At 74.3% G+C, this 49,804-nt stretch carries 41 protein-coding genes; 22 read left to right on the top strand and 19 right to left on the bottom strand.

Annotated features, from left to right (window positions below; genetic code table 11):
• Positions 1-17 precede the first annotated feature (17 nt).
• Positions 18-1,208: a hypothetical protein gene (locus EAD96_RS28830; RefSeq protein WP_120573903.1), complete on the bottom strand. Its 1,191-nt coding sequence runs from the start codon at positions 1,206-1,208 to the stop codon at positions 18-20.
• A gap of 156 nt (positions 1,209-1,364) precedes the next feature.
• Here EAD96_RS28830 and EAD96_RS28825 point away from each other — a divergent pair, with 156 nt between their 5' ends.
• The gene (locus EAD96_RS28825) at positions 1,365-3,296 is read left to right on the top strand and encodes a hypothetical protein (protein WP_121686456.1); all 1,932 of its coding nucleotides are present in this window, start codon (positions 1,365-1,367) and stop codon (positions 3,294-3,296) included.
• Entirely contained in the window at positions 3,254-5,038 is a 1,785-nt protein-coding gene (locus EAD96_RS28820) for a hypothetical protein (protein ID WP_121686455.1), read from the top strand. Before EAD96_RS28825 ends, EAD96_RS28820 begins: the two co-directional genes overlap by 43 nt.
• Positions 5,039-5,047: 9 nt before the next feature.
• Here EAD96_RS28820 and EAD96_RS28815 read toward each other — a convergent pair whose 3' ends face one another.
• Positions 5,048-6,904 carry a hypothetical protein gene (locus EAD96_RS28815; RefSeq protein WP_233586212.1) on the bottom strand — a complete coding sequence of 619 codons (1,857 nt, stop codon included), beginning with the start codon at positions 6,902-6,904 and terminating at the stop codon, positions 5,048-5,050.
• A 105-nt stretch (positions 6,905-7,009) separates the two neighbouring features.
• On the opposite strand from EAD96_RS28815, the gene EAD96_RS28810 reads away from it, so the two are divergent.
• Together EAD96_RS28810 and EAD96_RS28805 are read left to right on the top strand one after the other, a co-directional pair.
• A complete protein-coding gene (locus EAD96_RS28810; RefSeq protein WP_121686459.1) occupies positions 7,010-8,266 on the top strand; it encodes a PQQ-binding-like beta-propeller repeat protein in 1,257 nt (418 codons plus the stop codon).
• Positions 8,263-9,555, top strand: a complete 1,293-nt coding sequence (locus EAD96_RS28805) for a PQQ-binding-like beta-propeller repeat protein (protein ID WP_121686453.1) — start codon at positions 8,263-8,265, stop codon at positions 9,553-9,555. The genes EAD96_RS28810 and EAD96_RS28805 overlap by 4 nt, the downstream gene beginning before the upstream one ends.
• On the opposite strand, the gene EAD96_RS28800 is transcribed toward EAD96_RS28805, so the two are convergent.
• Entirely contained in the window at positions 9,556-10,929 is a 1,374-nt protein-coding gene (locus tag EAD96_RS28800) for a peptidase C39 family protein (protein ID WP_233586210.1), read from the bottom strand.
• Between the two features lie 470 nt (positions 10,930-11,399).
• On the opposite strand from EAD96_RS28800, the gene EAD96_RS28795 reads away from it, so the two are divergent.
• The 4 genes from EAD96_RS28795 to EAD96_RS28780 all read left to right on the top strand — a co-directional run bounded on the left by EAD96_RS28795 (position 11,400) and on the right by EAD96_RS28780 (position 16,577).
• Positions 11,400-12,068: a response regulator transcription factor gene (locus tag EAD96_RS28795; protein WP_120571010.1), complete on the top strand. Its 669-nt coding sequence runs from the start codon at positions 11,400-11,402 to the stop codon at positions 12,066-12,068.
• Between the two features lie 20 nt (positions 12,069-12,088).
• On the top strand, positions 12,089-13,231 hold the full coding sequence (locus EAD96_RS28790; protein ID WP_120573901.1) for a cell wall metabolism sensor histidine kinase WalK: 1,143 nt from the start codon (positions 12,089-12,091) through the stop codon (positions 13,229-13,231).
• Between the two features lie 205 nt (positions 13,232-13,436).
• A complete protein-coding gene (locus EAD96_RS28785; RefSeq protein WP_121686451.1) occupies positions 13,437-15,986 on the top strand; it encodes a malectin domain-containing carbohydrate-binding protein in 2,550 nt (849 codons plus the stop codon).
• Positions 15,987-16,190: 204 nt separating this feature from the next.
• Positions 16,191-16,577, top strand: a complete 387-nt coding sequence (locus EAD96_RS28780) for a VOC family protein (protein ID WP_121686450.1) — start codon at positions 16,191-16,193, stop codon at positions 16,575-16,577.
• 57 nt (positions 16,578-16,634) lie between these two features.
• Here EAD96_RS28780 and EAD96_RS28775 read toward each other — a convergent pair whose 3' ends face one another.
• From EAD96_RS28775 to EAD96_RS28760, 4 genes are all read right to left on the bottom strand, one after another.
• Positions 16,635-17,381, bottom strand: a complete 747-nt coding sequence (locus EAD96_RS28775; protein ID WP_121686449.1) for a hypothetical protein — start codon at positions 17,379-17,381, stop codon at positions 16,635-16,637.
• A 188-nt stretch (positions 17,382-17,569) separates the two neighbouring features.
• Positions 17,570-19,633, bottom strand: a complete 2,064-nt coding sequence (locus EAD96_RS28770) for a 3-hydroxyacyl-CoA dehydrogenase NAD-binding domain-containing protein (protein ID WP_120571006.1) — start codon at positions 19,631-19,633, stop codon at positions 17,570-17,572.
• On the bottom strand, positions 19,630-20,826 hold the full coding sequence (locus EAD96_RS28765; RefSeq protein ID WP_091420004.1) for a thiolase family protein: 1,197 nt from the start codon (positions 20,824-20,826) through the stop codon (positions 19,630-19,632). The genes EAD96_RS28770 and EAD96_RS28765 overlap by 4 nt, the downstream gene beginning before the upstream one ends.
• A gap of 101 nt (positions 20,827-20,927) precedes the next feature.
• On the bottom strand, positions 20,928-22,250 hold the full coding sequence (locus EAD96_RS28760; protein WP_121686448.1) for a ribonuclease D: 1,323 nt from the start codon (positions 22,248-22,250) through the stop codon (positions 20,928-20,930).
• A 235-nt stretch (positions 22,251-22,485) separates the two neighbouring features.
• Between EAD96_RS28760 and EAD96_RS28755 the strand changes: the two genes are divergently transcribed.
• Together EAD96_RS28755 and EAD96_RS28750 are read left to right on the top strand one after the other, a co-directional pair.
• Positions 22,486-23,844 (top strand): trypsin-like peptidase domain-containing protein, encoded by a 1,359-nt coding sequence (locus EAD96_RS28755; RefSeq protein ID WP_121686447.1) that lies wholly within the window; start codon positions 22,486-22,488, stop codon positions 23,842-23,844.
• 87 nt (positions 23,845-23,931) lie between these two features.
• Positions 23,932-24,747, top strand: coding sequence for a hypothetical protein (locus EAD96_RS28750; RefSeq protein ID WP_121686446.1), 816 nt, complete (start codon positions 23,932-23,934; stop codon positions 24,745-24,747).
• A gap of 98 nt (positions 24,748-24,845) precedes the next feature.
• On the opposite strand, the gene EAD96_RS28745 is transcribed toward EAD96_RS28750, so the two are convergent.
• Positions 24,846-25,418: a DUF3000 domain-containing protein gene (locus EAD96_RS28745; protein ID WP_120571001.1), complete on the bottom strand. Its 573-nt coding sequence runs from the start codon at positions 25,416-25,418 to the stop codon at positions 24,846-24,848.
• A gap of 166 nt (positions 25,419-25,584) precedes the next feature.
• Here EAD96_RS28745 and hemE point away from each other — a divergent pair, with 166 nt between their 5' ends.
• Genes hemE through hemQ form a run of 3 tightly spaced genes read left to right on the top strand, consistent with a single transcriptional unit; the run spans position 25,585 to position 28,793 of the window.
• A complete protein-coding gene (gene hemE, locus EAD96_RS28740) occupies positions 25,585-26,676 on the top strand; it encodes a uroporphyrinogen decarboxylase (protein ID WP_199733330.1) in 1,092 nt (363 codons plus the stop codon).
• A 9-nt stretch (positions 26,677-26,685) separates the two neighbouring features.
• Positions 26,686-28,095 (top strand): protoporphyrinogen oxidase, encoded by a 1,410-nt coding sequence (hemG, locus tag EAD96_RS28735; protein ID WP_121686444.1) that lies wholly within the window; start codon positions 26,686-26,688, stop codon positions 28,093-28,095.
• Entirely contained in the window at positions 28,092-28,793 is a 702-nt protein-coding gene (hemQ, locus tag EAD96_RS28730; protein WP_120570998.1) for a hydrogen peroxide-dependent heme synthase, read from the top strand. Before hemG ends, hemQ begins: the two co-directional genes overlap by 4 nt.
• A 45-nt stretch (positions 28,794-28,838) precedes the next feature.
• On the opposite strand, the gene EAD96_RS28725 is transcribed toward hemQ, so the two are convergent.
• The 4 genes from EAD96_RS28725 to EAD96_RS28710 form a co-directional block, all read right to left on the bottom strand.
• Positions 28,839-29,894 carry a lytic polysaccharide monooxygenase gene (locus tag EAD96_RS28725; RefSeq protein ID WP_121686443.1) on the bottom strand — a complete coding sequence of 352 codons (1,056 nt, stop codon included), beginning with the start codon at positions 29,892-29,894 and terminating at the stop codon, positions 28,839-28,841.
• A 107-nt stretch (positions 29,895-30,001) separates the two neighbouring features.
• Positions 30,002-30,445, bottom strand: coding sequence for a GNAT family N-acetyltransferase (locus EAD96_RS28720; RefSeq protein ID WP_121686442.1), 444 nt, complete (start codon positions 30,443-30,445; stop codon positions 30,002-30,004).
• A 95-nt stretch (positions 30,446-30,540) separates the two neighbouring features.
• Positions 30,541-31,218 carry a hypothetical protein gene (locus tag EAD96_RS28715; protein WP_121686441.1) on the bottom strand — a complete coding sequence of 226 codons (678 nt, stop codon included), beginning with the start codon at positions 31,216-31,218 and terminating at the stop codon, positions 30,541-30,543.
• 54 nt (positions 31,219-31,272) lie between these two features.
• Positions 31,273-31,533, bottom strand: a complete 261-nt coding sequence (locus tag EAD96_RS28710) for a Prokaryotic metallothionein (protein WP_121686440.1) — start codon at positions 31,531-31,533, stop codon at positions 31,273-31,275.
• Positions 31,534-31,688: 155 nt separating this feature from the next.
• Here EAD96_RS28710 and EAD96_RS28705 point away from each other — a divergent pair, with 155 nt between their 5' ends.
• A complete protein-coding gene (locus EAD96_RS28705) occupies positions 31,689-31,964 on the top strand; it encodes an isoamylase early set domain-containing protein (protein WP_120570994.1) in 276 nt (91 codons plus the stop codon).
• An 8-nt stretch (positions 31,965-31,972) separates the two neighbouring features.
• On the opposite strand, the gene msrB is transcribed toward EAD96_RS28705, so the two are convergent.
• Positions 31,973-32,383: a peptide-methionine (R)-S-oxide reductase MsrB gene (gene msrB / locus EAD96_RS28700; protein ID WP_013284828.1), complete on the bottom strand. Its 411-nt coding sequence runs from the start codon at positions 32,381-32,383 to the stop codon at positions 31,973-31,975.
• A 47-nt stretch (positions 32,384-32,430) separates the two neighbouring features.
• Here msrB and ligD point away from each other — a divergent pair, with 47 nt between their 5' ends.
• A complete protein-coding gene (gene ligD, locus EAD96_RS28695; protein WP_121686439.1) occupies positions 32,431-33,456 on the top strand; it encodes a non-homologous end-joining DNA ligase in 1,026 nt (341 codons plus the stop codon).
• A 16-nt stretch (positions 33,457-33,472) separates the two neighbouring features.
• Here ligD and EAD96_RS28690 read toward each other — a convergent pair whose 3' ends face one another.
• Positions 33,473-33,805 (bottom strand): hypothetical protein, encoded by a 333-nt coding sequence (locus EAD96_RS28690; RefSeq protein WP_121686438.1) that lies wholly within the window; start codon positions 33,803-33,805, stop codon positions 33,473-33,475.
• A gap of 88 nt (positions 33,806-33,893) precedes the next feature.
• Positions 33,894-34,316: a MarR family winged helix-turn-helix transcriptional regulator gene (locus EAD96_RS28685; protein ID WP_121686437.1), complete on the bottom strand. Its 423-nt coding sequence runs from the start codon at positions 34,314-34,316 to the stop codon at positions 33,894-33,896.
• Positions 34,317-34,402: 86 nt separating this feature from the next.
• Here EAD96_RS28685 and EAD96_RS28680 point away from each other — a divergent pair, with 86 nt between their 5' ends.
• The 5 genes from EAD96_RS28680 (at position 34,403) to EAD96_RS28660 (ending at position 43,297) form a co-directional block, all read left to right on the top strand.
• A complete protein-coding gene (locus EAD96_RS28680; RefSeq protein ID WP_199733329.1) occupies positions 34,403-35,407 on the top strand; it encodes an NADP-dependent oxidoreductase in 1,005 nt (334 codons plus the stop codon).
• Positions 35,408-35,630: 223 nt separating this feature from the next.
• Positions 35,631-38,816 (top strand): FtsX-like permease family protein, encoded by a 3,186-nt coding sequence (locus EAD96_RS28675; protein WP_121686436.1) that lies wholly within the window; start codon positions 35,631-35,633, stop codon positions 38,814-38,816.
• Complete coding sequence (locus EAD96_RS28670; protein WP_121686435.1) at positions 38,813-41,536, top strand: FtsX-like permease family protein; 2,724 nt, start codon at positions 38,813-38,815, stop codon at positions 41,534-41,536. The genes EAD96_RS28675 and EAD96_RS28670 overlap by 4 nt, the downstream gene beginning before the upstream one ends.
• A gap of 1 nt (position 41,537) precedes the next feature.
• Complete coding sequence (locus EAD96_RS28665; RefSeq protein WP_013284833.1) at positions 41,538-42,572, top strand: ABC transporter ATP-binding protein; 1,035 nt, start codon at positions 41,538-41,540, stop codon at positions 42,570-42,572.
• Entirely contained in the window at positions 42,572-43,297 is a 726-nt protein-coding gene (locus tag EAD96_RS28660; protein WP_120570984.1) for an ABC transporter ATP-binding protein, read from the top strand. The genes EAD96_RS28665 and EAD96_RS28660 overlap by 1 nt, the downstream gene beginning before the upstream one ends.
• 73 nt (positions 43,298-43,370) lie before the next feature.
• Here the strand turns inward: EAD96_RS28660 and EAD96_RS28655 are convergent, their stop codons facing one another.
• Both EAD96_RS28655 and EAD96_RS28650 read right to left on the bottom strand, forming a co-directional pair.
• A complete protein-coding gene (locus EAD96_RS28655) occupies positions 43,371-43,823 on the bottom strand; it encodes a GNAT family N-acetyltransferase (RefSeq protein WP_121686434.1) in 453 nt (150 codons plus the stop codon).
• Positions 43,824-43,982: 159 nt separating this feature from the next.
• A complete protein-coding gene (locus EAD96_RS28650) occupies positions 43,983-45,131 on the bottom strand; it encodes a helix-turn-helix domain-containing protein (protein WP_121686433.1) in 1,149 nt (382 codons plus the stop codon).
• 172 nt (positions 45,132-45,303) lie between these two features.
• Between EAD96_RS28650 and EAD96_RS28645 the strand changes: the two genes are divergently transcribed.
• Positions 45,304-46,578: a YncE family protein gene (locus EAD96_RS28645; RefSeq protein WP_120570981.1), complete on the top strand. Its 1,275-nt coding sequence runs from the start codon at positions 45,304-45,306 to the stop codon at positions 46,576-46,578.
• 15 nt (positions 46,579-46,593) lie between these two features.
• On the opposite strand, the gene EAD96_RS28640 is transcribed toward EAD96_RS28645, so the two are convergent.
• Together EAD96_RS28640 and EAD96_RS28635 are read right to left on the bottom strand one after the other, a co-directional pair.
• Positions 46,594-48,198, bottom strand: a complete 1,605-nt coding sequence (locus EAD96_RS28640; protein WP_199733328.1) for an alpha/beta hydrolase — start codon at positions 48,196-48,198, stop codon at positions 46,594-46,596.
• A 19-nt stretch (positions 48,199-48,217) separates the two neighbouring features.
• Positions 48,218-49,330: an ATP-dependent DNA ligase gene (locus EAD96_RS28635; protein WP_121686432.1), complete on the bottom strand. Its 1,113-nt coding sequence runs from the start codon at positions 49,328-49,330 to the stop codon at positions 48,218-48,220.
• A 136-nt stretch (positions 49,331-49,466) separates the two neighbouring features.
• Between EAD96_RS28635 and EAD96_RS28630 the strand changes: the two genes are divergently transcribed.
• Entirely contained in the window at positions 49,467-49,679 is a 213-nt protein-coding gene (locus EAD96_RS28630; protein WP_121686431.1) for a hypothetical protein, read from the top strand.
• The last annotated feature ends 125 nt before the right edge of the window (positions 49,680-49,804 follow it).

Below are 49,804 nucleotides of genomic sequence, written 5' to 3'. Positions count from 1 at the left end.
CAGAAGCGCGGGTCAGGTCAGGGGGTGGGGAGGGAGCGGTACCAGGTCTTCTCGGTGCCGGCCAGGCTGAACGTCTGCCTCTGGTCGGTGTGCTCGACCACCACCAGGCCGGGACGGTCGACCAGACGCGTCGTGCCGGGCGGGGCGGAGAACGAGGCGTCCCGGGTACGCCAGGACAGCACCGCCAGCGGCCGGCCCGGCATCGGCAGGTGGTACGCCTGAAGCGTGGTGGACCGGTCGGCGGGGGACACCACCGGAGTTCCGCCGTCGGCCGGACGGTAGACCACCGCCGTCATCGTCCCGGCCGGCGTCTCCCAGCTGAGCTGCTCCAACTCGCCCGGCTCGCCCTCGCCGAGAGCCACCGAACCGAGCGACCGCGTCGCGATCTTCGCCATCGGCCAGGACTCCGGCGCGGAACGGGGCGCCTCGCGGTCGCCGATGCGGCGCGGCACGCTGCCGAACGGACCCCGTTCACCGGCCAGCACGCAGGTGTCCAGTCCGGTCAGCGCGCGCTTCCCGGCGCCCGTCTCGTCGCGTACCAGGGGATAGCGGGGCGCTTCGGTGGCCGTACCCAGGTCGAGGACGCGGTCCGCGGCCCGGCCGCGCGGCAGCGACGGCGTGGACCGCAGCGTCGCGGTCAGTTCGACGGCCCGGCAGGCCGGTACGGCGACCGGGTCGGTGACGCCGTCGGTGCTGCCGAGCACCTTGCCGTCGGGTCCGGTCAGGCGCTCGACGCGGGCCGAGGTGAGGTAGCGGCGGCCGGCCGGCTCCCGCACCGGCAGCACGTCGGAGTAGACCAGGTAACCGGGGTCGGTGTACTCGGTGGCGTGGACGACCCGCCAGCGCTGCCCGTCCCGGTCGAGTTGCAGCAGCCAGGACGCGGCCTCGCCGGGCACGTCGGCGGCGACGAGTGCGAGCGCCGACCCGGCGACCTGACCGGAGAAGAGGATGCCGGATGTGGGCACGTGCACCCGGTCGTCCACCGGGGAGCGCCAGTCGCGTACCGCTGTGGTGATCGCGGCGGTGGCCTCGGCGTCGCGGGCCAGGCTGCCGCGCGGCGGCCACACCGCGAGCGTGCCGTCCAGACTGTCGTAGCCGACCCGCAGGTCCGCCGGCTGCCGTTCGGCGACCGGTCCGCATCCGACCGTGACCAGCAGCAGAGCTGCCAGCGCGGTGCCCGTCGTAGCGCCTCGGCGGGCTGAAAGCACCCTGATCCCCTCGCCGGTCGTCGGTCGGAAGCCCACATGGTACGAGACGGCCGGTCACCCGGCCGCGCCCGGCTCACCCTTTCGGCCGATCGCCCACTGCGGAACGTGACGGGCGATTCGGGTACCAATATCCGGCTCCGGTAGACTCCGCCGACTGTGACGCCTGCCGAGACCCGCGGCGCCTCGACGCCGGACGCCGCCGCCCCGACGGGCCACCGCGCCGTCACCCTGGACCCACCACCGCTCACCGTCGCCGACGCGCCGGAGCGGGCGGCCACGACCACGCCCGCGGCGCCGGCCGAGCCGGAGGCGCCGGCCACGCCGGGCGCGCGGCGCGCGCGCCGGTGGCGGTGGACCCGCCGCCGGATCGACCTCACGGTGTACAGCGGATTCCTGCTCGCCGCGATCTGGGTCACCAGCGGCATCTGGGTCGACCCGGCCGGGCGGGTGGCCGCGCTCTACAGCAGTGACCCGGCGCAGGTGCAGTTCTTCCTGGCCCACTCGGTGCGGGTGGTGCTGCACGGCGAGTTCCCGTTCTTCACCGAGCAGTTCAACTACCCCGACGGCGTCAACCTGATGGCGAACACCGCCATCCTGGCGCTGGGCATCCCGATGGTGCCGGTGACCCTCCTGTTCGGACCGGCGGTCTCCTTCGTCACGCTGGTCACGCTCGGCCTCGCCGGCACCGCCGCCGCCTGGTACCGGGTGCTGTCCCGGCACCTGATCCGGCACCGCCCGGCCGCCGCCGTGGCGGCCTGGTTCTGCGGGTTCTCACCGGCCATGCTGTCGCACGCCAACTGGCACCCGAACATCATCAGCCAGTTCCTGCTGCCGTTCATCGTGTGGCGGGTGCTGGTGCTGACCCGGTCGGCCCGGCCGGTCCGCGACGGCGTGCTGCTGGCGCTGCTGGTCACCGCGCAGGCGTTCATCAACGAGGAGATCCTCCTCTTCACCGCGCTGGCGCTGGGCGTGTTCCTGATCGCCGTGGTGGTGCAGCAGCGCGAGCGGTGGGCGACCGCGTGGCGGCCGCTCGGCGCCGGGCTCGCGGTGTGCGCGGTGCTGGCCGGGGCGCTGCTGGCGTACCCGCTGTGGGTGCAGTTCGCCGGGCCGATGGCGTACCACGGGCTCAGCGACGCGGTGCGCGACTACGGCAACGACATCGCCGCCTTCTTCGCGCCCGGCTCGCCCACGTTCGGCGGCAACGAACGCGCCAACGTCAACCTCGCTCCGAACTACTCGGAGGAGAACGCGTTCTTCGGCTGGAGCCTGTCGCTGCTGGTCGTGGGCATCGTGGTGTGGCTGCGGCGGGACGTGATCGTCCGCGCGCTCGCCGCCACCGGGCTGTTCTTCGCCGTGCTCTCCCTCGGCGAGCGGATCTCCTGGTGGGACCGGGAGATCGCCACCGGCCCGTGGGAGCTGCTGGTACGGCTGCCGCTGCTCGACGCCGTGGTGCCGACCCGCTTCGGCCTGATCACCGGCGTGACGGTGGCGATCCTGCTCGCGTACGCGGTGCGCCGCGCCTGGGCGCTGCGCGGCGTGGACCGGCGTACCGCCCGCAGGCTCACCGCCGCGGGCCTGGTCCTCGCGCTGCTGCCGATCGCGCCGATGCCGTTGCAGGTGACCACGCGGGAGCCGGTGCCGGAGTTCATCACCGCCGACCGGTGGCGCAAGTACGTCGGGCCGGACCAGACGCTCGTGTCCGTGCCGGTGCCCGCGATGGGCAACACCGACCCGATGCGCTGGGCGGCCAGCACCAACCTCGACTTCAAGATTCCCGGCGGCTACTTCCTCGCGCCGCGCAACGGCGTCACCGGCGACCCCGGACGCTTCGGCGGCCGGCCCAGCGGCATCGGCGAGATGCTGCGGGAGGTATCGTCCACCGGCCGTACGCCGAAGCTGGACGATCGGCAGCGCCGTCGCTACCTGGACGAGCTGCGGCACTGGAACGCGGCGGTGGTGGTGCTGCCGCGCGACGAGCAGAACGCCGAGCCGCTGCGCCGAACCGTGGAGCAGTTGGTCGGCCCCGGACGGCAGGAGCTGGACGTGTGGCTGTGGGACGTGCGGAAACTGACCAGCCGGTCCGCCTGACCGAACCGGCGGTCCCCGCCGCCGCGCCCCGCCGCCGCCGGCCCCGCCCGGTCGACGTGCTGGTGGTGGCCGGCTACCTCGGTCTGGCCGTGCTGCTCACCACCGGCCAGTGGCGCCGGCCGGAACGGCTGTTCCACCAGGCCGGCGACCAGATGCTGTTCGAGTGGATGCTGGCCCGGGCCGCCCGCGCGGTCACCGGCGGCGAGAACCCGCTGTGGAGCGGCGCGTTGAACGCCCCGGACGGGGTGAACCTGATGGCGAACACGTCGGTGCTCGGGCTGGGCGTGCCGCTCACCCCGGTCACCGTGGTCTTCGGCTCCCAGGCGGCCTTCCTCGTCGCCGTGACGCTCAGCCTCGCCGGCACCGCCACCGCCTGGTACGCGCTGCTCGCCCGCCGGCTGGTCCGCTCCCGGGCCGCCGCCGCGGTGGGTGGCCTGTTCTGCGGCTTCGCCCCGGGCATGGTGGCGCAGGCCGGGGCGCACCTGCACATGGCCGCCCAGTTCCTGGTGCCGGTGATCCTCGCGCTGGTGTTCCGCCCGGCCACCGACCGGGTTCGCCGCGACGGCGTGCTGCTCGGGCTCGCGGTCGCGTACCAGGTGTTCCTCGGCGAGGAGGTGCTGGTCTTCCTGGCGCTCGCCGCCGGGGTGTTCGCCGGGGCGTACGCGTTCGCCGACCGGGCCGCCGCGCGTCGCCTGGCGCCGGTGGTGGCCCGCCGGCTGGGCGTCGGCGCGCTGGTGGCGGGCGTGCTGCTGGCGTACCCGCTGTGGTTCCAGTTCGCCGGGCCGGGCCACTACCGGGGCATGCCGTTCCACACCGAGGGCTACCGTCTGGACGTGGTCTCGTTCGCCGCCACCGCCCGGCAGACGGTCGCCGGGGACGCCCACCGGGCCGGGCTGCTGTCACCGAACCCGACCGAGCAGAACTCGTTCTTCGGTCCGTTCCTGCCGCTGCTGGCCGTACTCGTGGTGGTGCGGCTGTGGCGGCGGCCGCTGGTGCGCGCGCTCGCCGCGTGCGGCCTGCTGTTCGCGCTGCTGTCACTCGGTTCCCCGGTGGTGGTGAACCGGCACGACACCGGGCTGCCCGGCCCGTACCGCCTGCTCGCCGGGGTGCCGCTGCTGGACCTGGTGGTGCCGGCGCGGTTCGCGCTGGTCTGCGTACCGGTGCTCGGGGTGCTGCTCGCGCTGGCCCTGGACCGGGTCCGGCGCGGCGGCGTGCGCACCTGGGCGCCGTGGGCCGGCGCGGTCGCCGCCGCGCTGCTGCCGCTGGCGCCGACGCCGATCCGCGCGGTGCCGGTCCCGCCGGTCCCGGCCGTGGTGTCCGGCGGCGGCTGGCGGGAGTACGTGCCGGCGGGCCGGACGCTGGTGCCGGTGCCGCCGGTGACCGGCGCGGCGGTCAGCCCCGCCATGTTCTGGTCGGCGCGCACCGCGCTGGCGTTCGACGCGCCGGGCGGCTACTTCATCGGCCCGCGGTCGGCCACCGACCCGGCCGCCCGCTGGGGCGCGCCGGACCGGCCCACGTCGCTGCTGCTGCGCCGGGCCGCCGAGACCGGCCGGGTGCCGCCGGTCGGTGAGACGGAACGCCGGCAGGCGGTCGACGACCTGCGGCACTGGCGGGCGGCGGCCCTGGTGCAGGGCGACTCGTCACCCGGTGACCCGGTCCGCGCCACAGTGGACGCGCTGGTCGGCCCCGGCCGGGACGTGCCCGGCGGATACCTGTGGGACGTCCGGCCGCTCGTCGGCTGACCGGCGGGGTCACACCCGGTCGCGGACGTCCCAGATCCACACGTCGTCCACCCGCTGCGGCGGGCCGAGCAGCTCGGCCATCAGGTCGCGCAGCACCGCCTCGCGCGGGCCGGCCCCGAGCACCACCACCGAGGCCCGCCAGAAGCGCAGGTCGTCCACGGCCTGGCGGCGGTTCTCCTCGGTGATCTCCGGCACCTCGTTGGCGTCCATCGTGGCGTAGATGAGCGTGCTGGTGGGGCGGTTCGGGGCGCCGAAGACGCCCTCGCCGCGCTCGTTCGGGCCGATGAAGTAGCCACCCGGGACCGGGAACTCGTGCCGGGTCAGCGCGCTCCAGCGCAGCGTGTGCAGCCCGTGCACGTTGCTCGGGATCGGCACCGGCACGAGCGTGCGGCCCTCCGGCACGTACGGCCGCCAGCCGCCGGCGGTGATGAAGTGCGGCGGCGGGTCGATCCGCTCGGCCGGCAGCGGACGCGGGATCAGCGGCACCACGGCGGCGGCGATGGCGACCAGCCCGGCCAGGCGCAGCACCCGGCGGCGCGTGTCGCGCGCGGCCGGCTCGCCGTCCGCGTCGTCCCCGCCGTCGTCGGCGCCGGAGCGGGGGGCGGGCACCGGCGGGCGGCCGGCACCGGCGAGCGCGTCCCACGCCAGGGCGAGCAGCACGCCGACGGCGGCCACCACGACCAGGCTCAACCGGGTCGGCATCATCATCTCGACCAGCGGCAGGTCGTCCGGCACGTACGCCCACGGCCCGTCGATGTCGGTCTCCGTGCCGTTGAACCGTACGACCGGGCCGATCGAGGCGATCGTGAACACGACCACCAGCACGGCCAGGATCCGGGCCGGCACCGAGCGGCGGACGAGCAGCACCAGCGCGGCCAGCGCCACCAGCACCAGCGGCCAGCCGAACCAGGTGTTCTGCTCGGTCAGGCCGATGGTCTTCTCCACCGCCTCGTCACCGGCGATCGTGTCCCGGGCGAACGTGACGAACGCGACCAGGTCCTCGCCCCAGTTGTGGAAGACGCCGCCCTGCAAGCCGCGGTAGGACTGCGGGCCGTTGAACTGGAACCAGATCGGGTACGCGGTCAGCAGCAGCGCCAGGCCGCCGCCGAGACCGAGCGCGGCCACGAACGACCCGGCCCGCTCGCGGGCCGCGCGGGGCCGCTGCACCACGAACGCCACCACGACGACCAGGCAGGCCAGCGCGGTCAGCAGCAGCATCTCCTCGTTGATGAAGATCTGGTACGCGACCAGCAACCCGAGCGCCAACCCGTTGCGCCGCCAGCGGCCCGGCTCACCCAGCCGCAGCACCCGGGCCACGATCAGCGGCAGCAGGAAGTTCGACACGAAGTTGGGCTGCCCGTTGGCGTGGTGCACGATGCCCGGCGCGAAACCGAGGAACGCGCCTCCGACGAACGCCGCGCCCCGCGAGCGGACCAGGTGCCGGGACAGCACCCAGTACGACGTGGCGGCGGTCGCGGACAGCGCGGCGCCCAGGTAGAGCGCGTACATCACCTGCGGGCCGAGCAGCAGCGTCAGCGGCGCCAGCGGCAACGTCACCCCGAGCAGCGAGGTGTTCGCCATCATGTTCACCCCGTCCGGCGCGTTCTGCCGGGTGGTGAACAGCGGGTTCTCCAGGTGCTGCACCGAGTACGCGCCGTGCGCGAACAGCCATTCGAACCAGCTGTGGTCGGTGGGCAGGTGTGAGGAGACCCGGTGCTCCACGTCGCCCCAGTAGTTGAGGCAGACGAGAACGCCGAGGAGCACATAGGCTCCGATGGCCAGCACGTCGGCGCGGGCCGGCCGGCGGCGGGCGCGGCGTGGCGGGTCGGCCACGACGGCGTCCGCCTCGACGGACGAGGGGTTCAACGAGGGGTCCACCACGGGCACGGCCACGACGCGCCATCGTACAGGCGGTTCGTCACGCGGCCGGTCACGGTCGGGCGGCGGCCCGGCGCGCGGGAGAGGATGGTCGTGACCGTCATCGATCTGGGGGAGATGCGCGACGACGCCTCACCCGGTCCGGCGCCCCGCCCGCCGCGCGCCGTCGGGCGACCGTTCCGCCTTCTCGCGGTGCTGCTGGTGGCGCTGCTCACCCTCACCGCCGCGACGCCGCCCCGACGCCCGGCGGAGTGGACGCTGCCCGGCGGGCTGGGATCGGCCGTGTTCGTCTCCGGTGACGTGGTGTACGTGGTGCAACCGGACCGCGGAGGCACCGGCGGCGGGCGGGAACTCGTCGCGTACCGGGGCGACCGGGAGCGGTGGCGCAGTCGGCTGCCCGGCACCGGCGCCGCCGTGTCGGTGTGGGAGCAGGACGGCCGGGTGATCGTGGCGGGCCGGAGCGTCGACGACACGGACTGGCAGACGGTGACGTACGACGCGGCCACCGGCACGGACGTCTGGCACCGGCCCGGAATCGCGTTCGCGGTGGGCCGGGTGCTGCTGATCCAGTCGGCCACCTCCGACACCACGACGTCGATCATGGGGGTGGACCCGGCCGACGGCCGTACGGTGTGGACTGCGCCGATGACGGGCGTGCTGGGTTTCGACTTCGAGCCGACCGGGCCGGTGCGCATGGTGTTGTCCCCGATGACCGGGCAGACGGTCGTCGTGGACGCGCGCACCGGCGCGCGGCTCGTGGCCCGCGACCTGTACCCGGTGCGATCGCCCGGCCCGCGCCGGTTTCAGATCGCCAGCGGGCTGCTGCTGGAGTTCCGCGACGGAGACGGAGCCATCGAGGCGTACGACCTGGACACGCTCCGGCCGCGCTGGACCGTCGCGCGGAAGCTCGTCGGCCACGCCGAGAGTTGCGGCGCCCTGCTCTGCGCCGCCGGGCTGGCCGGCGGGACGACCGCGCTGGATCCGGTGAGTGGCGCCGTGCGCTGGAGCGTGGACCGGTGGGTGGGCGTGTCGGCGGAGCGTGGCGGCCGGCTGCTCGTCGGCGTCCCCGACACCGACCTCGACGCCGGCCTGGCGGTGCTGGACCAGGACGACGGGCGGGTGATCGCCGACCTCAGCGGCTGGACCCTGGTCCCGCAGCACGAGTCGGGCGGCCCGCTGCTGGCGACACGACCGCTGGGCGGCGGCCGCCGGCTCCTGGCCGATGTGGCCCTGTCCGGCGACCCGCCCTCGGTCCGGGGCACGTACACCGGCACCGACTGCACCACGGGCGTGACGCTGCTGGTCTGCCGCCGGCCCGGCGGCGACTACATGGTGCGGCGGTTGACGTGAGCCCGGTGATCGAGCTGGGGGAGATGCGGCACGGCGAGTCCGCCGACGAGCCGGACGACCGGCCGCCCCGCCGGCCGCCGGGCCGGACGGCACGGGTGGCGCTGCTCGGTGCTCTGGTGCTGCTCGTGGTCACCGCCGCCGCCGCGCCGCCGCGCCGGCCCGAGCCGATCCGGGTGCCCGCCCCGCAGGGTGCGGCGTTCGTGCTCCTGCCGGACCGGGTGGTGGTGGCCGACGGCCCCGGTGCGATCGGCCGGGGTGGGCGGGTGGTCGCCGCACACCGGCTGCCCGGCGGGCAACCGGTGTGGCGGTTCGCGCTGACCGCCGGTGACCACGTGCTCGACCTTACCGCCGTGGGCGGGGGACTGCTGGTGACGAGCAGCCCGGCCGGGGACGGCGACTCGGTGTCGGCCATGCTCGACGCGGCGACCGGCACGCTGCGCTGGCGGCACCCCGGCTACCCGGTCCGGACCGCGTCCGGCGGGTTGCTGCTGGAGAATCCCCGCCCGCCCGGTGCGGGCACCGTGCGGGCCGTGGACCCGGGCTCCGGCGCGGTGCGATGGACGCTGCCCGTGCCCGGTCAGGAGGTGGGATACCGTCACGACACCCACGGGGTGACGCAGCTCGTGCTGGTCACCCCGCAGGGCCGGGTAACCGTGTACGACGCGGACTCCGGCGCGGTCGCGCACACCGGTCAGGTGGCGCCCGCGGCCGATCGCGCCACCTACCGGTACGCGCAGGTGGTGGCCGATCTGCTGCTGGTCGAAGACGCCCGGGGCACCGTCACCGGGTACGGGCTGGACGGGCTCGACGAGCGGTGGAGCCTCCCGGTCGGCTCCCGCGCCGGGCTCTGGTTCGCCGACTGTGCCGGAATGGTGTGCCTGCGCGACCAGGTGGGCGGCGCGCAGGCCCTCGACCCGGCCACCGGCCGTCCGGCCTGGTCGGACGAGCGCTGGCTGGGCATGGGCCCGGTCGGCGACCGGCTCATCGCCGCCGAGCGCGGGGTCGGGGAGGAACTGGAACTGTCGGTGCTGGACCCGCCGACCGGCCGCGTGCTGGCCCGGCTCGGACGCTGGCGCGTCTCCGGCAACGGCCTGCAGTCCGGGCCGCTGATCGGACTGCGCACGCTCACCGAGGACCGGACGCTCGTCGGCGCGCTGGACGTGGCGGCCGGGCAGGTACGGATCCGGGGGATCCTGCCGGGCGCCTGGTCCGAGTGCGCGGACACGGGTACGGAACTGGTGTGCCTGCGCCCGACCGGGGGGATGGCAATCTGGCCGGTCGGCCGCTGATCACCAGTTGGCCTGCGCCGGTGGCGGCGGCAGCGGCGTCGACTCCGGCCGCAGCACGTACGCGATCCCGCCGCTGCCCGCCTGCCAGGCGCTCTCGAACGGCCCGCGCGGCACGGTGCGGCGGACCCGCTCGTCGTCCGGCGCGTACGGGTCGTTGAGCACCGGGTCGCCGTCGGCGGTGAAGCCGGCCAGCACCATGAGGTGTCCCCGGGTGTCGTAGTCCAGGCCGGGTACCTGACCGGCGGTGAACGCGGCCGAGACGATCAGCGGGATGCCGGCGGCCACGAACCGTTCCGCCTCGGCCAGCGAGCGCAGCCGGGTGACGAAGGCGTCCACCCCGTGCGTCGCCGCGTACGCCGTGTTGAACGGCCAGTTGCCCGGCCCGCCGAAGGCGTGGTCGTAGCAGTGCCGGGCGGCGTGCACCACCTGCGGTCGCGGGCCGGGCGGCGCCACCCAGGCGTACCGGTCCGGGGTGGGCCCGGCGCCCCAGAAGTCGAGCACCATCGACACGCAGGTGGGGCTGCACCAGGAGTCGCCGCCGCCACCCCAGCGGTTCTCCCCGGCGGCGTGCAGCCGCTGCGCGTACCGCGGCACGTCCAGCACCCGTCCCCACGCGCCCGCATCCCCGCCGCGGGCGGCCGTCGCGTCACCGGTCGCCGCGCTGCCGGTCGCCGCCCCGATGGCCGCCGCGCTGCCGGCGTCCGCGCTGGTCGCGTCCGCGCTGATCGTGTCCGCGCCGTCGGCCTGCGCGCCGCTGGGCGGGTCGGTCGAGGCGACCACGCCGAGCGTGTGCAGCACCGGGCCGGCGGGCGCGTCGAGCCGCCGCAACAGCGTCACCCGGACCTGCCAGCCGGTCACCGTCGCGCCGGTCACCCGCAGCGTGTCGGCGGCGACCCGCGCCCGGTCGTCCTCCTGCCCGGGTACCGACGCGCGGTGCACGGCACTGTCGTCGGCGGCCCAGTGGCCCAGCTCGTACCAGCCGGTGGCGGCCGTGTCGTCGGCCCAGCCGCGCAGCTCGACCCGTAGCCAGCAGCCGGGCGGGGTGTCGGCGGTCCAGGAGGGCACCAGCTCGGTGACGGCGAAGCCGACGGGCGTCACGGGGGAGGTCCAGGTGCCGGCGGCGTACTCGGCTGTGGTCCCGGAGTGCGGGTCGGTGTGCGTGACCCGGCCGGGATCGCCGTCGAGCGTCAGCCCGTCCGGCCCGGCGCGCAGCCCGTCCGCACGACCCCGGTCCCGGTCCGCCGGGAAGCGGAACCGGTGGTACGTGATGTCGCGGCCGCTCATCGGGAACCCGCCCGGCACGGCCGTGACCAGTGGCTGCTGCGCTTGTCGATCATCGCCGCCGAGCATCGCGTACCCGAAGGTTTTCTGCAACGGCGACCCGTGCCGCCGCACGCGGCGATCGGCCTGGCGGCCTGTCACCGACCGTAACCGCAGCCCGTCCGCGGCATGGTCACCCCCGCGCCCTTTGCTCTGCAGCCATCGGCGCACCGGTGACCTACGGCTACCGCTGCGCATGGGGCTGCAGAGCAAAGGGCGCGAAGGGGTATCTCCGCCGGCGGAGGCCGGTTCGGAGTCTTTGCTGGTCAGGGAGATATGGCCTGCTGGTCGTCCCGTTCGGGGGAGCGAACGACCACCACGGTGCGTGACGAAGTCGTGAATCGGCGCCAACGTCACGGTGAGTCACAACCCTGGGCTCCGGGCCGGGTGGGATGGCCCGAGCGCGCGCCAAGGGCGCTTCCCGGTGTGCGCTCGTCGACGGCCGTCTCGGGTGGATGGCTCCTCCGACGGCGGGTTTTGCCTGCCGCACTAGGTTGTCAGGGGTCACGAGGTGGGAGGCCGGGATGCGGGTACTGGTGGTCGAGGACGAGCGCAACCTCGCCGACGCGATCGCGCGCGGGCTGCGCAAGCGCGGGATGGCGGTCGACGTGGCCTACGACGGCGACGCCGGGCACGAGGCGGCGTTCGTCACCCGCTACGACGTGGTGATCCTGGACCGCGACCTGCCCGGCGTGCACGGCGACCGGATCTGCGCCGACCTGGCCGCCTCCGGCGCGCTGACCCGGGTGCTGATGCTGACCGCCAGCGGCACCGTCGCCGACCGGGTCGAAGGGCTGCAGCTCGGCGCCGACGACTACCTGGCCAAGCCGTTCGCGTTCGACGAGCTGGTCGCCCGCGTGCAGGCGCTCGGCCGCCGCGCCACCCCGGCCGCGCCGCCGGTGCTGGAGGTGGCCGACCTGGTGCTCGACCCGGCCCGCCGGGTGGTGAGCCGGGGCGGCGTGCCGCTCGACCTCACCAACAAGGAGTTCGGCGTGCTCGCCGAGCTGCTCAAGGCGCGCGGCGCCGTGGTCTCCAGCGAGGAGCTGCTGGAGCGGGTCTGGGACGCCAACACCGACCCGTTCACCACGATCGTCCGGGTCACCGTGATGACACTGCGCAAGAAGCTCGGCGAGCCGCCGCTCATCGACACCGTCGTGGGCGCGGGATACCGCATCGGCGGGGTACGGCAGTGAACGCGCGGAGTGCGCGCCGGGTGCGGCCGACGCTGCGGCTGCGGCTCACCCTGCTCAACGGCGTGCTGCTGGTCGGCGCCGGGGCGATCCTGGTGCTGCTCGCCTGGCTGCTGGTCCGCGACGCGCTGCGCCCCACCGACGAGCTGCTGCCCGGCACCACTGTGGTGCTCACCGACGGGCGCACGCTCGACGCCGGGCAGTGGCAGCGGCAACTGGTCGACGCCGCGTCACAGGAACTGCTGGTCAAGGGGCTGCTCGCGCTGCTGGCGATCAGCGTGGTCGGGGTGGCCGGGGCGTACCTGGTGGCCGGCCGGGCGCTGCGCCCGCTGCACCAGGTCACCGCCACCGCCCGCCGGCTCGGCGAGGCCACGCTCGACGAGCGGATCGGCTGGTCCGGCGCCGACGACGAGGTGGCCGAGCTGGCCGAGACGTTCGACGCCATGCTCGACCGGATCAGCGGCGCGTTCGAGGCGCAGAAGCGGTTCGTCGCGAACGCCTCGCACGAGCTGCGGACACCGCTGGCGGTGATGCGTACCGAAATCGACGTGACGCTCAGCGACGACGACGCCGACCTCGCCGAGTACCGCCGCATGGCCGGTGTGGTGCGCGACGCCTCCGAGCGCGCCAACGGCCTCGTCGACGCGCTGCTGGTGCTGGCGCGCAGCGAGGCGCAGACCGGACGGCGGCTCGCCCGGCGCGCCGAGTCGGACCTCGCCATCGGCACCGCGAACGCGCTGTCCGCCGTCTCCCGGGAGGTGGAGCGCATCGGCCTGAAGGTGCACACCTCGCTGCGCCCGGCGCCGGTGATCGGTGACCCCGGCCTGCTCGACCGGCTCGCCGGCAACCTGGTGGAGAACGCGGTCCGCTACAACCACCTGCACGGCCGGATCTGGGTCCGCACCGGCACCGACGGGGAACGGTCCTGGCTGGTGGTGGGGAACACCGGCTTCGAGGTCGCCCCGGCCGACGTACCCGGGCTGTTCGAGCCGTTCCGGCGCGGCGGCCAGGAACGCACCGGCGCGCGCGGCTCCGGTCTCGGCCTGTCGATCGTGCGGGCCGTCAGCGACGCGCACGGCGGCACGGTCAAGGCGGTCGCCCAGCCCGGCGGCGGCCTGGAGGTGACAGTCACGCTTCCGTCGGCCGACCCGCCGGCGTCCACCTGACCGCCCACGTCACGCCGACCAGGCGGTGAGGTGGCCTCACCTTTTCGTGCGGGCGGCCTCGGCTGTCCTGCCCGGACCCGACGGTGGTCGGCCGCGGCGGCCCGGTGGTCGGGCAGAATGCGCCGCTCCCGCTGGACGCGGAGGCGTGGATCAACGGAGAGTGAGCGCAGCGACGCCTCACCCTGCTCACCCACCGGAGCTGCCCGTGACCCACCCCTCGGCCCCGCGCCGCCGCCGTCTTCTCGCGGTCCTCACCGCCGGCGCCCTCACCGTCGCCGGACTCTCCCCGGCCACGCCCGCGTCGGCCAACGCCGCGCCCGGCCACGACAAAGTGGTCCACACCGTCCCCTCCGCCGCCTCGCCCGACGTCCAGGACGGCTCGGTCGACGCGATCCACGACGCCGGTACGAAGATCATCGCGGGCGGCTCGTTCACCCGGGTGCAGAACCGCAACTCCGACGTCGACATCCCCCGTGACTACCTGCTCGCCTTCGACAAGGCGACCGGGCAGGTGGACACCGCGTTCGCGCCCACGCTCGACAACGAGGTGACGGCCGTCGTCGGCGGTCCCACGGCGGGCACCGTCTTCGTCGCCGGCAAGTTCAACACCGTCAACGGCGTGACCCGGCGCAAGGTGGCCCTGCTCGACGTCGCCACCGGCGCTGTCGTCACCAGCTTCGCGCCGCCGGCGTTCAACGGGCTGATCAAGGACATCGCGCTGGTCGGCGACCGGCTGCTGGTGGGCGGCATCTTCACCACGGCCGGCAACCCCAACCCGCGCGGCGGGCTCGCCTCGCTCAACGCCACCACCGGCGCGGTCGACGGCTACCTCACCACGACGCTGACCGAGAACCACAACTGGGACGGCGTCAGCGGCGCCAAGGCCGGCGTGGGCGCGGAGAAGCTGGCGGTATCCCCGGACGGCACGCAGCTCGTCGTCATCGGCAACTTCAAGAAGGCCGACGGGGTCCTGCACGACCAGATCGTCAAGCTCGACCTGGGCGCCACCGCCGCCACCGTCGCGGACTGGAACACCGCCCGGTACACGCCGCGCTGCAAGTGGCAGTCGTTCGACTCGTACGTCCGCGACGTCGCGTTCTCCCCGGACAACAGCTACTTCGTGGTGGTCACCACCGGCGCCCCGTACAGCGGCACGCTCTGCGACACCGCGGCCCGCTGGGAGGCCGGCGCGACCGGCTCCGCTCTCCAGCCGACCTGGGTCGACTACAGCGGCGGCGACACGTTCCTGTCCGTCGGCATCAGCGAGCAGGCGGTCTACGTCGGCGGTCACCTCCGCTGGCTGAACAACACCACGGGCACCGACAACGCCCGGGCCGGTGCGGTCGGCCGGGCCAGCATCGCCGCGCTCGACCCGGTCAACGGCCTGCCGCTGTCCTGGAACCCGGGCCGGCACCCGCGCGGCATCGGCGCGTCCGAGATGCTCGTCACCGAGTCCGGGCTCTGGATCGGCGGCGACACGCTCTGGATCGGCAACTTCCAGTACCGGCGGGAGCGGATCGCGTTCTTCCCGCTCGCCGGCGGCAAGGCTCCGCACCCGACCACCACGGCGACGCTGCCCGGCAACGTCTACCAGGCCGGCCTGCCGAAGCCGACGAACGTGCTGCACCGGGTGAACGCCGGCGGCCCGCTGGTCGCCGCCACCGACGGCGGGCCGGACTGGGCGGCCGACACCAGCTCCAGCCCCAGCCCGTACCACAACACCGGCAGCTCGACCTCCAGCTTCAATACGGTCGGCAGCCTGGACGCGACGGTGCCGGCCGGCACCCCGGCCGCGCTCTACAGCGACGAACGGTACGACCCGGCCGGCGGCGCGGAGATGCTCTGGCAGTTCCCCGTGCCCACCGGCACCGAGGTGCACGTGCGGCTTTACCTGGCCAACCGGTACGACGGCACCTCCGCCCCGAACACCCGCGTCTTCGACGTGGCGCTGGACGGCACCGTCGTCCTCGACGACCTGGACCTGTCCGCCAGCGTCGGGCACAACGTGGGCACCATGCGGGAGTTCACGGTGACCAGCGACGGCACCGTCGACATCGAGTTCCGCCACGTCAAGGAGAACCCGCTCGTCGACGCCGTCGAGATCGTCAAGACCGGGCCTCCGCCGGCCGGTACCGGCGAGGAGGTGCAGGTCCGCTCGTACGACGGCCTGACCGGCGTCGGCGCGCCCAGCCCGGTGGCGAACCCGGACGAGACCGTGTGGTCCGCCACGCGTAACGCGTTCTGGGTCGGCGGGACGTTGTTCTACGGCGCCGAGGGCGCGCTGTGGCGGCGGACGTTCGACGGCACCACGTTCGGCACGCCCGAACTGGTGGACCCGTACCACGACCCGTACTGGGACACCGTGGTGACCAACTCCGGTCCGGCCGGGCAGACGTACGTCGGCGCGACCACCGGCTTCTACGCCGAGATCCCGAACGTGACCGGCATGTTCTACACCGGCGGGCGGCTCTACTACTCGCTGTCCGGGCAGAACGGCCTGTTCTGGCGCTGGTTCACGCCGGACAGCGGTGTGGTCGGCGCCGACCGGTTCTCCGTGTCCGGGGCGAGCGGTTTCGCCGACGCGGGCGCGCTCTTCGTGGCCGGCTCCACGCTCTACAAGGTGAACCGGAGCACCGGCGACCTGTCCGCCGTCGACTGGGTGAACGGTGCTCCGTCGGGGGCGTTCACGGTGCGCAGCGGCCCGGCGGTCGACGGCGTCGACTGGCGCGCCAAGGCGGTCTTCGTCGGCCCGTGACGCGGCAGTGCCCGCCGGCCCGGTCCCGCAACCGCGGGCCGGGCCGGCGGCTTGTTCCGGCCGGCCGTCGATGGCATGATCATCGGGTCAGCCCGAGAGGTGGAAGGGGGTGTGGTCGATGTCCGTCGTGAACCGTCCCGCGCCCCGCGTTCCCCGCTGACGTTCCCACTCCGTCGGGGCGCGCTCCCCACAGGAGGAAGCACCATGAGTGCACAGATCCACTGCGTGACCGTCGAATCCGACGACCCGTACACCCTGGCCGTCTGGTGGGCCCGCGTGCTCGACCGCCGGCTCGCCGACGACGACCACCCGGGCGACCCGGAGGCGGTCCTGGCCGCACCCGGCGGGCACGGCCCCGACCTGCTGTTCGTCGAGGTGGGCGAGCGGCACGGCAAGGGCGCGTTCCATCTCGACCTGCACGCGGCCGAGGGCACCCGGGACGAGGAGGTGGCGCGGCTGCGTGAGCTGGGCGCCACGCTGGTGGCCGACCGGCGCCGGCCGGACGGGATCGGCTGGGTGGTGCTGGCCGACCCCGAGGGCAACGAGTTCTGCGTCTGCCGGAGCCCCGCCGAACGGGCCGCGTCCGCCTGATCCGGAAACGACACCGGGCCCCCGCCGTGACGGCGGGGGCCCGGTGCGTGACGGGTGTCAGTCCTGCTTCTCGATCTCGCCGCGCATCGTCACGAACTCCGACTGGAGCTCGGCCGCGGACTTGAAGTAGACCACCACCATGCCGAGGCTGCCCCGGTCGACCCAGATGCAGACGGCCACCGGCACGTCCGACGCCTTGCCGTCGGAGCACTTGGCGTCGCCGCCGAGCGGGCCCGCGTCGACCGTCTTGAAGTCCTTGGTGGCCAGGTCCGGGGTGACCGCCGCGGTGGCGTCGGCCAGCTCCTTCTTCGGGTCCGCCATGAGGCCGGACACCGCGACGATCATGACCAGGTCCTTCTTGGCCGGGTCGCCGTAGAAGGCGCCGACAGTGCTGGTCGCGTCCGGCACGTCCTTGCTGAGCTCGGACTTCATCTGCGCCGCGGCGGACTGCAGCTGCGGGTCGGTGACCTTCGCCCGGCCGCCGAGCGTCTGCGGCTCGACCACCCGGGTCTTGGTGGCGGTGACCACCTCGTCGACGGTGTCCTTCGTGGCGAAGTAGGCGGCGACACCGCCGCCGACGCAGAGCACCAGGACCACGGCGAGGACGATCAGCAGGATCTTGCCGACGCCGGACTTCTTCTTCGGCGGGACCGGCGCACCGAGCTGGCCGCCGTACTGCGGTTGCTGCGGAGTCTGCGGGTAGTCACCGCCGTACTGCGGCTGCTGCGGCGGCTGGTAGCCACCGGGCTGTTGCTGGGGGGAGGGGTAGTTGCCGGAGTAGGGACTGGACGGCGGCTGGGACATGTAGGCAGCTCCTGTGAGAAAACTGGACGCGTGATCGTAGCCAGCACCACCGACAGCCCGCTGTCCCGACAAGGGACGACGACGGAAAACCGCGACCTACCCGTGACCTGGGCCGCAGACGCCGATCGCGGTGGCCGGACCGTCCGGAACGGACAGCCCGACCACCGCGATCGATGCGTTGCGGCCGGTCAGCGCAGGCTTGCCACGCCTCGCGGCAGGAACCGCTTGCCGGTCACCCGCTCGGAGGTGCCGGTCCGGTCCAGGTACGGCGTGACGCCGCCCAGGTGGAACGGCCAGCCGGCGCCGAGGATCATGCACAGGTCGATGTCCTGCGCCTCGGCGACGACGCCCTCGTCGAGCATGAGCCGGATCTCCTGCGCCAGCGCGTCCAGCGCGTTCTGCCGGACCTGCTCGGCGGTCAGCGGCTCGTCACCGACCACGAGCAGCTTCGCCACCTCGTCGTTGATCTGGTCGTCGACCACGATCGGCTGACCCGAGTCGGCGATCCGCTTGAGGTTCTCGCTGACCCCGAACCGGTCCGGGAACGCCTCGTGCAGGGTGCCGCCGACGTGGTACGCCACGGCCGGCCCGACGAGCTGCAGCAGCGCCAGCGGACGCATCGGCAGGCCCAGCGGGTCCAGCGCGCTGTTCGCCACGTCCAGCGGGGTGCCCTGGTCGACGGCGGCGAACACGGTGCCGAGGAAGCGGGTCAGCAGCCGGTTCACCACGAACGCCGGGGCGTCCTTCACCAGCACCGACGACTTCTTGAGCTGCTTGCCGACCGCGAACGCGGTGGCCAGCGTGGCGTCGTCGGTCCGCTCACCGCGGACGATCTCCAGCAGCGGCAGCACCGCGACCGGGTTGAAGAAGTGGAAGCCGACCACCCGCTCCGGGTGCTCCAGCTCGGCGGCCATCTCGGTGATGGACAGCGAGCTGGTGTTGGTGGCGAGCACCGCCTCCGGCTTGACGATCTTCTCCAGCTCGGCCCAGACCTGCTTCTTGACGCCCAGGTCCTCGAACACGGCCTCGATGACGAAGTCGGCGTCGGCGAAGACGGACTTGTCGACCGAGCCGGACACCAGGCCGTACAGCTTGGCCGCGGTGCCCTTGTCCATCCGGCCCTTGCTGACGGCCTTCTCGATCTGGGTGTGCACGTAGCCGACGCCCTTGTCCACCCGGGACTGATCCAGGTCGGTCATCACGACCGGCACCTGGAGCCGCCGGGCGAACAGCAGCGCGAGCTGGCTGGCCATCAGGCCGGCGCCGACGATGCCCACCTTGGTGACCGGACGGGCCAGGCCCTTGTCCGGCGCGCCGGCCGGGCGCTTGGCCCGCCGCTGCACCAGGTCGAAGGCGTACAGTCCGCTGCGCAGCTCCTCGGAGAAGATCAGGCCCGCGAGGGCCTCGTCCTCCGCCGCGGTGCCGGTGGCGAAGTCGGCGTCCTTCGCCGTCTCCAGCAGGTCCAGCGCCTTGTACGCGGACGGGACCGCGCCGTGCAGCCGCTGGTCCAGGGTCTGCCGGGCGAAGTAGAGCACGCCCGCCCACATGTCCTTGTCGACCTCGGGACGGGTCACGGTGACCTCGCCCCGGACCACGCCGGCGGCCCACTCCAGCGACCGCTCCAGGAAGTCGGCCGGCTCCAGCAGCACGTCCGCGATGCCCATCTCGGCGGCCTGCTTCGGCTTGAGCATCTTGTTCTGCATCAGCGGGTTCTGGATGATCACCTGCGTCGCGGCCGGGATGCCGATCAGGTTCGGCAGCAGCTGCGTACCGCCCCAGCCGGGGATCAGGCCGAGCGAGACCTCGGGCAGCGCCAGGGCCGCCGCGCCCGCCGACAGGGTCCGGTAGTGGCAGTGCAGCGCCAGCTCCAGGCCGCCGCCCATCGCCGCGCCGTTGACGAACGCGAAGGTGGGGACGCCGCTGTCCTTGAGCCGGGCGAAGACCCGGTGGCCCAGCCGCCCGATCTCCAGCGCCTGCTCGCGGTTCTCCAGCGCGGGCAGGCTGGTGATGTCCGCGCCCACGCAGAAGATGTACGGCTTACCGGTGACCGCGATGAACGCCGGCTCGGCCGCCAGCGCGGCGGTGATCGCCTCGTCCAGGCTGGTCAGGCCGGCCGGGCCGAAGGTGTTCGGCTTGGTGTGGTCGAAGCCGTTGTCCAGGGTGATGAGGGCGGCGGGCCGGTCCAGCCCGGGTACGGCCACCTGGCGCAGCAGCGCCTTGGTGACGACCTCGTTCGGTGCGGCGAGGCTCACTTGTCTCCACCCTCCCAGTGCGGGTTCTCCCAGATCACGGTGCCGCCCATGCCGATGCCGATGCACATGGCGGTGAGGCCGTAGCGGACCTCGGGGTGCTCGGCGAACTGGCGGGCGAGCTGGGTCATCAGCCGGACGCCGGAGGACGCGAGCGGGTGACCGATGGCGATCGCGCCGCCCCACGGGTTGACCCGCGGGTCGTCGTCGGCGATGCCGAAGTGGTCGAGGAAGGCGAGCACCTGCACCGCGAACGCCTCGTTCAGCTCGAACAGGCCGATGTCGTCGATGCTCAGGCCGGCGATGCGCAGCGCCTTCTCGGTCGACGGGATCGGGCCGACGCCCATCACCTCGGGCTCGACGCCGACGAAGCCGAACGACACCAGGCGCATGCCGACCGGCAGGCCCAGCTCGCGGGCGGTCTCCTCGGCCACCAGCAGCGCGGCGGTGGCGCCGTCGTTCAGGCCGGCCGCGTTACCGGCGGTGACCTTGCCGTGCGGCCGGAACGGGGTCTTCAGGCCGGCCAGCTTCTCCATCGAGGTGTCCCGGGGTGCCTCGTCCACGCTGGCCAGGCCCCAGCCCGCCTCCGGGTCGCGGACCGCCACCGGCACCAGGTCGCCCTGGAGCTTGCCGTTGGCGTACGCCTTCGCGGTCTTCTGCTGCGACGCCAGCGCGAACGCGTCGGTGCGCTCCTTGGTGATGTGCGGGACCCGGTCGTGCAGGTTCTCCGCGGTGGAGCCCATCACCAGGGCGGACGGGTCGACGAGCTTCTCCGCGACGATGCGCGGGTTGGGGTCGACGCCCTCGCCCATCGGGTGGCGGCCCATGTGCTCGACGCCGCCGGCGATCGCCACGTCGTACGCGCCCATGGCGATGCCGCTGGCCACTGTGGTGACAGCGGTCATCGCGCCGGCGCACATCCGGTCGATGGCGAAGCCGGGCACGGTCTTGGGCAGGCCGGCCAGCAGGGCGGCGGTGCGGCCGATGGTCAGGCCCTGGTCACCGATCTGGGTGGTGGCGGCGATGGCCACCTCCTCCACCTTCTCCGGCGGCAGTTGCGGATTGCGGCGCATCAGCTCGCGGATGCAGCGGATCACCAGATCGTCGGCGCGGGTGTTGGCGTACATCCCACCCGCCTTGCCGAACGGGGTACGGACGCCGTCGACGAAGACGACATCCCGGACTTCACGGGGCACTTGGAGCCTCCCTCGGCACGGGCATTTCCCCGGATGCTACTCGCCAGTAACCAAACGTGGCACCACCCCCCGCGTGGCCCACCTCACACCTGCCACCGACGTTACTGCTGGGGGGTGCGCAGCGCCTCGGTAAGAGCGGGCAGCAGCAGACCGATCTGCCACTCGCGGGCACCGAACCCGCGCAGCGTCTCCGCGACCGTCTCGTCGGTGATCTCCGCGGGCGGCTGCCACGCCAGCCGGCGGATCGAGTCCGGCGCGATCAGGTTCTCCGCCGGCAGGCGGTGCGCCCCGGCGGTGCCGACCACCACCTCCCGGGCGCGGGCCAGCCGGCCGGCCGCCACCGGGTCGCGTTCGGCCCACCGGTGCGGCGGAGGCGGCCCCTCCACCGTCGGGCTCACCGGCAGCGCGTCGTCCGGCAACTGGCGCGCGTCGTCCAGCGCCGCCAGCCAGGTACGCGCCAGCCGGCGCACCGACCGCCCACCGAACCCGGGCAGCGTGAGCAGCGTCTTCTCGTCCTTCGGGTCCAGCTCGGCGGCGGCCACGATGGCCGAGTCGGGCAGCACCCGGCCCGGCGCGGCGTCCCGGCGGGCGGCGATCTGGTCCCGCGCGTACCAGAGGGAACGCACCCGGGCCTGGGCGCGCGCGCCGCGCACCCGGTGGATGCCGGACGTGCGCCGCCACGGCTCGGCGCGGACGCGCGGCGGACGGGCGCCGTTGCGCACGAGCGCGTCGAACTCCTCCGCCGCCCAGCCGGACTTGCCCTGCCGCTGCAACTCCTCGTCCAGCGCGTCGCGCAGGTCCACGAGCAGCTCCACGTCGAGCGCCGCGTACGTCAGCCAGGACTCCGGCAGCGGCCGGCTGGACCAGTCGGCGGCGGAGTGGTGCTTCTCCAGGCTGAACCCGAGCAGCTGTTCGGTCAGCGCGGCCAGGCCGACCCGCTCGAACCCGGCCAGCCGGGCGGCCAGTTCGGTGTCGAACAACCGGCGCGGGCGCAGACCTACCTCGGCCAGGCAGGCGAGATCCTGGCTGGCCGCGTGCAGCACCCACTCGGTCTCGGCGATCGCCGCGTCCAGGGCGGACAGGTCGGGCAGCGGCAGCGGGTCGATGAGCGCGGTGCCGGAGCCGCCGCGGCGCAGCTGCACCAGATAGGCGCGCTGGCTGTAGCGGTAGCCGGAGGCGCGTTCGGCGTCCAGGGCCACCGGGCCGGTGCCGGCCGCGAAGCGGGCCACGACCTCGTCCAACTCGGCAGGTGTGGCCACCGGGGCGGGCGTGCCGTCGCGCGGCGCGGTCAGGGGGACGGCCGCGCCCGGGTCGGTCTCGGTCCCCGCGTCCGCCGGCTCCGGCAGGGCCGACGTCGGATCGGCGGACGCCTCTCCGGTACGGCTTTCGGCGGCCCGACGGCGCAGGGGTGGTTCGTCGGTCACCTGACAACCCTAGTAGGCCGGACGATCCGGTGTGCGCAGCCGGTCGGGCGCGTGTCGGCGCGACGGCCGTCAGGTGACCGGAAAGGTGCGGGTTGCGGGGCCGTGAGAGGGTCGGACAAGGGGGAAGACAAAGCCCGTTCCCGCCGGTACGGTCCATCGAGCCGCGAACGGCGTACGGGCCGTGCCACAGCGGTCGGGGGGCGTCGGCGGAAGCCGACGGGGAGGACGGTCGAGCATGACAGGCGGGTACGGAACCGGCGACGACGTGCCGGGGCAGGCCGGCGGCGACACGGCGGCCGACCGGCCGGGGCCGCTGCCGCCGCGCTTCGCCCCGCCCGCCGGCTCGGCCCCGGTGCCGTTCGCCGGTGGATCCGAGTGGAGCGGCACGCCCGGCTACCCGGTGTCCTCGGCTCGGGCCGCCGTCCAGCCGCCGTCCTACGGCACCACACCTTCCCAGCCGGGCCAGTCGTCCTACGGCGCCGCGCCGGCCCAGCCGTCGTCCTACGGCGCCGTACCGGCGCAGACCTCCCGGTCCGCCGCTCCGGCGTACCCGGGTCAGCCGGCCGCGTCGCCGTCGTATCCGGGACAGCCGGTCTCCGCGACGCCGTCGTATCCGGGCGGGGCGGGGCCGTCGTCGTACCCGGACCGGCAGCCCGCGCCGTCGTATCCGGGCCCGTCCGGCAGCGGCCCGTCGTACCCGGGCCCGCCCGTGTCCGCGCCCGCCTATCCGGGCCAGCCGGTGTCCGGGCCGTCGCAGCCGGGCCCCGCGTACCCGGGTCAGCCCGCCCCCCTGGGCGGCCCGGCCGGCCCGGCGTCCCGGCGCAGCCGGGTGGCGGTGGTGGCGCTGGCCCTGGCCGCCGTACTGACAGTGGTCACCGGCGTGCAGGCGTACCAGATCTACCGGCTCGACGACCGGCTCGCCGCCGCCGACAAGCGGATGGCCGAGGGGCAGGGCGCGGACGCCAGCCGGCTCGACGGCCTGGAGCAGCGCGCCGGCAGCCTGGAGAAGCAGGCCGACGCGGCCTTCAACCCGGAGGCGGTGGCCAGCGCGGTGCTGCCGAGCGTGTTCCGGGTGCGGGCCGGGCAGTTCACCGGTACCGCGTTCGCCGTCGGCAAGGCGCCGTCGGGCGGCGGCACCACGCTGCTGACGAACTTCCACGTGGTCGAGGCGGTCTTCACCGCCGGTGAGCGCAAGGTGTTCCTGGAGCGCAAGGACCAGCGGTTCGAGGCGACCATCATCGCCACCGACAAGGACAAGGACCTGGCGCAGCTCCGGACCACCGCCAAGTTCACCGGGCTGGTCGCGGCCGGCGCCCCGGTGCGGTCCGGCCAGCAGATCATCGTGGTCGGCGCGCCGCTCGGGTTGCAGGACAGCGTCACCACGGGCGTGGTCAGCGCGTTCCGTGAGGACGAGCGCGGCGGCGGCCCGGTGATCCAGTTCGACGCGCCGATCAACCCGGGCAACTCCGGCGGCCCGGTGATCAACGGTTCGAAGGAGGTCGTCGGCATCGCCACGGCCAAGGCCCGTAACGCCGAGGGCATCGGGCTCGCCGTGCCGATCAAGACCGCCTGCGACCGGTTCCGGCTCTGCTGACCGGTGGCCACACCGGCCCGGCCGCACCGCATCGACCCCGGCCCATCGGGCCACCCCGCGGGGGACCAGCACATCTGGAGGAACGACATGTCCTACCCACCGGCCGGGGGCGACAACCCGCCCCCGGCGCCGGGGGGCACGGTCTACGGCAACCCGTACGGCAGCCGGCCCGCGCCCCAGCAGTACGACCCGAACCAGCCCGCGCCGACCCTGCACCAGCCCACCGCGTCCGACGGCGCTCCCGGGTACGGCGGATACCAGCCCGCCGCGCCGGGACAGCCGGGATACGCGCCGGGTGCCGCCCCGGTGCCCCCGCCGGCGCAGCCGATGTCGGCGCCGCCGGTATCCGTCCCGCCGGTCTCCGCCCCCGGCTACGCGCAGCCGATGTCGGTTCCGCCGGCGTCCGCTCCGCCGGTGTCCGGCCCCGGCTTCGCGCCGCCGCCGACGTCCGGGCCGCCCGGCCCGTACGGCCCGCCGGCCGCCGCGCCGGCGACCGGCGGTGGCCGGAAGTGGGCCGCGCTGGTGCTCGGCCTCGTGGCCGCGTTGCTGTTCGTCTTCGGCGGCGTGATGACGTTCCTGTACGTCTCCACGAACGGCGAGCTGGACAAGTCCCGGCAGACGGTCAGCCAGCGTGACGGCACGATCTCGGCGAACCAGCAGGAGATCGAGAAGCTCAAGGGCGAGCTGAAGACGGTCCAGGAGCGGCTGTCGGACACCCAGCAGGACCTGACCGGCACCAAGAACGACCGGGACGAGCAGGCCCGGCAGAAGAAGGTCATCGCGAGCTGCCTGGACAAGCTGACCACCGCCATCGCGGCGGCGTCGCGCGGCGACCGGGCCGGCTTCGAGGCAGCCAACAAGGGCCTGGACAAGGTCTGCGACGAGGCCGAGAACTACCTCTGACCGCGTCCGTCCGAAGGCCGCCCCGGCTCGCCCGGGGCGGCCTTCGCGCATCGGGCGTCAGCGGCGGAGCCGGCCGGGCGGCGGAGAGGGTACGACGGTCAGGCGGCGCCCGCCGAGCGGCGGGTGGGCAGCGCGGTGACACCGGGCGGCGGCAGGCCGGCCGTGGAGGCCAGCAGCGTGCACCAGCCCAGCAGGTGCGGGCCGAGGTCGGCGCGCAGCGGCGTCCAGGAGGCGCGGATCTCGATGTCACCGGCGGCGGGCGGCCCGGCCAGCTCGCCGAAGCGGGTGGAGAGCGTCTGGGTGACGGTGCCGCCGATCGCCCGGTGCCCGGCGCCCTGCACGTCGAGCGCGTCGGTCAGCCAGGTCCAGCCGACGCCCGGCAGCAGCGGGTCGCTGGCGAGGTCGACCTCCAGCTCGGCGGTGACGTACGTGACCAGCCGCAAGGTGCCCTGCCACGCCTCGTGCCCGGCCGGGTCGTGCAGCAGGATCAGCCGGCCGGTGGCCACCTCGTCGTCGTCGCGCATCACGGCGGCGGACAGCGCGAACGCGTACGGGGCCAGCCGCTGCGGCGCGCCGACCTCCTCCAGGACGATCTCCGGGCGGGGTGTCACCGACCGCAGCCCCGCGACCGCGCGAGCGAACGTTTCCGGGAGCGCGATCGGGGGGGCCATGCGGGCAGCCTATGCGCGCTCACCGCGCGGCGCGCGACGGCGCGCCGGGTGATCGACGGTTAAGGCGACGCTCTGCCGGAGGCGTCGGGCGGGTGCCCTTCCTTCTACGTCACAAATGCGGACGGTGAGCGCGGGCGCGCACCGGGGGCGTGGCACGATTGCCGCGATGACCACCGACACCACGGGCACTGCCGCCCGAGACGGAGAACCCCGCCGCGGCGGGCCGGCCGACTCGCCCTTCGTCCGCGCCTGCCGGCGCGAGCCGGGCCCGCACACCCCGGTCTGGTTCATGCGCCAGGCCGGCCGGTCGCTGCCGGAGTACCGGGAGATCCGGGCCAACGTGCCGATGCTGGAGTCCTGCCGCCGGCCCGAGCTGGTCACCGAGATCACGCTCCAGCCGGTGCGCCGGCACGGCGTGGACGCGGCGATCCTGTTCAGCGACATCGTGGTGCCGGTCGCCGCGGCCGGCGTCGACCTGGACATCGTGCCTGGCACCGGCCCGGTGGTGGCCGAGCCGGTCCGTACCGCCGCCGACGTCGAGCGGATCAGCCCGATCGGCCGCGACGACGTGTCGTACGTGGACGAGGCGGTCCGCCGGCTCGTCGTCGAGCTGGGCGACACCCCGCTGATCGGCTTCGCCGGCGCTCCGTTCACGCTCGCCAGCTACCTGGTCGAGGGCGGCCCGTCGCGTACGCACGCCAAGACGAAGGCGCTGATGTACGGCGACCCGGACCTGTGGCACGCGCTGTGCGCGCGGCTGGCCGAGGTGACGCTGGCGTTCCTCCAGGTGCAGATCGACGCCGGGGTCTCCGCGGTGCAGCTGTTCGACTCGTGGGCCGGCGCGCTCTCCGAGGCCGACTACCGCCGTTTCGTGCTGCCGCACTCGACGTACGTGCTGGGCGGGCTCGCCGGCGCGGGTGTGCCGCGGATCCACTTCGGGGTGGGCACCGGCGAGCTGCTCGGCGCGATGGGCGAGGCCGGGGCCGACGTGGTGGGCGTGGACTGGCGTACGCCGCTGGACGTCGCCACCGGCCGGATCGGCCCGGACAAGGCGGTGCAGGGCAACCTCGACCCGACGGTGCTGCTCGCCCCCTGGCCGGCGGTGGAGACCGAGGTGCGGCGCATCGTCGAGCAGGGCCGGGCCGCTCCCGGCCACGTGTTCAACCTCGGTCACGGCGTCCTGCCGGAGACCGACCCCGAGGTGCTGACCCGGGTGGTCGCGCTGGTGCACGAACTGACCGCGCGACCGGAGCGCTAGGAGGAGACAGTGGTGCGACCGTGGCGGGTGGCGATCGTCGGTGGCGGGATCACCGGGCTGGCCGCCGCCGTCCGGTTGCGCGACCGGGCTCCCGAGGGCACCGAGATCATCGTGTACGAGCAGTCGGGCCGTCTCGGCGGCAAGCTGTTCACCGGTGAGCTGGCCGGTGGCCCGGTCGAGTTCGGCGCCGAGTCGTTCCTCATGCGCGACCCGGCCGGTGGCGAGTCGGCGGCGGTGACGCTGGCCCGCCGCCTCGGCCTGGACGAGGAGATCGTGCACCCCACGGTCGGGCAGGCGGCCCTGCTGGTCGACGGCACGTTGCGCCCGGTGCCGGGCGGCACGCTCGTCGGCGTACCCGGGGATCTGGACAAGGTGGCGGCGGTGGCGCCGCCGGCCGCGGACGCCGACCGCGACGCGGGCCACCCGCTGCTGGCCGACGGCGAGGACACCTCGGTCGGTGAGCTGGTCCGCAAGCGTCTCGGTGACGCGGTGGTGGAGCGGCTGGTCGATCCGATGCTCGGCGGCGTGTACGCGGGGCGGGCCGACGACCTGTCGCTGGTCACCACGATGCCGGCTCTGGCCCGCGCGGCCCGCGCCGAGCACACGCTGGTCGGTGCGGTACGCGCCGCGCAGGCCGCCGCGCCGCGCGCGCCGGGCGCCCCGGTCTTCGGCACCCTCGCCGGCGGGCTGAGCACGCTGGTCGAGGCGGCGGCGACGGCGAGCGGTGCGACGATCCGCCGGGGCGCCGCGGTACGCGAGCTGCGCCGCACCCCGGACGGCTGGCGGCTCACCGTCGGGCCGACCCGCGACGCCGAGCAGGTCGAGGCCGACGCGGTGCTGCTCGCGGTGCCGGCCCGCCCGGCCGCCCGGCTGCTCGCCGCCGCCGCGCCCGAGGCGGCCGACACGGTCGGCGCGCTCGACTACGCCAGCGTCGCCCTGATCACGCTCGCGCTGCCCGGCCCGGCCCTGCCGGAGCTGTCCGGCTTCCTGGTGCCGGCCGTCGAGGGGCTGACGATCAAGGCGTCGACGTTCTTCACCACCAAGTGGGGGCACCTGCGGCGGCCGGACGGGCTGGCGCTGGTGCGCGCCTCGGTCGGCCGGTACGGCGACGAGACGTCGCTCCAGCTCACCGACGACGACCTGGCCGACGTGGTGCACCGGGAGCTGTCGGCTGTGCTCGGCGCGCCGCTGCCGGTCCCGGTGGCCCGGCACGTGCAGCGGTGGGGTGGCGCGTTGCCGCAGTACACGCCCGGGCACACCGCCCGGGTGGCGACGGTCCGGACGGCGTTGCGCGCCGCCCATCCGACGCTTGCGGTGGCCGGGGCCGGCTACGACGGCGTCGGCATTCCGGTCTGCGTCCGCTCCGGCGAGACGGCGGCCGAAGAGATCATCACGGCACTGGGAGGATCGGCAGCATGACCGAGCAGACCAACGCGGCGCGGCTGCGGGAGCTCAACGAGACCATCCGCTACACCATGTGGTCGGTGTACCGGGCCACCAGCCCGCTGCCGTCGCTGCGGGAGAACGTCGTCGACGAGGTCGAGTCGCTCTTCACCGAGCTGGCCGGCAAGGACGTCACGATCCGGGGCACGTACGACGTGGCCGGGCTGCGCGCCGACGCCGACCTGATGATCTGGTGGCACTCGTCGTCCAGCGACGCGCTCCAGGACGCGTACCTGCGGTTCCGCCGCACCACGCTGGGCCGGGCGCTCACCCCGGTCTGGTCGCAGATGGCGCTGCACCGCCCGGCCGAGTTCAACAAGAGCCACATTCCGGCGTTCCTGGCCGACGAGCAGCCGCGCGCCTACCTGTGCGTCTACCCGTTCGTGCGCTCGTACGAGTGGTACCTGCTGCCCGACGCCGAGCGGCGTGAGCTGCTGTCCGAGCACGGCAAGATGGCCCGGGGCTACCCGGACGTGCGGGCCAACACGGTCGCCTCGTTCGCGCTCGGCGACTACGAGTGGATGCTGGCGTTCGAGGCCGACGAGCTGCACCGGATCGTGGACCTCATGCGCGACCTGCGGGCCTCCGGCGCCCGCCGGCACGTGCGGGAGGAGATCCCGTTCTACACCGGTCGCCGTCGTCCGGTCGCCGACATCGTCAACTGCCTGGTCTGAGCGTGCCCGGCCGGGACCGCGAGCGCGGTCCCGGCCGGATCCCGGTCAGGCGGTCGTCGTGCAGGACAGGGTGCCGGGCACCGGGTTCGTCGCACCGGCCGAGCCGGTGAAGCCGAACGAGGTGCTGGCACCCGGTGCGAGCGAGCCGTTGTAGGCCACGTTGCGTGCCGTCACCAGCGTTCCGCTGGTGGTGACTGTGGCGTTCCACGCCGAGTTGACCTGCTGGCCGTTCTGGTAGTTCCAGCTCACCGACCAGCCGCGGATCGGTGAACCGCTGCCGTTTGTCACCTTCACCTCGGCCTGGAAGCCGCCGCCCCACGAACCGGTGATCGCGTACGTCGCGGTGCAGCCACCGGCCGGGTTCGGCGTGGTCGGGGGCGGGCTGGTCGGCGGCGTGGTCGGGCCGGACCCGCCGAAGTCCACGTCGCTGCACAGGTAGTAGGACTGGTCCAGGTGGCTGGCCTGCCAGATGGTGTAGACGATGTGCCGGCCGGTGCGGCCCGGCGCGTTCGCCGGGATCTGGATGGACACGCCGTCCACCTCACGCGTCCACTGGCTGGCCGGGGTGTTGCCGATCTGGCCGACCAGTTCCAGGTCGCTCCAGCGCAACGGCGAGGTGAGCGCGTTGAAACCCTGCTTGGTCACGTACACCCGGATGTAGTCGGCGCCGTGGCTGGCCTGGTCGAAGAACTTGACCCGGAAGCTGTTGGTGACCGGCACGGTCTTCCAGGCGCCGACCGTGTCGAGCGCGTTGTACCGGCCGCTCTGGGTGCGTCCGCCGCTGCACAGCTGCCCGTCCGGGATGGCGCCCTGGTGGTTGCCGGCCACGCCCTCGCGGAACAGGCCGTTCCAGTTCCACATGGCGTTCGGGTCGGCCTGCCACGCCTGCCAGCACATCGGGTCCTGGGTGGCCATGGCCGGGTTCTGGAAGTCACCGCCCCAGCGCTGCCAGCAGCTGTAGGCGCGCGAGGCCGGATCGACGACCGACCCGTGCGCCGAGGCCGGGCCGGAGAACGCGGTGGTGAGCAGCGCCGCCACCACCGCGCAGACGGCGAGGATCGCCGCCGCGAGCGGTAAGGGGCGGCGGTACGGAGTGGACATGGGAAAGCCTCCGGGATGGGTGTCGGTGCACGACGCCCGGACTGTCGGGAGTTGCCCTCTCCCGCGTGGCGGCTCCGCCCGCACGGTGCCACAAAAAGCGACAAACGTCAATGAGTCGGGTCGCGGCGCATCGGGGTGTGCGGGATGCCGTCCTCGACGTAGCCGGGGCCGTCGACGGTGAAGCCGAACCCGGCGTAGAAGCCGACCAGGTGCGTCTGCGCGTCGAGCACGCACGGCCGGTCACCCACCACGGCCAGGGCCTCGGTCATCAGCGCACCGGCCAGGCCCGCGCCGCGCGCCGCCGGCGCCACCACGACCCGTCCGATCCGTGCGACGCCGCCGGGGTCGGCCAGGATCCGCAGGTACGCGACCACGGCGCCGTCGCTGCTCAGCCACAGGTGGCGGGTGCCGGGTTCGACGTCCCGGCCGTCCAGTTCCGGGTACGGGCAGGACTGCTCGACCACGAACACGTCGATGCGCAGCCGGAGCAGGTCGTGGAAGGTACGGGCGTCCAGGTCGGCGAAGCCGGCCAGGTGGGACTCGACGGGCATCGGCCCAGGGTAGGCGGCGCGTCTCCGGCCGCTCGTGCTCCCCCTGGCGCGACACGTCGGCTCGGCGCGCGCCAGGCCGGCGCGGCCCGGCGCGTTCAGCCCTTCGACGTGCGCAGCCCGGTGGCGGTGGCGGTGACGGCGCGCTCGAACCAGGTGCCGGTGTCGGCCGCCGAGCGGGTCCAGACCGCGACGCACTGGGTCACCCGGCCGTGGTGCAGGCAGCCGTAGCGGTGCGGGAAGCGCGTGCCGTCGGACACGGTCATGGTCGCGGACACCACCCGGCCCGGCACGCCCAGCCCGGTGGGCAGGTCCGCCGCGGTGTGTCCGGCGGTCACCTGGCCGCCCTCCTCGTCGCGCTCGCACGCCTCCAGCACGCCGAAGACCTGCCGTACCGCGTCCGCGGCCGTCGGCTCGTCCGGGTAGACCACCGTCTCCTGGGCGATCTCGACGAACTCGCCGGCCGGGGTTCCCTCCGGCGTGACGAAGACCCGGGTGGACGCGACGAGCCGCCGGTCGAGCAGGGGCAGGGGGCGACCGCAGGCGACACCGTCGGAGTCGAGCCGTTCGCTGGCGTGCTCGGGCTTCTCGGCCAGGCCGGCCAGGCTGCCGGTCGCGGCGTACCGGTCGCGCAGCGCCGCGGCGGCGCCGCCGTCGGTGGGCGAGGGCGCGACGAGCGCCGGATCGGGGGTGGTCGCGGCACCGGGCTCGGTGGTCGAACCGCAGCCGGTGAGGGTGGCGACCAGGGCCGCCGCGATGATCAACCGTCGGGACACCGGAGGGATGGTAGACGGAGATCGACGCCGGTGGTGCCCCGGGATCGGCCCGCGTCAGGCGGGGCGGGCGCCGACCGCGTCGCGCACCTCGGCGCCCTGCTCGCCCTCGACGGCGCGGGCGCAGTGGGCGCAGCAGAAGAAGCGGCCGGAGACCTCGACGCCGTGCCCGACGATCTTGGTCTGGCAGTGCTCGCAGATCGGCGCCATCTTGTGCACCGCGCACTCGAAGCAGTCGAACGTGTGCCGCGACCCGTCGACTGTGCGCACCTCGAACGCCATCCAGTAGTCGTTGCCGCAAACCTCGCAGGCAGCCATGCGAAACCCCCCGAAAACGGACCTGTTATCCGAGAGTCGCGCAGAGGACACCTTCGAGCAACCGGAACCGGCGAACCTGATCCGGCCCCACGGCGAGTCGCTCCCGGCGTGTCGCGCGTTGACTCCTGTGACCGCCGAAAATCCCTGGAGGATTCGTGATCAAGCGCAACAGGCTCTTCGGCAACCAGACCCGGGTGACGTTCTCGCTGCCCCGGGACACCCCGGCCGGCACGGTCAGCGTGGTCGGCTGCTTCAACGGGTGGGAGCCCGGCCGGCACGAGCTGGTGCCGCGGCGCGACGGCACCCGTACCGTGACGGTCCGGCTCGCGCCGGGGGAGTACCGCTTCCGCTACCTCGCCACCGGCGGGGTGTGGCTGGACGACGAGGCCGCCGACCAGGTGGACGAGGCCGGCGGCCTGCTGCGGCTGTGACGCCGCCGTCAGCCGGCGCTGGGCTCCAGCCGCACCGAGATCGAGTTGACGCAGTGCCGGGTGTCCTTCGGGGTGAAGCCCTCACCCTCGAAGACGTGCCCGAGGTGGCTGTCGCAGCGCGCGCAGCGGATCTCCACGCGCCGCATGCCGAGCGTGTTGTCCGGGATCTCCTTGACCGCGCCCGGAATGGCGTCGTCGAAGCTCGGCCAGCCGCAGTGCGAGTCGAACTTGTCCTGGCTGCGGAACAGTTCCAGCCCGCAGGCCCGGCAGTGGTAGACGCCGGGGGTCTTGGTGTCGACGTACTCACCGGTCCAGGGCGCCTCGGTGCCGGCCTCGCGGAGCACCCGGAACTCCTCGGGGCTCAGCCGGACGCGCCATTCGTCCTCGGTACGGGGCAGTTCGTTGTCGGAAAGACTCACCGTTCCACGGTACGTCGGGTGTCGGTGGCATCGCATATGGTCGCGTGATGGCGGGCAGGAGTGCGGTCGAGGAGATCGAGGTAGCCGGGCACACGGTGCGGCTGAGCAGCCCCGATCGGGTGATCTTCCCGCAGCGCGGCTTCACCAAGGCCGACGTCTTCCGCTATTACCTGGCCGTCGGCGACGGGATCATGCGCGCCCTGCGCGACCGGCCCACCACGCTCCAGCGCTTCCCCGACGGCATCGAGGGGGAGATGTTCTTCCAGAAGCGGGTGCCGCAGCGGGGCGTGCCGCCGTGGGTCCGCACCGCGCGGATCGCCTTCCCCAGCGGCCGCCCGGCCGACGAGCTGTGCCCGGCCGACCTGGCGCACGTGGCCTGGGCGGCGCAGATGGGCACGGTGGTGTTCCACCCGTGGCCGGTGCGCGCCGCCGACACCGACCGCCCCGACGAGCTGCGCGTCGACCTCGACCCGCAACCCGGCACCGACTTCGCCGACGCGGTGACCGCCGCCGGTGAGCTGCGCGGGCTGCTCGACGAGCTGGGCGTGCCCGGCTGGCCGAAGACCTCCGGCGGCCGGGGCGTGCACGTCTACCTGCGCATCCAGCCGCGCTGGACGTTCGTGGAGGTGCGCCGGGCCACCATCGCGCTGGCCCGGGAGCTGGAACGCCGCCGCCCCGAGCTGGTCACCACCGCCTGGTGGAAGGAGGAGCGCGGCGAGCGCGTCTTCGTCGACTTCAACCAGATGGCGCGGGACCGCACGATCGCCTGCGCGTACTCACTGCGCGCCAACGGCCGCGCCACCGTCTCCACCCCGGTCGACTGGGACGAGCTGCCGCAGGTCGACCCGGACGACTTCCACCTCGGTACGGTGCCGGCCCGGTTCGCCGAGCGCGGTGACCCGCACGCCGGCATCGACGACGCCCCGTGGGACATCACGCCGCTGCTGGAGTGGGCCGAGCGGGACGCCGCCGACGGGCTGGGCGACATGCCTTATCCACCGGAATACCCGAAGATGCCCGGCGAGCCGAAGCGGGTCCAGCCGTCCAAGGACCGCGACCGCCCTCGCCCCTGACGCGGCTCAGCAGCGGTCAGACGGGCGGAGGCGGGCACGCCAGCACGGCGATCGAGTTCCCGGCGAACAGCCCCAGGTGCGGGTGCCCGGAGAAGATCCGGACCGCCTCGTCGTGCGAGTCCGCCTCCACGATCGCGTAGGCGATCAGGTTGTCCGTGAAGTCCTCGACGCCTTGCGCCGTGACCAGCTTCTTCCCGTACAGCGGAGCGCCGGGGTCGACGAGGGCGCTCTCGTTGGCCTGAGCCCATGCCGCCCAGGCGTTCATGAAGTCGGTCTGCTGCTGTTCGGTGAGGCCGGCCTTGTCGGCCTCGTCGGCGGCGCCGGTGAAGAGTGCCAGGAACCTGCCCATCCCGGCATGCTACCGACGGCCTCCTCCCGCCAGATCCAGCGCGCGCGGCTCCCTGCCCGAGACTCCGCGTGACGGGGCGGAGTGCCGGTCAGCCCAGTGCTTTGCGCAGCAGCGCTGTCAGCTGGTCCTGTTCGTCGGCGGAGAGTCGTCCGACCGCCGTGCGGGCGAAGGTGAAGGCTGTTGCGAATCGGTGGTTGATCTCGTCGCCTCTGGGGGTTCGCGCGACGAGTCGTGCGCGGCGGTCCCGGGGGTTCGGTTCGCGTGTCACGAGGCCGAGCGCTTCGAGGCGCACGACGATCTGGGTGATGTTGGAGGCATCGCAGCCGAGTTCCTCGGCCAGGGCGCCCATGCCGCGTCGTTCGTCGAGTCGTCCGAGCACGCATGCCTGCGCCGGGCTGAGCGACAGCCCGGCCGCGGCCGTCTCGTAGGCGCGGTCGTATTCGTCGACCAGGTCGAACAGGACCGCCTCGGCCTCGGACGAGGCGGTTACGGGTCCGTTCGGCAGCGCCATGGCACCCAGCCTAGAACAGTTACTTGATTCGCTCAAATAGCTGTGCTCCAATGATCCTTGATTCACTCAAGTAATGAGGGGGACCGATGGACGCGGACAACAGAGTCGAGCGCGCGGCGGGCGGCGCGATCGTGGAGCCGCAGATGAACGCGGTCGTCCTTGACCGGTTCGGCGGAGTCGACGCACTTTCGTCGCGCCGGATTCCTCTCCCGGAGGTCGGCGACGACGACGTCCTCATCCGGGTGGAGTTCGCCGGGGTCGGGTCCTGGGACGCGGGCGAGCGGGAGGGGGACTACGACGGCGTCTTCGGCGTCGCGTCGACCTTCCCCTACGTCCTCGGCTGGGACGCGGCAGGCACGGTGGCCGCTGTAGGACGCAACGTCACCCGGTTCGACGTGGGCGAGCGTGTCTATGCCGCGACGATGCCGGTGCCGCGTGGCGGGTTCTACGCCGAGTACGGCGTCGTCGACGCGGAGTTCGTGGCGCGCGTGCCCGACCGGATGCCGACCGAACAGGCCGGCGCGATGGCTTGGGATGCCCTGACCGCCCTGAGCGGCCTCGATCTGCTCGGCCTGCGGCCGGACGAGACGCTCATGGTCTTCGGAGCCAGCGGGGGCATCGGGCACCTGGCCGTGCAGCTGGCGCGGCACCGCGGCGTCCGAGTGCTGGCCGTGGCCTCGGGTGACGACGGTGTCGCCCTGGCCCGGCGGCTGGGCGCCGACGACGCCGTCAACGGTCGCAAGGACGATGTGCTGGCTGCGGCATTCGAGTTCGCACCAGGCGGGCTCGACGCGGCTCTGGTCACCGCGGGAGGCGAGACCGCCGAACGGTCTCTTCGCGCGATCAAGGGCTCGGGACGGGTCGCCTGGCCGAACGGTGTCTGGCCGATGCCGGCGACGTCGCCGGGCGCGAGGATCTCCCACTTCGACGGGGATCGAAGCCGCACTGCCACCGACCGGCTGAACGCGATCATCGAGGCGAGTTCGTTCGAGGTCCACGTCGCCCGGACCTTCCCGTTGGCGCGAGCCGGGGATGCGCATCGCGTCCTGGGCGGTCACTACGTCGGGAAGCTGGCCCTCAAGGTCGGATAGGACGCACCGAACGGCCCGAGGTCGACGCATGACCATCGCCGCCCCGGACTCCGCTCGAGGAGGCTCGGGGCGGCGATCGTCGTGCACGGCGTCCGCGCATGCTCTCCGGGTCTCGGGGCGAGAGTCGGCGGCCGATAACGATCATGTAACGGGCGCGAACCTTTTGCGGGGTGTCACTGCTCTCTCTCGGCATCGGCCCGCCGGGGCCAGGAGAGGACGTCGGATGAAGCTGGTGTGGAGGCGGGCGGTAGAGGCCCGTGGGCTGCTGCTCGCCGCCGCTGTCGCGGCACTCGTCGCGGTCGCGTTGGTCACCGGGCTCTCCGACTACAACCGCCGTGCGGTCGAGGCGGGCGCCCGCGCGGTGCTCGACGCCGCCCCGGCCGAGGAACGCAGCCTGCTGATCAGCGGCTCCGGCGGCGCCGACGCCGCCGCGTTCGCCGAGCGGGACCGGGCGGTACGGGAACAGTTCGCGAACGGGCTCGGCGGCGCTCCGGTCACCGTGGCCGGGACCCGCTCCGGTACCGGGCGGGAGCTGACCGGTGACGTGGGTGCCGCCCGTACCGACGACGATCCGATGTTCGCCAACCTGGCCACGCTCGACGACCTGCCCGCGCACGCCGAGCTGGCCGCCGGGGCGTGGCCGGTGCCCGGCAGCAACCCGTTGCAGGTGACGTTGCCGGAGAAGGTGGCCGCGCAACTGAGCCTGGAGGTCGGGGAGCGGGTGCCGCTGTACGACCGGGGCGCGGAGCGCGCCGGCACGGTGGTGGTCGTCGGCACGTGGCGGCCCCGGGACGCCGCCGAGGCGTACTGGCGGCTCGCCCCGGGGGTGGGGGAGAGCCAGGGCGACGCGGAGATCACCTCGTACGGGCCGTTCGCGCTCGACCCGGCCGACTTCGCCCGCACCTTCCCGGGCTCCACCTCGGCGGCCTGGGTGGTCGACCCCGACCTGGTGGCGGTCGAGCCGGCCCGGCTGCCCGCCGTGACCACAGCGCTGGACGAGATCACCGGGAAGCTGCCCGAGGCCACCGGCCTGGGCTCCTCGACACAGCAGGTCAGCCACCTGGACCGGCTCGTCGACCGGCTCAGCCGGGCCGACCTGGTGGGCCGGTCGGCGCTGCTCACCCCGCTGCTGCTGATCGTGGTGCTCGGCGGGTACGCGCTGGTGCTGGTGGCCGCGCTGCTCAACGAGGACCGGCGGGCGCAGACCGCGCTGCTGCGGGCCCGGGGCGCGGCCCGGGGGCAGATCGCCGGACTGGCCGTACGCGAGGCGACGCTCGTGGTGGCGCCGGCGCTGCTGCTGGCCCCGGCCCTGACCGGGCAGGCGATCCACTACCTGGGCGCGGACCTGGGGCTGGCCGACGGCGACCTGGCCCGGGTGTGGGTGGTCGCGGTCGGCGCGGCGGTGGGCTGCCTGCTCGCCATGGTGCTGCCGGCAATGCGCCGGGCCGGCACCTACGTCGCCGACATGGCGGCCCGGTCCCGTCCCTCCCGGGGAGCGGCGGTGCAGCGGGCGAGCGTGGACATCGTGCTGGTGGCGCTCGCCGTGCTCGCCTGGACCCAGCTGCGGCAGTACTCCTCGCCGCTGGCCGGCGCGAACGGCAGCCTCGGCATCGACCCACTGCTGGCGGCCGCGCCCACCATCGGCGTGCTGGCCGGCGCGGTGATCGCGCTGCGGCTGCTGCCGCCGACCACCCGGATCGCGGAACGCTTCGTGGACCGCCGGACGTGGAACGCCACCATGTTCGGCATGTGGCAGGCGGGCCGCCGCCCGCACGCCGGTCCGGTGCTGCTGCTCGCGCTCGCCGTCGGCGGCAGCACGCTCGCCTGGTCGCTCGTCGCCTCCTGGGAACGCTCACAGCGCGACCAGGCGCAGCACACGGTCGGCGCGGACCTGCGGCTGACCGAACGGGACGGCACCGCCCCCGCGGACCGGGCCGCCCAGCTGGCCGCCGTACCGGGCGTCGACCGGGTGCTGCCGGCCTGGCGCGACGACGTACGCCTGGGCCGTGAGGCCCGGCCGGCGACAGTGGTGGCGTTCGACGCCGCCGCCGCGAAGGGGATGATCCGGCTCGACGACGCCGGCGGTGACGCGTCCACCGGCGCCCTGCTGGACCGGCTCGCGAACGGCCGGACCGCGCCGGCCGGCGGCGTTGTGCCCGAGGGGGCGAAGACGCTGTCCGGCACCGTCCGCACGCCTGTCGACAGCATGTACGACCGGCCCCGGGTGACGGTGACCGCGTTGTTCACCACCGACGCCGGGGCCACCTGGCGGGTCCGGCTGGCCGAGGCCGACGGCGACGGGAAGCCGATGCGCTTCTCGGTGCCGGTGCCCGACAGCGGCGGCGCCCCGCTGCGCCTGGCCGGCTTCGAGGCCGACGGCGGCGACGCCACCGGCAGCTCCTACCGGCTGCTCCTGGACGAGCTGCGGCTCACCGACGCCGACGGAGGGGTCCTGCCGGTGCCGGTGGAGGGATCCTGGCGGGTGATCGACCCGGGCTCCGGGCCGCGCGGCACCGCCAAGGCGAGCCCGACCCGGATCGACGGGACGCAGGGCTTCGACGTGCCGGCCGGGCTGTTGCAGTTCGCCCGGGTGCCCTCGTCCCGGTTCGCGCTGGTGCCGCAGGCGCCGGACCGTCCGGTGCCGGTGCTCGTCACCCCCGGCGTCGCCGCCGCGATGAGCCTCAAGACCGGCGACACCGTCAAGCTGTCGGTCGCCGAGGTGACGGTCGAGGTCACGGTGGTCGGCCAGGTCGCCGCGGTGCCCGGCACCGGGGGCGACGGGGTGCTGCTGGACCTGCCCACCGCCACCACGCAGCTCCTCGAACGCAGCGGCGGCGTCCGGCCGGTGGCCGAGTGGTGGCTGGGCACCACGCCCGGCGGGCACACCGCCGCCGCTGACGCGCTCGCCCCGACCGGCGGCACGGTGCTGCTGGACCGCCGTGCGGTGGCCGCGGAGGCCGCCGAGGACCCGTACTGGCAGGGCGCGCGCACCGGGCTGCTGGCCGCCGCGCTCGGCTCGGTGCTGCTCGCCCTGGTCGGCCTGGCGGTCGACGTCTGGGCCACCACCCGGCGCCGGCTGACCGAGTTCGCCGTGTTCAACACGCTCGGCGCGAACACCCGGCTGCTGGCACGCGCGTACCTCGCGGAACAGACGTTCCTGGCCGCGATCGGCGTCGGCGTCGGGATGCTCGTCGGCGCCCTCGTCGCGGCCACCATGGTGCCGCTGGTGATCCTCACCCCGGCCGCCGGCCGGCCGGTGCCCGAGGCGGCCTTCACAGTGCCCTGGGTGCCGATCGGGACGACAGCCGCCGGGCTGCTGCTCGCCGCGCTCGCCTTCGCCGCCCTCATCACCACCGGCATCCGCCAGCGGGTCGCCGCCGCGCAGCTCCGGATCGGAGGAGAACGATGAGCCTTCCTGGTGCCGCGCGCCGGGTACGCGCATACGGCGGGCAGTTCCTGCTGCTCGCCGTCCTGACCCTGGTGACCGCCCTGCTGATCACCGGGGTGCCCCGGGTCGCCGACCGGCTGACCGGGCAGGGGCTCACCGAGTACGTGGCCGGGCAGCCGGTGGCCCGCCGCGACCTCACGTACAGCACCGCGCCGACCGCGTTCCCGCCGTCGACCCGGGCCGCCGTGACCGGTCACGCGGCCGAGCTGGCCGGGATCGAGGAGGCGATGCCCGCCGAGGTCCGGGACAGCATCGGCCAGCGCTGGTACGTCGCCCAGACCGTCCCCGGACGGCTGCGCGGCCCGACGCTCGCCCCCGAGAAGGGGCTGATCGACGTGCACCTGCGTGCCGGTACCGGCATCAAGGAGGCGGCCACCCTGGTCGACGGGCGGTGGCCGGAACGCCCCGCCGCCCCGGCCCGCACGGTCGAGGTGACGCTCGCCGAGACGATCGCCGGCACGCTCGGCGTGAAGACCGGCGACCGGTTCCAGCTCCTGATCCTCGATCCGGACGACAACGTGCTCAAGTCCCTCCCGGTCCGACTGGTCGGCGTGTGGCGGCCGAACGACCCGGCCGACGGCGTCTGGGACACGCTGCCGTCGATGCTCAAGCTCACCCCGCCCGAGGGCGACGGCGACCCGTTCGTGGGCGTCGCCTACACCGCCGACGGCGGCGTCGACGAGGCCGTCGCGACCGGTTGGCCGGTCAGCTTCGGCTGGCGGTACCGGATCGCCCCGGACCGGCTCGAACCGGGCCGCCTCGACGCGCTGATCGCCGGTGTCGACGGGCTGGAGCGCAGCCGTCCCGCCGTGGCGACGCTCAGCCAGGGCGTGGACATCGCGCTGCGGCGCTTCGCCGACTCGCTCGCCGCCGCGCGTACCCTGCTCGCGGTCATCGCGGCCGGGCTGCTCGCCACGCTGGCCGGGCTGACGCTGCTGGCCGCCCGGCTGGCCGCGCGCCGCCGCCGCGCCGAGTTCCACCTGATCCGGGCACGCGGCGGCTCCACCGGCGCGGTGCTGCGCCGCGGCCTGGCCGAGTCGCTGCTGGTGCTGCCGGCCGCGGCCGGGATCGGCTGGCTGCTCGGCGGGCTGCTGCCCGGCACCGGGGCGTCGTGGCGCTGGGTGGTGATCGCCGGGCTCCTGGCCACGCTGCTGCCGCCACTGGCCGCGCTCGCCGTCGGCCGCCGGGCCGGTGGGCGTTCCGACCTGGGCGGCCGGTCGCCGGCCGTCCGGCTCACCGTCGAGGTGGCGGTGCTCGGGCTCGCCGTGCTCGGCGCGTTCCTGCTGCGCCGGCGCGGGCTCACCGCCGGTTCGGTGGACCCGCTGCTCGTCTCGGTGCCGGTGCTGCTGGCGATCGCGGCGGCGCTGCTGGCGCTGCGCGCGTACCCCTGGCCGTTGCGGCTGGTCAGCCGCGTCGCCGCCCGGGCGCGCGGCAGCGTCGCGTTCCTCGGCACCGCCCGGGCGGGCCGGGCCGCGACCACCGGGCCGCTGGTCGTGGTGGTGCTGGCCGTCGCCACCGCCGCGTTCTGCGGCGTGGTCGCGACCGGCATCGAGACCGGCCGGGACACCGCCGCCGCCCAGGCCGTGCCCGGTGACCTGCTAGTGGGCGGGGAGCGCTTCACGCCGGACACCGCCGAGAAGCTGGCCGAGCTGCCGGGGGTACGCGCTGTCGCGCCGCTGCTCACGGTGCCGGCCGAACGCCCGTACTCCGACCGCGCCGGACGTCCCGCCCCGATCACCGAGATGCGTGTGGTGCTGGTGGACGGGGAGCGGTTCGCCGAGGTGGCACGGGAGGCCGGCGTACCGGTGAGCGTGCCCGACGCGGTGCGGGCCCGCACCGACGGGAACAGCCCGCTGCCGGCGCTGGTGTCCCCCGCGGTGGCCGAGGAGCTGGCCGCCGCCGGGCTCGCCGACGCCCGGGGTGAGCGGCCCGCCTGGCTGGACGTACAGGGCAACCGGCTGCCGGTGCGGACCGCCGCCACCGTCGACGAGTTCGCGCTCGTGGGCGAGGGCGTACGCCGGTTCGTGGTGCTGCCGTGGCCGGCGTTGCCGGCCGACGCGCCGCACCAGCTCGCGCCCACCGGTTTCGTGCTCGCCGGGTCCGGCGTGGACGCGGCCGAGGTGGACCGGGTCGCGCGGGAGGGGCAGCGCCGCTACCTGCGCATCGGCGGGGTCGACACCGGCGACAAGGCCCGCGCGCCGGAGGTGACGACCCGTTCGGCGGTGCGCGCCGACCTGGGCGGCAGCGGCGTGAACGGCCTGCTGGTGTTCGGGTTCGTGCTCGGCGCCGGCGGCGGCGCCGCGCTGGGGCTGCTCGGGCTCGCGCTCGCGGTGCTCGCCGGGGCCCGCTCGCGCGGGCAGGTGCTGTCCCGCCTGCGCACCATGGGCCTGTCCCGCCGGCAGTGGCGTGGACTGCTGATGGTGGAGCTGACGCCGCTGGTGCTGGTGTCGGTGCTCACCGGAGCGGTGGTCGGCGCGTTGCTGCCACTGCTGCTCACGCCGGTGCTCGGCCTGCCCGCCTTCACCGGGGGCGTGGACGTGCGCCCCAGTTTCGAACCCGGCCTGGTGGCCGGGGTGTCGGTCCTGGCCATGCTGGCCCTCGGCTTCGCGATCACCGTGGAAGCCGTGAACAACCGCCGGTTGCGCCTCGGTGAGGTGCTGCGGCTCGGAGAGGAGAGCTGACATGACCGCGACCGCTTCCGGTCACCCGGGCCCGGCGCGTCTCACGCCGCGCGACGAACCGTCGTCCGCCGTACCGGACCTGGCGTCACTGCAACAGCGTGCCGCGCAGCGCGCCGCCGAACGGGCCGGCGGGCGCGACCGGCTGCGCGGGCACATCGTCTGCGACGGTCTGGTGCGCATCTTCAAGACCGAGGGCGTCGAGGTCGTCGCCCTCCAGGGCCTCGACCTGGTCATCGACCGGGGCGAGCTGGTCGCGATCGTGGGCGCCTCCGGCTCCGGCAAGTCGACGCTGCTGAACATCCTGTCCGGCCTGGACACCCCGACCGCCGGCATCGCCCGGGTCGCCGACTACGACCTGCTGTCGCTGTCGAACAAGCGGCGGCTGGCGTACCGGCGGGACGTGGTCGGGTTCATCTGGCAGCAGACCGGCCGCAACCTGCTGCCGTACCTGACCGCGCTGGAGAACGTGGAGCTGCCGATGAAGCTGGCCGGACGGGCCGGTGGCGGGCGCAAGCGGCGCGAACGGGCCCGTGAGCTGCTGGACATGGTCGGCGTCGGCTACTGCGCGGACCGCCGGCCGGGCCAGATGAGCGGCGGTGAGCAGCAGCGCTGCGCGGTCGCCGTGGCGGTGGCCAACGACCCGGAGATCCTCTTCGCCGACGAGCCGACGGGCGAGCTGGACGAGGCCACCGGCGCCGAGGTCTTCGCCGCGCTGCGCACCATCAACGCCGAACTGGGGGTCACCATCGTGGTGGTCACCCACGACCACGCCGTGGCCGGCCAGGTCCGCCGTACCGTCGCGATCCGCGACGGCCGGACCGCCTCCGAGGTACGCCGGACCGCGCGCGTCACCGCCGACGGCGGCACCGAGATGGTCAGCGAGGAGTACGCGGTGCTGGACCGCACCGGCCGGATGCAGTTGCCGGCGCAGTTCGTGGAGGCGCTGTCGCTGCGCGACCGGGTCCGGCTCAACCTGGAACCCGACCACGTCGAGGTGCGCCCCGGCGACCGGGCGCACGGCGAGGAGAGTGAGTGATGACCGACCAGACAGTGGTGCTGCCGGTGGTGCCGGCGTCGGCCGTCGAGGACGTGGTCCGGGTCGAGGGGGTGAGTCGCACCTTCGGCAGGGGCGAGCACGCCGTGCACGCCGTGCGGGACGTCTCGTTCACGGCGGGACGCGGCGAACTGGTCGCGGTCCGGGGCCGCTCCGGCGCCGGCAAGACCACGCTGCTGAACCTGGTCGGCGGCCTGGACCGGCCGGACTCCGGCCTGATCCGGGTGGCCGGGCACGACGTCACAGCGGCCGGCGAGCGGGAGCTGCTGTCGCTGCGCCGGGGCACGATCGGGTTCGTGTTCCAGACGTTCGGCCTGGTGCCGATCCTGTCCGCGGCGGAGAACGTCGGGGTGCCGCTGCGGCTGGCCAAGGTGCCTGCGGCCGAGCGGGAGCAGCGGGTGGCGGTGCTGCTGGAACTGGTCGGGCTGGGCGGGCACGCCGCGCAGCGCCCGTACGAGCTGTCCGGCGGCCAGCAGCAGCGCGTGGCGGTGGCCCGGGCGCTGGCGAACGAACCGGACCTGCTGATCGCCGACGAGCCGACCGGTCAGCTCGACTCCGAGACCGGGCGGTCGATCATGGACCTGCTCCGGGCGGTGGTGCACGCCCGCGGCATGACCGCGCTGGTGGCCACGCACGACCCGGCACTGATCGAGCTGGCCGACCGTACGCTCACGCTGCGCGACGGCCGGCTCGTCTCGGAGGACTGACCCGTCCGCCGGGCCGCCACCGGGGCGGCCCGGCGCCGGGCAGCGGCCGGCCCGGCGAAGGTTCGCGGCCGGGTCAGAGCGCCAGTTTCATGCCCTCGTGGCTGGTCACGAAGCCCAGGTCGCGGTAGAACCGGTGCGCGTCGGCGCGCTGCTTGTCGGTGGTGAGCTGCACCAGCGCGCAGCCGCGCTCGCGGGCCCGGTCGATCGCCCAGCGCATCATCGTCCCGCCCAGCCCGCGGCCGCGCCGGTCGGAGCGCACCCGCACCGACTCGATCAGGCACCGTTCGGCACCGTGCCGGCCCAGCCCCGGGATGTACGTGAGCTGGAAACAGCCGACCAGCTCCCCGCCGTCCTCGGCGACGATCAGCTGGTTGCGCGGGTCGGCGTCCAGGTCGGCGAAGGCCCGCTCGTACGCCTCGTCCACCTCGGGCAGGTCGCGGGTGCGGCCCAGCACGTCGTCGGCGAGCAGCGCGAGCACGGCGGGCAGGTCGGCGCGGACCGCCTCCCGGAAGATCACCTCGGTCACCCGGCCAGCCTGGCACAGTGCCTTGCGCCGGTGTGGCCCGGGCGGCGTCCCGACGTGTCGTCCGGTCGTGTCGCCTGGTCGTGTCGCCCGGCCACGGCCGGGCGGTCGCGTCGTCCGGTCGCGTCGTCCGGTCGCGTCGTCCGGTCGCGGCGGCCGTGGTCAGTCGCCGTCCAGCCAGCTGCGCAGTGCCCACCACCAGTGCACGGTCTCCGGCACCGTGCACCGCGCCCCCTCCTCGACCGGTGGCCCGCCGGTCAGCTCCCGCAGCCGCCGCAGCCGGTAGCGCACCGTGTTCGGGTGGACGTGCAGCGCGGCGGCGGTCTGGTCCAGCCGCTGACCGTGGTGCAGCCAGGCGAGCGCGGTGCCGGCCAGCTCCCGGTGGAAGCCGTCGGCCGGGTCGAGCGCGCCGAGCAGCGTGCCGCGCAGCAGTTCGGCCAGCAGCGGCTGGGCGGCCAGCGCGGTCTCCCCGGCCAGGTCGGTGACCCGACGCAGCCCGCGCAGCCGCCGGTTGGCCGCCGTGGCGAGCGCCGCCAGGCAGAGCGCGTACATGGCCGGGGCCCGCTCCAGCGGCTGTGCGGGCGCCACCAGCGTCAGCAGGTCGGCCGGTACGGCGTCGGGCGGTCGCGGGAGCAGCCCGGCCAGCCGGTCCCCGACCGTGCCGAGCAGGCCGCCCCGCGCGGTGAGCTGCCGGTGCAGGGCGTACGCCCGGACCGGGTCCGGTGGCACGGCGACCAGGCAGTGGTAGCGCCCGTCCGGCCGCAGCCCGAACCGGGTCAGCTCGGCCGGGGGCAGGCCCGCCGGGCCGTCACGCAGCAGCCGCCGCAGCAGCTGCGCCCGGGCCGCCGCCCCGGTGCGCACCAGTTCCCGCTCGGCGCTGCGGTGCCCGTCGACCACGGCCCGCTCCACCGCCGCGGCGTACCGGCCGATGGTGAGCAGCCCCTCCAGCAGCACCTCGTCGGGGATGCCGGCGGCCCGGCCGTGCCGGACCACCAGCTCCACCGCCCGGTCCCGCCCGGCCTGCACGCCGCGCAGCAGCCCGGCGACGGAGACGCCCTGCGCCGCCCGGTCCGCGCCCAGCCGGCGGGCCTCGGCGAAGTCCCGCCCGGCCGGATCCTCGTGGCGTTCCAGCGCGCCGAGACCGCTGGTCAGCAGCAGGACGACCTGACGGCGTACCTCGTCGGCGGGCAGCCGGGCCACCTCGGGGGAGTCCGCGCGGGCCGCCCGCGCCACCTCGTCGAGCGCGGCCGGATCGGCGGACAGGTCGCGCAGCAACGCGCCGAACGTCGGGGCCTGTCCGGTACGGGTCATCGGCGTCCGCCGCCCTCCGGTTGTCGACACGGCACAACCGGGCCGCCCGGGCGTTGGCGTCAGTTCCCTAGCCCCGGCGGCCGGCCGGTTGCTCTCCTGGTTGTTACCGCAAGGTAACACCGCTCGCGCCACTGAGAAACGTCGATGTCCTACCGGCTGCCAGGAGGCGTCCATGACACCCGTGCCACCCCGCCCGTCCCGCTCCCGCCGCCGTGCCGGCCTCGCCGTCCTGGCCGCGCTCGCCCTGGTCGCGCCGGCGCCGCTGGTGACGGCCCCCGCGCCGGCCACCGCCGCGGTCGCGCTCCAGGAGGTGATGTTCGTCGGCAACAACTGGGACGGCACCGCCGACATCATCCGGTCCCGTGGCGACTACGCCAGGCTCGGCCGGATCAACGTGATCCCGGACCGCGCCGCGCGCCTGCGCGAGATCTACCTCAACCCGATCAAGCTGGCGTTCTTCCTCGGCATCCGGCAGGGCCCGGGAGAGGGCCACGACCAGCTCATCGACGACATGTACACCACGCCGGACGGCACCGCGCTCGTGGTGTCCCGGCCCAGCTTCGCCGACGTCGTCTCGATCGACCTGGCCACCGGCGCGCTGCGCTGGCGGTTCCCGGTCTCCGGCTACCGCGCCGACCACATGGCCGTCTCGCCCGACGGCACCCGCGTCGCGGTCTCCGCCTCCACCTCCAACACGGTGCACGTGCTGGACATCCGCACCGGCGCGCAACTCGGCTCGTTCGGCGCCGGCGACAAGCCGCACGAGAACATCTACACCGACGGCGGCACCCGGCTGTGGAACATGTCCATCGGCGAGGTCAACACCGACCTGGACGCGCCGTGGCTCGACTGGACCAAGGGCGACCGCCGGATCACCGTCGCCGACACCGGCACGTACCAGGTGGTCAAGGTGATCGACATGCGGGACCGGCTGGACGCCGCCGGCCGCCGGGATCTCTCCGACGCGGTCCGCCCGGCCGTTTTCACCCCCGACGGCAGCCGGCTCTACTTCCAGGTGTCCTTCTTCAACGGCGTGGTCGAGTACGACGTGGCCACCGACCGCGTCACCCGCGTCGCCACGCTGCCGAAGAACCCGGCCACCAGCGAGGACCGCACCACCTGGGTCAACGACTCCCGGCACCACGGCCTGTCGATGAGCCCCGACGGCACCCGGATCTGCGTGGCCGGCACCATGGACGACTACGCCACCGTGATGGACCGGGCCACGCTGCGGGAGGGCCCGCTGGTGTCCGCGAGCAAGCCGTACTGGGCCACCGTCAGCGGGGACGGCCGCGACTGCGTGATCTCCGAATCCGGCGCGGACCAGGTCACCGCGATCAGCTTCGCCACCGGGCAGAAGGTCGCGAGCGTCCCGGTCGGCGACCACCCCCAGCGCGTCCGCATCGGGCACATCCCGGAGGGCTGGACGCCCCCGGCCGCCGGCTGACCGGCGGCCGGACCGTCACCGGGCGGGGCAGCGCAGCCCCTCCCGGGGGACGGTGAGCGAGATCAGGTACGCGTCGACGGCCGACGTCACGCACGACGTCTGCGGGTAGGCGGTGTGCCCCTCGCCGTCCCAGGTCAGCACCCGCCCCACCCCGAGCATGGACGCGAGCGCGGGCGTCTGCTCGTACGGCGTGGCCGGGTCACCGGTGGTGCCGACCACCAGGATCGGAGGCGCGCCGTCCGCCCGGCCGGTCGGGTACGGATCCCGCTCGCCGGGCCACTCCACGCAGCCCAGCATCCCCACCGCCAGCGCGGGACCGAACAGCGGATACTTCTGCCGCCACTGCGACTGCAACGAGCGGACCTGCTCGCGGGTCGGCTTCTCGGTCTCGTCGGCGCAGTTGACCGCCAGGTTCGCGTCGAACAGGTTGGAGTAGTGCCCGTCGGGCTCGCGGCCCGCGTACGCGTCGGCCAGCTTGAACACGCCGTCCGGGTCGCCGCCCTGGAGGTCGTCGATCGCCCGGGCCAGCTCCTGCCAGCCCTGCTCGGTGTAGAGCGACGAGATCACCGCGTAGAAGACCCACCCGGGGGTGGCCTTGCGGCCGTCCTGCGCGCGTGCCGGGGAGGCCTTCGCCTTGGCGATCGCGTCCGTGACCGCACCCCGGGCGTCCGGGGCGATCGGGCAGCGGCCGGCGTTCGCCGCGCACCACCTGGTGAAGTTGTCGAACGCCCGCTCGAAGCCCTTCGCCTGGCTCTCCGACCCGGCGATCAGCTTCTGCTGCGGGTCGACCGCGCCGTCGAGCACCAGGGCGCGCACACGCTGCGGGTAGAGCTGCGCGTAGGTGGCGCCGAGCAGCGTGCCGTAGGAGTAGCCGAGGTACGTCAGCTTGTCGTCGCCGACCGCCGCCCGGACCGCGTCCATGTCCCGTGCGGCCTGCTCGGTGCCGTAGAGCGGGAGCTGGTCGCCGTACTTCGCGCCGCATCGCTCGCCGATGCGCCGGTTGAGGCCGACGAAGCCGTCGAACGACGACTGGCTCTCCGGGTCGGGGTCGTAGCCGAAGCTGGCGTCCAGGTCGGCGTCGGAGATGCACTTGACCGGGCTGGACCGGGCCACCCCGCGCGGGTCGAAGCCGACGATGTCGAACCGGTCCGTGACCGCCGTCGGCAGGCCGCCGAACGCCGGGCCGAAGGACAGGTAGACGGCGGTGTCGACGCCGGACGCCCCGGGACCGCCCGGGTTGATCACCAGCGAGCCGATCCGGTCGCGCTGCTTGGTCGAGCGGGCCCGGATCAGCGCGATCTCGAACGTCTCGCCGGCGCCCGGCCCGGCGGTCGCGCCGGTGGTGGCCCCGGTGCCCCAGTTGCGCGGCACGGCGATCCGGGCGCAGTCGTAGCGCATGTCCGCCGCGCCCCGCCCGACCAGCTCGTCGGGCACCTCCGGGCAGGCCCGCCACTCCGGTGCGGTGCCCGGCGGAGCGGCCTCGCCCTCGCTCTCGGCACGCGGGGCGAACGCCGGCAGTGTGCAGCCGGCGGTGAGCACCACCGCCGCGACGAACGCGGCCAGGACGGGCCGGAACCGGCGGGGCCGGTCGGGGAAGCGGGTCACGTGGGCGCCCTCCATGATCGTGTCGACCGTCAGGCTACGCCCGGCCGCGGGTGTCACCGACCGTCGCCGCCGGATCGCCGCGCAGCACCTCGTCGACGTCGTAACGGATCGGGCGGTCGAGCTGGCCGTAGTCGCAGGAGCGGGGATCACGGTCGGGACGCCAGCGCAGGAACCGGGCGGTGTGCCGCAGCCGGTCGCCCTCCATCGCGTCGTACGCCACCTCGACCACCAGCGCCGGGCGCAGCGGCTCCCACTCCAGGTTCTTGCCGCCGGTCCACCGGCTCACCCCGCCCGGGATGCGCTGACCCCGCTCGTGGTCGCCGTGCACCCACGGGTGCTCGCCGCCGACGTCGCGGTACGGCTCCAGCTCGTCGAGCAGCTCCTGGCGGCGGGCCATGGTGAACGAGGAGCTGACGCCGATGTGGTGCAGCACGCCGTCGTCGTCGTAGAGGCCGAGCAGCAGCGAGCCGACCACCGGACCGGACTTGTGCCAGCGGAAACCGGCCACCACCGCGTCCATCGTGCGCGCGTGCTTGACCTTGAACATGAGCCGCTTGCCCGGCTCGTACGGCAGGTCGGCCGGCTTGACGATCAGCCCGTCCAGCCCGGCGCCCTCGAACACGTCGAACCAGCGGCGGGCCGTCTCCGGGTCGGTGGTCACCTGGGTGACGTGCACCGGCGGCCGCACCCCGGACAGCGCCTGCTCCAGCCGCTCGCGGCGCCGGGGATAGGGCTGGTCCGTGAGCAGCTCGTCGTCGATCGCCAGCAGGTCGAACGCGACGAAGTCGGCCGGGGTGGTCTCGGCCAGCATCTTGACCCGGGAGGCGGCCGGATGGATCCGCTGGGCCAGCAGCTCGAAGTCGAGCCGGGGCTGCCCGCCCGGGCCGTCCCGGCGGATCACGATCAGCTCGCCGTCGACCGCGCACCGGGGCGGGAGCTGCCGCCGGGCCTGCTCGACCACCTCGGGGAAGTAGCGCGTCATCGACTTGCCGCCCCGGCTGGCCAGCTCGACCTCGTCGCCGTCGCGGAACACGATGCAGCGGAAGCCGTCCCACTTCGGCTCGTAGGTCAGGCCGTCGTCGGTGGGCAGCTCGGCCACGCTCTTGGCCAGCATCGGCTCGACCGGAGGGTTGATCGGCAGGTCCACGGCGACCAGTCAACCAGACCCCACCGACAGTGGTGAGGCAGATCACCGCCGGTGGCCGGGCGGCGTGTCCCGTCGCGGCCGCGTTCGTCACCGTCGCCCGAATGGTGAAACCGCAGGTCAGAGCTACCGTCGCGGCGTGCCGGAGTGGAGTTGCGGATGCTGCGGGCGCTGGCGGGTCAGCGTCGAGCTGATCCGTGGCCGCTACCGCTACCGGCTGGCGCACCACTACCCGCCCCAGCACGGCGGCGGCGCGAACGTCCTCGGCGAGGTCGGCTCGGTGGCCGAGCTGGAGCGCCTGCTGAAGCGGTACGCCCCGGTCACCCTGGCCGACCTCCGCGAAGCGGCCTGACTCTCCGGCCGACCCGGCGAACCGCCGATCTTGGAGTTGTGGCACCTCATAGATCTCGCCGAACGGACATCCTGGGCGCCACAACTCCAAGATCGACGAGAGCGGTCGAGCGGGGCGAGCGGGGC

The organism is Micromonospora sp. BL1 (assembly GCF_003667485.1).
Classification (GTDB): domain Bacteria; phylum Actinomycetota; class Actinomycetes; order Mycobacteriales; family Micromonosporaceae; genus Micromonospora; species Micromonospora tulbaghiae.
The sequence above is the reverse complement of the archived record's forward strand: the minus strand, read 5'-3'. Positions and strand labels throughout refer to the sequence as shown.

What these genes read in the sequence shown, in the direction of transcription:
- EAD96_RS28665 (WP_013284833.1), top strand. Translation starts at nt 41,538, where the DNA reads ATGACCGCGACCGCTTCCGGTCACCCGGGCCCGGCGCGTCTCACGCCG.
- EAD96_RS28795 (WP_120571010.1), top strand. Translation starts at nt 11,400, where the DNA reads ATGCGGGTACTGGTGGTCGAGGACGAGCGCAACCTCGCCGACGCGATC.
- EAD96_RS28755 (WP_121686447.1), top strand. Translation starts at nt 22,486, where the DNA reads ATGACAGGCGGGTACGGAACCGGCGACGACGTGCCGGGGCAGGCCGGC.
- EAD96_RS28710 (WP_121686440.1), bottom strand. Translation starts at nt 31,533, where the DNA reads ATGGCTGCCTGCGAGGTTTGCGGCAACGACTACTGGATGGCGTTCGAG.
- ligD (WP_121686439.1), top strand. Translation starts at nt 32,431, where the DNA reads ATGGCGGGCAGGAGTGCGGTCGAGGAGATCGAGGTAGCCGGGCACACG.
- EAD96_RS28660 (WP_120570984.1), top strand. Translation starts at nt 42,572, where the DNA reads ATGACCGACCAGACAGTGGTGCTGCCGGTGGTGCCGGCGTCGGCCGTC.
- hemE (WP_199733330.1), top strand. Translation starts at nt 25,585, where the DNA reads ATGACCACCGACACCACGGGCACTGCCGCCCGAGACGGAGAACCCCGC.
- EAD96_RS28750 (WP_121686446.1), top strand. Translation starts at nt 23,932, where the DNA reads ATGTCCTACCCACCGGCCGGGGGCGACAACCCGCCCCCGGCGCCGGGG.
- EAD96_RS28650 (WP_121686433.1), bottom strand. Translation starts at nt 45,131, where the DNA reads ATGACCCGTACCGGACAGGCCCCGACGTTCGGCGCGTTGCTGCGCGAC.
- EAD96_RS28690 (WP_121686438.1), bottom strand. Translation starts at nt 33,805, where the DNA reads ATGGGCAGGTTCCTGGCACTCTTCACCGGCGCCGCCGACGAGGCCGAC.
- EAD96_RS28720 (WP_121686442.1), bottom strand. Translation starts at nt 30,445, where the DNA reads ATGCCCGTCGAGTCCCACCTGGCCGGCTTCGCCGACCTGGACGCCCGT.
- EAD96_RS28675 (WP_121686436.1), top strand. Translation starts at nt 35,631, where the DNA reads ATGAAGCTGGTGTGGAGGCGGGCGGTAGAGGCCCGTGGGCTGCTGCTC.
- hemQ (WP_120570998.1), top strand. Translation starts at nt 28,092, where the DNA reads ATGACCGAGCAGACCAACGCGGCGCGGCTGCGGGAGCTCAACGAGACC.
- EAD96_RS28645 (WP_120570981.1), top strand. Translation starts at nt 45,304, where the DNA reads ATGACACCCGTGCCACCCCGCCCGTCCCGCTCCCGCCGCCGTGCCGGC.
- EAD96_RS28725 (WP_121686443.1), bottom strand. Translation starts at nt 29,894, where the DNA reads ATGTCCACTCCGTACCGCCGCCCCTTACCGCTCGCGGCGGCGATCCTC.
- EAD96_RS28670 (WP_121686435.1), top strand. Translation starts at nt 38,813, where the DNA reads ATGAGCCTTCCTGGTGCCGCGCGCCGGGTACGCGCATACGGCGGGCAG.
- EAD96_RS28780 (WP_121686450.1), top strand. Translation starts at nt 16,191, where the DNA reads ATGAGTGCACAGATCCACTGCGTGACCGTCGAATCCGACGACCCGTAC.
- EAD96_RS28680 (WP_199733329.1), top strand. Translation starts at nt 34,403, where the DNA reads ATGGACGCGGACAACAGAGTCGAGCGCGCGGCGGGCGGCGCGATCGTG.
- EAD96_RS28745 (WP_120571001.1), bottom strand. Translation starts at nt 25,418, where the DNA reads ATGGCCCCCCCGATCGCGCTCCCGGAAACGTTCGCTCGCGCGGTCGCG.
- EAD96_RS28640 (WP_199733328.1), bottom strand. Translation starts at nt 48,198, where the DNA reads ATGGAGGGCGCCCACGTGACCCGCTTCCCCGACCGGCCCCGCCGGTTC.
- EAD96_RS28685 (WP_121686437.1), bottom strand. Translation starts at nt 34,316, where the DNA reads ATGGCGCTGCCGAACGGACCCGTAACCGCCTCGTCCGAGGCCGAGGCG.
- EAD96_RS28775 (WP_121686449.1), bottom strand. Translation starts at nt 17,381, where the DNA reads ATGTCCCAGCCGCCGTCCAGTCCCTACTCCGGCAACTACCCCTCCCCC.